We start from the raw sequence: 50,190 nt of genomic DNA, 5'->3' as shown, positions 1-50,190 counted from the left end.
CGAACGGTCCGCCTCCAGCCAGCCCTCGATGATCGGGATGAAAGGATCAAGCTTTGGCCGCCTGACCTCGGCCGTCCGTCGGTAGCCCGGTGGCACCGAGAAGGTCATCATCTTCGCAACCGTGTCACGCGAGATGTTGAACACCCGCGCCGCTTCCCGCTGGCTCATGCCTTCCGCGCAAGCCTGGCGAACTCTCAGATATAGGTCCACGCTGTAAATCCTCACGCCCTCCCTGCCGCCGCAGAAAGGGAATAGGTGGACGACTTTTACGCCGCCCGCAGCAGCACCAAGCCACCGCTACCGTGGACGAATTTCCCACCGCCGTTCTCACGACAGGTCGGCTCACGAACAATGTTCGGTTAGATTCGCTACTGGTGAACCCATCAGAGGTTACGCGCGCTCTCTCTGGTTTCGAGCCAAATGGCTATTCCAAAAGCGAGGTGAGGCGCTGCCTATGCGTCAACGCAGCAACACTACAATATCTGATTGCACAGCGTGTGATCGAGGTCGGGCGGATGCGCCACAGCGCGACTCGGGTGACCCGCGAGTATGTCACTACGGCCTCGTTGGAGGCATTCAAGGTCGAGTTTTTCACTGCGGGGATGTATGCCCGCGAACAGAATCTCACGAGCCAATGTGCCGCACAAACGTTGCGTGAATGTGGGCTGAAGCCGATCACAGAGAAGATCGGCATCCGGAAAATCTATCGCCGCCGAGATGCTCTGGCGACGGGGTCATTCTGTGACCATCATGACTTGCCCTGCACGGAGTAGGTCAGAATTGGGTACAGTGACGGATCGTCAGCTAAGCCGGACATTTTTGCCATTGGCTCGGTTGCCGAATATGCTGCGTTCAAAGTCGAATTGCCGTCTCCTCTTTCGCAGTGCGGATCACCATCATGGTGAAAAAACGTGCAATGTTGGTTTTGTCTTGGAACAGCCTGTCGCAAAGTGCGTCGAACTCTTCCATGTCGCGAAGACGTAGCATCAAGACGACGTCCGTCTCGCCTGTGACGGCATAGGCTTGTGATACGGCCTCTTCGGCACTCGCCAGATCCAGAAAGCGGCGCATGTGCTGCTCTCCGTGAAGCTTCAGCTCGACCGTGACCAGCGCCTTCAGCGCCCGTCCGGTCTTGGACGGGTTCAGGATCGCGACAATACGGTCGATGATGCCCGTCTTGTGCAGTCGACGGACCCGACGCAAGCAGCTTGATGGCGACAATCCGACTTCGTCGGCCATATCCACATTCGTTCTAGACGCGTCACGCTGCAAAAGGTTCAGAAGCTTTCGGTCTATCCGATCCATCCGCATTTCTCCTTTCAGAATGAGAATGCAATAAAATTGCATAAATGCGCAATATTTGACCATTTATGCGATCAGGTCGGGGTAGACTTCAGGGGCAATGTCACAGGAGCCCTCTGATGTCAGTCCGCATAGTCGCTGCGCACAAGATTATGGAAACGCTAGAGATATATTGGGTGCTCGCCCGTATTATGGTTCCCATCACGATTATGACGGAGCTATTGTCGCGGTGGGGAGTGATCGAGGCGGTTGCCCCTGCATTTGCGCCGGCGATGAGCCTCGTCGGACTGCCGGCGGAGTTGGGACTCGCATGGCTAAGCGGGATGCTGGTCGGGATATGGGGTGCCGTTCCCCTGATCTTCGTTCTGGTCCCGGTGGGTTCGCTGAGCGTGGCCGACATCACGGTTTTCTCGGCCCTGCTTCTGTTTGCGCATGGCCTGCCGATCGAGCAGAAGATCATCCAGAAGGCTGGGCCCGGGATCATCACGACAACGCTTCTTCGTGTCTTGGGCGGCGTGTTCTATGCGTTTCTGCTGCATCGTCTGCTTAGCGCCACGGGTTGGTTGGCGTCGCCGGTGAACCCGACCTGGATTCCGATAAGCGCCACCCCAGACTGGACAGGATTCTTCGTAGGCCTCTTGGAGACGATGGTCTCGATGCTCGTCATCCTCTTGGTCTTGTCGTTCGGGCTGGAGGTGCTGCGGATCACAGGGCTCTTGAAACTCATAATGAAGGCGCTAATGCCGGTGTTGCGGCTTGCTGGAATTCGGGGCGAGGCCGGTCACTTCACCGCGGTCGGTCTGTTCCTGGGAATATCCTATGGCGGAGGTCTGTTGATCCGCGAGGCGTGGTCAGGGTCGGTATCGCCGCGTCAGGTCTTTGTCTCATGCGTTTTCATGGGATTCGCGCATAGCGTCATCGAGGACACCCTGATCGTCGTGGCACTTGGCGCCGATCTTGGAATTGTCCTTGGCGGCCGGATCGCTTTCGCCGTGGTCGCGACCGCTGCGGTTGCCAGATTCCTTCGAACCGTCTCAGATGAGACCTTCTTCACGTGGGCGTTCCGGGCACCAAACCCGCAGGCGGTCAGCCGATGATGACGCGTTTTGTAATGACTGCTCTGGGCTCTTCGCGTCGATCCGCAACCCTAAGGGATAGTTTGGTTGCGCTGCTCAAAGGTTCAAGCCGCGGTCCGCAGAGGACGCCTTTGCTGGCCGAAGAGGAAGGATAGTGTCCAAAAGGGACGACTATCGTGGCAATCCACACAAAGAAAAATTGGTCGGAGCGAGAGGATTCGAACCTCCGACCCCCTGCTCCCGAAGCAGGTGCGCTACCAGGCTGCGCTACGCTCCGACCGTGAGGGGCAGGTATCCCCTGAAGCAGCGGAATGCAAGGGGGAATCTTGCGAACCCATCGCAGAAAACGGCGCGTACCAGAGATCAGCCACGTTCGCGCATCAGGCGCTGCAACAGGCTCCAGCGCGGGGCGGTCACCGTCTCGCTGCCAAAGCGCGCCCGCGTTGCCGGACGCAGACGTGAACCGCCCAGACGCTCGCGCATCAGGATGTAAAGCCCAGAGGCAATGATCAGACCCGCCCCCAGGATGGTGGGACCATCCGGGCGCTCTCCGAACAGGTACCAGCCATAGCCGACAGCCCAGAGCATCTGCGAATATTGCATGGGCGCGACATTGGTCGCCTCGCCCGCCTGATAAGCGAGAATCAGCAGGAAACCCGCTGCAAGCCCCAGCGCCGCGATCACGCCGGTCAGCACCAGATCCCCAAATTCCAGCGGGCGATAGGCAAAGCCAAGCGAGGCTCCGGTCAGAAGAAAGTTCCCGATCATCGGCCATAAAAGCAGGATCACCGTCCGCTCGGACCGGCCGAGACGCCGCACGGCAATGGCCGACAGCGCGGTCGCCGTCGCCCCCATCAGCGCCGCCAGATGTCCCAGACCCAAGGGTGTCACCCCAGGGCGCAGGACGATCAGAACCCCGCCCAGCCCGGCGCAGACGGCAAGCCAGCGGTGCAACCCGACCCGTTCCCCCAGCAGCGGGACCGAAAGGACGGTCACCAGCAAGGGCGCAGCAAAAAGGATGGAGTAGACCTGCGCCAGCGGCAGGACGGAAAAGGCATAGAACCCGCCGATCCCCGAGGCGACGATGCAGAACGACCGCAGCCCGACCCAGAACGGGTTGCGCGGCCGCAGGGTACCATGCGTCGGGTCCCGCAGCAGCAGGACCGCCAGCGGAGGAAAGGATAATAGCGCCGAGAAGAACAGGATCTGCAGCGCCGGATATGTGGCACCCAGATGTTTGATGATCACGTCATGGGTCGAATAAAGCCCCATAGACAGAAGGGCGAGCAACGCGCCCTTGATATTGCCCGCCGCCATGTCTCTCCCCGACGGTTCACGTGATCGGACGCGCCCGGCGAACCGGGCGCGGGTCCTGGATCAGAGCGCCGAAAGCGCCGCGACGATATGGTCGCCCATCTCGGATGTGGACACCGGCTTGCCGCCTTCGGCGCCCATCAGATCGCCGGTGCGCACGCCATCGGCCAGCACCTTCTCGACCGCTTTTTCCAGCAGGTCGGCCTCGGCTCCAAGGTCAAAGGAGTAGCGCAGGCACATGGCAAAGCTCAGGATACAGGCGATCGGGTTCGCCTTGCCTTGCCCCGCGATATCGGGGGCCGAGCCGTGAACCGGCTCATACATCGCCTTGGGCCGGCCATTGGCCATCGGCGCGCCAAGGCTGGCCGAGGGCAGCATGCCCAGACTGCCGGTCAGCATCGCCGCCGCATCCGAAAGAATGTCACCAAAAAGGTTGTCGGTCACGATCACATCGAACTGGCGCGGGTTGCGTACCAGCTGCATGGCGCCGTTGTCAGCATACATATGCGACAGCTCGACATCGGGATATTCGTTGTCATGCACCCATTGCACTTCTTCGCGCCACAGGATGCCAGATTCCATCACGTTGGCCTTTTCCATCGAGCAGACGCGGCCTGCGCGTTTACGGGCCAGCTCAAAGGCCGAGCGCGCGACGCGGCGTATCTCGCCGCTGGTATATCGCTGGGTGTTGACGCCGACGCGGCCGCCTTCGTTGCCGGGGGTGTCGTCCGCCGAAATTCCGCGCGGCTCGCCGAAATAAACACCCGAGGTCAGTTCACGCACGATCAGAATATCGAGACCGGCAACCACCTCGCGCTTGAGAGAGCTGAAATCGGCCAGGGCGTCAAAACACTGCGCCGGACGCAGGTTGGCAAAAAGGTCCATCTCTTTGCGCAGACGCAAAAGACCGCGCTCGGGCTTCACGCTGAAATCGAGGTTGTCGTACTTCGGTCCGCCGACCGCGCCCAGCAGCACGGCATCAACCGCCTGTGCTTTGGCCATCGTCTCATCCGCAAGGGGTTTGCCGTGTTTGTCGTAAGCCGCGCCGCCGACCAGATCCTCGCTGACGTCAATGGACAGGCCGCGGTTCTTTTCGAACCAGCCAATGACCTTGCGGACCTCGGCCATGACCTCGGGGCCAATGCCGTCGCCGGGCAGGATCAGCAGGGAATAGGTCGTCATCGCAGGCATCCTCATATGCTTATGACACTTGCTGCCCCGCCTAGCCCTGCGGCCTGCCTGCGTCAAGTTCACGGCGAATTGGGTTGCGCCCGACAGACGGATCGGGCGGGATGGGCGGGCAAACCGAATGCCCAGCACAAGCAAGGGAGCAATTCATGAAGGCACTCGCGGCTTTGGCCGGCGCACTGGCCCTGCTGTCCGGCGCGGCACTGGCAGACGGGGGCATCACCGTAAAGCTTCCCGACGTTTCAAACCTGTCCGAAAACGAGGCGAAATCCCTGATCGCTGAACTGGCGAATGTGAATGTCATCACCTCGAATTGCGCCGATTATTCGATCACCGACGGGGAATGGACCCTGATCACCGGCACTGGCGACCTGCTGGCGGCACAGTTGGGGCTGGACGCCTCGGCCTATGACAAAACCTATTACGGGCCGGCCTTTAAGCTGCTGGACGATCCGGCGGCCTGCGACCGCATCGGGCCCACGGCCAAACCGCTGATCCAACGGCTGATCGGCATGGGCGGCGGCACGACGCCGCTGACCCAGTCGCAATGACGCGTACCGCAGCGCAGGCGGGCTTGCCCGCGCCCGCTTCGCGCCCTAGCCTGCGGTCATGACCGCCGATCCAACCTACAGGGGATTCGCGCTGGACGCCGAAACGGCGCTGGCGCTTCTGCAATGGCAGGCCGAGCTGGGCGCGGACGAGCCATGTCTTGATGCGCCGCTCGACCGTTATGCCTTGTCCGACCGGACCGAGACCCCCTCGGCCGCGCCTGCCGCTGCGCCGCCCGCCCGCTCTGCAGCCACGCCCCGCGATGAGGGCGAAAATCTGGTTGCGCAGGCCGAGGCCATGGCAGCCAGCGCCACCACGCTGGCCGAGCTTGCCGCCGCACAAGAGACCTTTGACGGGATCGAGCTGAAAAAGGGCGCACGCAATTTCTGCTTCTCGGACGGCAACCCCGGCGCGCGGGTGATGATCATCGGCGAAGCTCCGGGCGAGGAAGAGGACCGGCAGGGTCGTCCCTTCGTTGGCCGCGCTGGCCAGTTGCTGGACCAGATGTTCGGGGCAATCGGACTGTCGCGGACAGCGGTTGATGCCGAAAAGGCGCTTTACATCACCAATGTCCTGACCTGGAGACCACCGGGAAACCGCCGCCCCGAACCGGCCGAGATCGCCATGATGATGCCCTTTCTGACCCGGCACGTCGAACTGGTGCAACCACAGCTGCTGGTGCTGATGGGCAATACGCCCTGCATCGCGGCGCTGAACCGGCAGGGCATCCTGAAGCTGCGCGGCACCTGGACGACCGCCTTTGGCCTGCCCGCGCTGCCGATGGCCCATCCGGCCTATCTGCTGCGCACGCCCCTGGCCAAACGCGAGGCATGGGCGGACCTGTTGTCGCTGTCCGCGCGGCTTGAGGACCTGGCTGGCTGAGCATAACCAGGCCAAAGTCGCCCCTCTCCCGCAGCAGGAGCATCGACACATGTATCGTATCACTTTGGAATGTCATGGTGTTCCCGCCGCTGCGGGGCCCGGGGCAGCGGGCGACATCACCCAAGAGTTCCGTAGCAACTATCCGCATGAGCACAACGTCGTCTGCACATTCGCGGACGGCGTGCTAAGATTGATCGCCGAGAACGATTACGACCCTGAAGGGCTGAACCTGATCGACGAATTCAGCGATAATATTTGCGCGTATATCGCACCATTCGACGGCAGCATCAAACTGGTCAGCGTCGAAGCTCTTAGCTGAAGCCGCCGGTAAGGGTTAGTCCGCGACCCCGCGGCAGCCCCGGAACTCGACCGCATCATCGGGGCCGATCAGAGTCAGCCTCAGCGTGGCGGGGTCCAGTGCAAAGGGTTTGCCCGAGGCAGCGACGAAATCGGCCTGCGCCGTCAGCCGCCCATCCTTTCCGCCAATTTCAGGGGTCGAGACCCAGACCTCGTCGTCCGTCAGCTCCATCGCGACCTTGTCGCCGCGGGCGCTGTCCTCGGCTGGCAGGGTGGCAGTGACCTGCATGCCGTCGCGGATCTCGACAATGCGGCAGTCGGGCTGCCGGTCCGAGATCTCGGGGCGCATTTCCATGGCCTGTTTGATCAGCGGATCGGGGGTCGCGGCGGGGGCACCTGCCTGCAACTTGACCTGTGCAGGCACGCAAATGTCCTGACAGATGCCGAAATCGACCTCGGCCATCGGCTCAACCGGGGCGCCGGGGCGGGCGGGGGTGATCTCGATCGGCAAGATCAGCTCTTCCCGATAGCCCAGCGTACGCTCTCCCTCGGATTCGATCACCTCGGGACGGGGCCAAAGCAACCGGACCTCGCCCAGATTTTGCGAACCAGCCCAGTCAAAGCGCGGCGGCACGCCAGCATCGCCGGGGCTGCGCCAATAGGTCTTCCAGCCCGGCTCAAGCCGCAGATGCAAAGCGGTGATGCGATTGCCTTCGGGCGTGACCCAGCCGGGCATCATCTCGGCCGAGACAAGCCCGGGCGGCAGGTCCTGTGCCATGGCCGGCGCGACGGTCAGAAAAAGCAGGGCGATCATCCTCATGGCGTCGTTTTAGCCGTCCCCTTGCCCGGGCGTGAAGTCACAATGACGGCAATCTCTTGCGAAAACATGTCGCAAGGCCGATCTTGAGAGGAAACAAACAACAAACACGGAGCAGATCATGGATAAATCCAGCAACCTGACCGGCAAGATGCTGATCGCCATGCCCGGCATGCGCGATCCGCGCTTTGAGCAGTCGGTGATCCTGATCTGCGCCCATTCCGAGGAAGGCGCCATGGGGCTGGTCGTCAACCGCCCGCTGCCCGAGATCGGCTTTTCCGACCTTCTGGAACAGCTTGGCATTCAGGCTGATGAAAACGCGGTGGATATTCCCGTCCGCTTTGGCGGCCCGGTCGAGCCGGGGCGCGGATTCGTGTTGCATCGCGTGCCCCGCGACATCGACCTGGCCGAAAACCGCATGCGCATCACCGACGATCTTGCCATGTCCACCACGCGCGACATCCTCGAAGATTACGCTCACGGGCACGGCCCGCAACCGGCGGTGCTGGCGCTTGGCTATGCCGGATGGGGGCCGGGGCAGCTTGATTCCGAGATCCGCCAGAACGGCTGGCTGACCTCGGACCGGGGGGATGAGATCATCTTTGGCACCGACAATTCCGGCAAATGGCGCGCGGCGATGAAGTCGCTGGGGATTGACCCCCTGATGCTGTCGCCCGACGCCGGCCACGCCTGACGAGCTAGGCCGGATCGGACATTCACCGCATCCGGGGCATAGCGGCAACGAGATAAACGAAGCCCCGGAAGGTGAACGGCTCTTCGGTCGTATCGAGTGGCGAAGCGGCGGAAGTGCTTCATCTGGCTGAAGCAACGTCCGATGTGGTTGCGATGCGCACAGGCGCGCTCATCGTGCGGAATGATGATTTTACGCAAGCCGTTTGACGGGATGACCGCTTCGGCTCCGATGCTGGCAATGATTTGCCGCCAGGCGTTGCTGTAGGCTTTATCGGCCAGCACGACATCACCGCTCTGTCCCTGCGGAAGGGACGAGGCCTGCGTAATCTCGCCGACCTGGCCGGCCGTTATGATGAACCGCAACGGTCTGCCCAGAGCATCGGCCAGCATGTGGATCCTGATGGTCAGCCCGCCTCGGGAACGCCCCGGCGCCTGATCCCTGCCCCCCTTTCCAGATGCCGCCTGCTGATGAACACGCACAATCGCGCAGTCGATCATCAGATACTGATGCCGTCAGCGTCTCGAAGACCTGCACCCGAATACCGGCATGGCGCCAGCGGCTGAAGCGCTTATGCACCGTCGTCCATTTGCCGTAGCGGTCCGGCAGGTCGCGCCAATGGGTGCCAAAGCGCAAAACCCACGGCCAGCCATTGATGAATATCCGGCTGTCAGCCCCGGTCCGGCCGGGATCGCCAGCTTTGCCAGCAAGCAGCGATGCGATCCTGTCCCACTGTCCGTCGCTCAGCTCATATCGTTTCGTCTCCGCTTCACAGGCCTCCGTGCTCAACACGGAGGCCTGTGAAGCACTCATCAGCCGATTTATGAACCTTGAATGGCGATCAGGTCTAGCGCGGTGCCGCGGCGCGGCGCAGGCGATCATTGATCGCCGCGCCCAACCCATGCTCGGGCACCGGCGCGACGGCAAGAGGGCGGCCTGCCTCATCCGCGCGGCGCAAAAGATCGAAAAGCCGTGCGGCCGCCTCGGTCAGATCACCGCTTTCGCTTAGCGTCATCTCGCCCGTTACTGACCCGAAGCCGATCAAAAGCTCACCCGGCAAGGCCTTGTCGGCGTTCAGCCGCAGGCTGGCGCGCGGGGCATAATGGCTGGTCAGTTGCCCCGGCGCATTCGGCGCATCGGGATTGGCGACGGGGTGCAACAGGGGCTGACCCAGCACGGCCTCGATCTCTTCGGCGGCAACGCCTCCGGGGCGCAGCAGGGCCGCGCGGCCTTCGGTCCAGCCAACGATGGTCGATTCGACTCCCACCGGACAGGCCCCGGCATCCAGCACCGCCGCGATACGCCCGCCAAGCCCGGTGTCAGGATCAGCGACATGTGCCGCCGTGGTCGGGCTGACCCGGCCCGAGGGATTGGCAGAGGGCGCGGCCAAGGGTCCGTCAAACGTACGCAACAGCTCTTGCGCCGCTGGATGGGCGGGCACGCGAATCGCCACGGTGCTGAGCCCTGCCGTGACAAGCGAGGCGATGCCCGAATCTTCGCGCAGCGGCAGCACCAGCGTCAGCGCGCCCGGCCAGAACCTGTGCGCCAACGCCAGTGCCTCGGGTCCAAGGACCGCGATACGTCCGGCCGCAGCAAGATCCGGCAGATGGACGATCAGCGGATTAAAGGACGGACGGCCCTTGGCCTCATAAATACGCGCAACGGCAAGGGGGTTGCGCGCATCGCCGGCAAGGCCATAGACCGTCTCGGTCGGGATGGCGACCAGTTCGCCCCGCGCCAGCAGTTCGGCCGCGGCGCGCAGCCCCCGAAGGTCATGACCTAGTATCTCGGTATGCATTCGTTACGTCGGGTTGTGGTTGATGGGCGTGGGCCCACAAATATGATCGAGACCCAAAGGATCAGTTACGCGCCGCAACAGGGTTTGCCAAGGCGCCAGAGGGAGACAGCGCGGATGGCCTATCAAGCCCCGGTCGAACAGATCGAGTTCATCCTGAACAGGATCGTGTCCTTTCCGGACCTGTCCGCCACCACACGCTTTGCCGAAGCAACAGCCGAGACCGCGACCGCGATCCTGACCGAGGCGGGCAAGCTTGCGACCGAGGTAATCGCACCGGTGAACCGCGCGGGCGACCTGACCCCTGCCCGGCTTGAAAACGGCAAGCTGCGCTCTTCGCCCGGCTATGCCGAGGCATTTCGCGCGCTGGCCGAGGGCGGCTGGATCGGCCTTGCCGCCAACCCCGAATATGGCGGCATGGGCCTGCCGCAATCGCTGAACATGGCGGTAAACGAGATGGTCGCTTCGGGCTGTCTTGCGCTGCAACTGAACCCGCTGCTGACGCAGGGCCAGATCGAGGCGCTGGAACACCACGGCAGTGATGAGCTTAAGGCGCTTTACCTGCCGCGGCTGATCTCGGGCGAATGGTCGGGAACGATGAACCTGACCGAGCCTCAGGCCGGTTCGGATGTTGGCGCCCTGACCACCCGCGCCGAACGCGCCGAAGACGGCACCTATCGTATCACCGGGCAAAAAATCTTTATCACCTGGGGCGACAGCGATGTGACCGAGAATGTCTGCCACCTGGTCCTTGCCCGACTGCCCGACGGCGGGCCGGGTACACGCGGCATCAGCCTGTTCATGGTACCGAAACTCATCCCCGACGAAAACGGCAATCCGGGCGTTGCGAACGATCTGCGCACCGTCAGCCTTGAACACAAGCTGGGCATCCACGGCAGCCCGACCTGCGTGATGAGCTTTGAGGGCGCGAAAGGCTGGCTCGTGGGCGAAGAACACAAGGGCATGGCCGCCATGTTCACGATGATGAACGCCGCCCGGCTGGGCGTCGGCGTGCAGGGCGTCGCACAGGCCGAGGCCGCCTTGCAGCAGGCCACAGCCTATGCCGCCGAGCGGGTGCAGATGGGTCCGATCATCCGCCATCCCGATGTGCGCCGGATGCTTGCCACCTCGCGCGCCGAGATCTTTGCCGCCCGCGCGATCTGTCTTGGCTGCGCGGTGGCGCTGGATATGGCGCGCGCCACTGGGCAAGAGGAATGGGCCGCGCGCGCGGCCTTTCTGACCCCGATCGCCAAAGCCCATGGCACCGATGTCGGCATTCGCATTGCCGATACCGCGGTACAGGTTCATGGCGGCATGGGCTTTATCGAGGAAACCGGCGCGGCCCAATATCTGCGCGACGTCCGCATCACCGCGATCTACGAAGGCACGAACGGCATTCAGGCCATGGATCTGGTCGGCCGCAAACTGTCGGACGGCGGAGCGGCGGCAATGGCGCTGCTGGACGAGATCCTTGATGGGGCAAAGGCCGCGCAGCCAGCCGAACCGGATCTGGCCAATCAGGTCTGGCAGGCCGCCGAAACCCTGCGCGAAGCGACGCAAGAGCTGCTGGGTCTCGATATGGCCGACCGTTTCGCCGGCGCGGTGCCTTATCTTTCGGCCTTTGCCAGGGTGCTTGGCGCGCATTACCACCTGCGCGCGGCGACCCAGGGCGGCAACAAGCCTCTGGCCCGCATCTATATCACCCGCATCCTGCCGCAGTTTTCTGCCGATCTGGCCGCCGCCCGCGCCGGTGTCTCGGACCTTGAGGCGCTTGACGACGCAGCCCTGTCAGGCCAGATGGCCGGGTGATACGCAGCGAGACACATAATCCCCCACCCGAGGGCGAGGCGCATGAAATCGCCCCGGGTGCGTTCTGGTTACAGCTGCCCCTGCCATTCAAGCCCGATACAGTGAATGTCTATGCCTTTCACGATGCGGATGGCTGGACGGTGGTGGATACGGGTCTGGATACCCGGCGGACGCGCGCAATCTGGCAAGGCATCCTGCAAGGGCCGCTTGCCGGGGCACCGGTGCGCCGGCTGATCGCTACCCATCACCACATCGACCATATCGGCCTTGCCGGGTGGTTTCTTTCACAGGGGGCCGAGCTGTGGACCTCGCGCACGGCATGGCTGACCGCGCGCATGGGCATTCTTGACGTGCAAGAGCGCCCGACCCCGCAGGCCATCGCCTTTTGGCGCCGCGCAGGTATGCCACCCGAACTGATCGAGGAACGCAGCCACGAACGTCCCTTTAACAGCGCCGATGTCTGCGCGCCCCTGCCCCCCGGCTATCGCCGCCTGCACGAGGGACAGGAGATCGCCTTTGGCGGGCGGCGCTGGGTGGTACGCATGGGGCACGGCCACGCGCCCGAACATGTCACGCTATGGTCGCTCAACGACGATCTGGTGATCGGCGGAGATCAGATGCTGGCGACCATCTCGCCCAATCTCGGCGTCTATCCGACCGAGCCCGAGGCCGATACCGTCGGCGACTGGCTGGAAAGCTGCGACCGGCTGGCGCAGTTCGCCCGGCCTGACCAGCTGATTCTGCCCGGCCACAAGTTGCCTTATCGCGGGCTGCCGACCCGGCTGCGCCAGCTGGCCGAGAATCAGCGCGCCGCGCTTGACCGTCTGGTCGAGGGACTGCAGCACGAGCCGCTGACCGTGGTGGGGTGCTTTCCCCTGCTCTATCGCCGCCTGATCGCCAAGCCCGAATTCGGCCTGGCACTGGCCGAGGCAGTCGGACACATCAACCACCTGCATGCCACAGGCCGGGTGTGGCCGGTGGGCAAGACTGAGGGCGGAGCGGTGCTCTGGGGGGCGTGACACGGCCTCGACCTTGCGCTATCCCTGCGCCAGACGCATCGTATCGTTCACGGACAGGATCATGGCCTCGCATCACGAAATCACCGATCACAAACACGGCGAAATGGACATCCGTCATCAGCAGGCGACCTTTGCCGGCTTCATCAAGGCTTCGACCTGGGTTGGTGCCCTGGCCATTGTCGTGCTGGTGTTCCTGGCGCTGACCAACGCCTGAACCTGACCGGGGAAAATCGAACATGCAAAGGCGTGCCTTCCTTGCGCTGGGGCTGCCAGCCGTGCTTGCGGCCTGCGGAGCCGACAACAAATGGGCCAGCGACGAAGCCGTCCGGCGCGCCCGCTATGTCTCGAATGAGCCTCCTTCGATCACGCTGTTCAGCGTCATCGGCATCCCGCGTGGCGAGGGCGGGCATTCCGCGCTGATGATCAACGGCAGCCAGCGGGTGATCTATGACCCCGCCGGCAGCTGGGAACACCCTGCGATCCCCGAACGCCATGACGTGCTGTACGGGATCACCCCGAACTTCAAGAATTTCTATATCGATTACCACGCCCGCTCGACCTATTGGGTGGCCGAGGACACGGTGCAGGTACCGCTGGCCATCGCCGATGCCGCGATCCGCTCGGTCGAGCAGCAGGGTGCCGCGAACAAAAGCTTCTGCGCCGTCAACACCGGTCAGGCATTGCGCCGCGTTCCGGGCTTTGAGGGCGCACCGACCGGCTTTTCGGTGACCAAGCTGCGCAACTGGTTCCTGACCCTGCCCGGCGTCACCTCAAAACGCCATATGGACGGCGATCCGGCCAATAACCATGACGTGCTTTTGCGCCAGAAAAGCGGCGTAATCGCCGGTTATGGCAAGGACGGCCAGCTTCACGCCATGAAATAAAGCGCGGTGTAAAGGACGGTCATCCCGGCAAGGATGGCCGCCAGCACGTTGCGCGTCAGCACCCCTACCGCCACGGCTGCAACCGCCGCAATCATCCGCGCGGGGTCGGGTTCGCCATGCGTCGCCGCAGGCCAGACGACCAGTGGCGCGACAATAGCCGGCAGCACGCCCACCGCCGTATAACGCAGCATCCGCTGGGCCCAGATCGGCATCGGCCGGCTGCCAAAGATACCCAGAAAGGACCAGCGCAGCCCATAGGTCCCCAGCCCCACCGCCACAATGATCAGCCAGATCGTCGAGTCACTGTAGCCGGTCACAGGCGCGCTCCGTTTCTGCGCTCCATAAGCGCCTCGACCACGGCGCCGGTGATCATGGCAAGCGGTGCCGCAACGAACAGCCCCAGCCCTGAGGGCAGGAAGGCAAAGATCAGCGAACCCACAACGGCAACCAGCGCCGCCGCGACATGGGCGGGGGTGCGCAGCATGGGCGAGATCAGCGCCAGAAAGGTGATCGGCATGGCGAAATCCAGCGCCCAGTCCTCGGGGATGGATTTGCCCAGCCAAAAGCCCAGCAGCATCGCCACCACCCATACCGGGCAGGTTGCCAGCACCGAGCCAAGGAAATAGCCGACACGCTGATCAATGCTCAGCCGCGGGTGCTTTTCGTAATGCTGGATCGACAGCGCATAGCTTTGGTCGATCAGCGCATAGGCGATCCACGCCCGGTCACGCGGCCGCGCCGCGCCCAGCCATGGCACAAGCGAAGCCGAATACATCGCCATGCGCAGATTGACCGCGATGGCCGACACGATGATGACCAGCACCGGCGCATGATCGGTCAGCAACTGGACGGCAGTGAACTGCGAGGCCCCGGCCAGTACCAGCACCGTAAAGCCGACGGTCTGTGCCAGATCCAGCCCCGCCTCAGATGCGACGACGCCGAAAAGCATGCCAAAAGGCATAAGCACAAGGATAAAGGGCAGCGCCTGCAAAAACCCGTGGCGCACGCATTGTGCGGGGCTGCGCTGCAGGGCGCGGCTCTGTTCGGGGGACAGATTGGGACTGGCCGCAAGTTCGGCTTGCGCGGACATGATGAAACTGGCTCGAGATAACGTTATGGCTGGCCGCACCTTCGCCAAAACCGCGAGCCGATACAAGGACCGAAAATCAGGACCCGAATGCCCGGACCACTGACCCCACCCCGTATCTTGCGCGGCATCCCCGATGAATTGCAGGGCGCTGTGGCGGCGCTCTACTGGCGTCATTTCGGTGCGCAGATCTCGCCCCTGCCTGCCCGGGCGCGACAGGGCGTTGCGCTGATCCGTACCGCCATGCGGCCCGGACAGGCGCTTGTCGCCCTGTCCCCGGCGGGTCGCCTTGTCGGGGTCGCGGGACTGCGCGATGCGAATGGCGGCTTCCTCAGCCCGGACGCCGGAGGCTTTGTTGCCGCATGGGGTCCGTTTGGCGGACGACTGCGGCATCTGACGACAGCACTGTATCTTGGCGGGGGTGAGACGACGGATCTGGTGCTGGACGGGGTCGCGGTGCGGCCAGAGTGGCGGCGGCGCGGCATCGCCCGCGCTTTGGTCAAAGCCGCTGCCGCCCATGCTCGCGAATTTGGGTATCCTGCCCTGAGGGCCGAGGTTCATGCCCGGAACCACGCCGCACTGGCTGCATGGCAGGCGATGGGGTTTCGGCACCTCGGGCGGGAAAGACTGGGCTGGCCATGGTCGGCCCCTGCCCATGTTCTACGGATGGCCGTCTAGGCGTCGCCTTCGGCTTCGGCCTGTGCCTCTTCCGCACTCTCGTCCCGGCCCAGCATACCGGTTACTTGCGCAAGCAGCGTAAAGGCCCGGCCCGAGCGGCTTTCAGCCAGCGCCGCCAACAGCTGCGGATCGCTGTCCTGAACCTTACGGCTTAACAGGCGGTCGAAATGGCGCAGAAAGTGATGGGCCACATCGCGAAAGACTTCGTCGCTGCGCAGCATGGTACCGGCGGTGGCAAGCGCGGTCTCATCACGGATCGTAGCCAGCTCAGCCACCGCCTCTCCGCGTGCGCCCTCGGCAAAACGGCGCCACAGGGCGGGGTCGGCCTCGGCCAGTTCAAGCTCATCCATATAAACGCCCTGACCGGCCAGCAGCGTGACGACATCCTGTGCGGCGCGGATCAGCCGGGCCATCCCGGGATCAGCAAGCGCCAGGCGCAGGCTGCGAATCGCCTCGCGGTCCTCGGGGCCGTCAGGAAAATTCAGGGCGTAGAAAAGTTCGGTCGCGGTCAATTCGGTCGCGGGGGGCGAATCAAGCTCCAGCGAGGCCTGGCGCGCATCCGCTGCCGGGCGCGGCGCGGGTGGGACGGCGCTGCGGCGTGGGGTCCGGCGCGGCTCGGCATCATGGCGATCGGCGGGGATGCCGAGGTCTGACGGGTCCTGACCCTGCATGCGGGCCAGGATGGTGCGCAGCTCTTCGGCCTCGTGGCGCAGCGCCAGAAGGCTGCGTGCCGACCAGACCGCCAGCCAGATCAACGCCAGCGGCAAAAGCAGACCGACCAGCCAGACCGGCCAGCCCGCGCCGCCTTCAGAATCGGAGCCGATCAGCGCGAAAAGCCCAGCCAAGGCCAGCCATGCAACACTTGCCGCCGCACCGGCGATCAGCACGCGGTTGCGGGCCTGTTCGACCGCGACCCGGCGCAGAGCGTCAAGCGAATCCATGCGCCCCGCCCCACCGGTCAGACATAACGGACCGAAATGATCTCATAGGATTTCTCACCGCCAGGGGTCACCACCTCGACGCTGTCGCCCTCTTCCTTGCCGATCAGGGCACGGGCCAAGGGCGAGCGGATGTTCAAAAGGCCGCGCTCCAGATCCGCCTCGGCCTCGCCGACGACCTGATAGGTGCGCTCTTCTTCGGTGTCCTCGTCAAGCAGCGTGACGGTCGCACCGAACTTGATGCTGCCGCTCAGCTTTGAGGGGTCGATGACCTCGGCCCGCGACAGGATCACCTCAAGCTCTTTGATACGGCCTTCGACAAAGCTCTGCTTTTCGCGCGCTGCATGGTATTCGGCGTTTTCCGACAGATCGCCATGCTCCCGGGCCTCGGCGATGGCGCGGATCACCGCAGGACGCTGAACCGAGCGCAATTCGCGCAGTTCCTCATCCAGCTGGTCATAGCCCGCGCGGGTCATCGGTATCTTTTCCATTCCAGTCCTTCCGGTCGCAGCCAGGCGACCCCAGTCAACGCGAAACAAGGTGTTGGAACGCCCCCGGCCTTTGGCCGAGGGCGCCCGCTGAAAAATCCGCCGGCATCGTGTATCGTTCCGATCTTTCTTGCAAGCCCCGCCGCCAGTACTCTGCAAGAGGCCGCCTAAGAAGAGGTCGCAGTTTGATTATGCTGCGTCGCGTTACGATTGCCCGCAAGATTATTACGCGCTAGGTGTGCAACGCAGATTCACGAGCCAGGGATAACTGAGGGGCCGAGCCATGTCTGAAATCGTCCGCGAGTCGATGGAATATGATGTCGTTATCGTTGGCGGTGGGCCTGCCGGCCTTTCTGCTGCGATCCGGCTGAAGCAGATCAACCCCGAACTGTCGGTGGTGCTGCTTGAGAAGGGGTCCGAGATCGGGGCACATATTCTGTCGGGTGCGGTGCTGGACCCCTCGGGGCTGGACCGGCTGATCCCCGACTGGCGCGAAAAAGGTGCTCCGATCTCGACCGAGGTCATCGAGGATAACTTCTATATCCTTGGCGAACAGGGCCAGGTGCGGGTTCCGAACTGGCCGATGCCGCCCCTGATGAACAACCACGGCAAATATATCGTTTCGATGGGCAATGTCTGCCGCTGGCTTGCCGAACAGGCCGAAGCGCTGGAGGTCGAGATCTTCCCCGGCATGGCCTGTTCGCAACTGGTCTATGAGGGCGACCGCGTCGTCGGCGTCGTTGCGGGTGAAATGGGGCTTGAGGCCGACGGCACCCCCGGCCCGTCCTATGAGCCCGGCATGGAACTGCGCGGCAAATATGTGCTGATCGCCGAGGGCGTGCGCGGCAGTCTCGCCAAGGAGCTGATCAATAAATACAGCCTCTCTGCCGGGCATGAGCCGCAGAAATTCGGCATCGGCATGAAAGAGATCTGGGAGATCGAGCCCTCCAAGGCCAGGCCGGGCAAGGTCACCCACACGATGGGCTGGCCGCTGGGCAAAAACGCAGGCGGCGGCAGCTTCATCTATCACCTTGAGGGTAATCAGGTGCTTGTCGGCTTTGTCGTCCACCTGAACTACGCCAACCCGCACCTTTATCCTTATATGGAGTTCCAGCGCTTCAAGCATCATCCGCTGGTCGCTGACCTGCTCGAAGGCGGCAAGCGCGTCGCCTATGGTGCCCGCGCGATTTCCGAGGGCGGCTGGCAGTCGATCCCGAAACTGACTGTCCCGGGGGCGGCTCTGCTTGGCTGTTCGGCCGGTCTGGTGAACGTGCCGCGCATCAAGGGCAACCACAACGCCATGCTGTCGGGCATCGCCGCAGCCGAGGCCGCAGCCGCCGCCATCGCCGCGGGCCGCGCGGGCGACGAGCTTGCCGAATATGAGGCCGACGTCCGTTCGGGTCCCATCGCCCGCGACCTCAAGCCGGTGCGCAACGTCAAGCCGATCTGGTCGAAACTGGGCCTTTGGGCCAGCCTTGCGCTTGGCGGCTTTGACATGTGGGTGGCAAACCTGACCGGCTGGAACCCCCTTGGCACCTGGAAACACGGCAAGACGGATGCCGAGGCAACCGGCAAGGCGGCCGATTTCCAGCCCATCGAATATCCCAGGCCTGACGGGAAGCTGTCCTTTGACCGGCTGACCAACGTGGCGTTTTCCTTTACCAACCACGAGGAAAGCCAGCCCTGTCACCTGAAGCTCAAGGACCCCTCGGTACCGATTGCGGTGAACCTGCCGCTTTATGCCGAGCCGGCGCAACGCTATTGCCCGGCCGGGGTCTATGAGGTGCTTGATGGGCCAGAAGGGCCGCGCTTCCAGATCAACTTCCAGAACTGCGTCCACTGCAAGACCTGCGACATCAAGGACCCCAGCCAGAACATCAACTGGACAACACCACAAGGCGGCGACGGACCAAACTACCCGAATATGTGATCGCACATAGGTGCGACATGCCTGCCGCAGCGTTGCCCATCGACGCTGCGGCGGCTAGGGTTCAGCGCAAACTGCCTAGACATGGGCCCAAGCCGTGACCACAAGACTGATCCCGCTGGCGCTGATCGCGCTGACCACCGCGCCGCTGCCTCAGGGCGCCGCCATGGCTGCCCCCCTGCTTGCTCAGGCCGAAGCCCCCGCCGCGCCGGACAGTGAGCGGCCGGCCCACCGCCCCGAGCCCCCCGCGCCTGAAATTCGCGGGCTGGCCGGTCCCTATCTGGCGGCGCGCATGGCCGCGATCCAGAACGACTTTTCCACCGCCGCCGACTATTACCTGCAGGCACTGGCCCATGCAGACAGCGACCCCTATCTGCAGGACAGCGCCCTAGTCGCGCTGATCTCGACCGGCGAGATGGAGCGGGCCACTGCGCTTGCCGTCACCATGTCCGATCAGGGCCGCGCCACCGATCTGGCCAAGCTGGTCCAGCGCACCGAAATGGCGCGCACCGGGCGCTGGGACGCACTTGTCTCGGCCATCGGGGATGTGCCCGCGTCCCGTGGAGGCGATACGTCCGACGGCACCGTGCTCGTCGATGGGCTGATGCACGCCTGGGCGCAGCTTGGTTCCGGCCGCGCCGGCGAATCGCTGACCGAGTTCAAGCAGCTGACCAAGCTGCGCGGCGCAGCTTCGATGGTGAACTACCATCTGGCGTTGGCCAAGGCGCAGGTCGGCGACTTTGAAGGGGCCGAGCTGCTGCTGGCTGATCCCGCGACCGGCGCCCATATTCTGGGCATCATCGCGCATGCGCAGGTGCTGTCGCAGCTGGAACGCAACCGCGACGCCATCGCCATGCTTGAGGAAACCCCCGGCTTTGCCGAAGAGCCCTATCTCGTGGCGCTGCGCGACCGGTTGGCCAAGGGCGAGACGCTGCCCTTTGAATCAGTGCGCACCCCGGCGGACGGGATCGCGCAGGTCTTTCTGACCTTCGGCTCGGTTCTGGCCAGCAGCGATGAGCCTGACCCGCTGGCGCTGATCCATGCCCGGCTGGCCGAATATCTTGCCCCCGATCTGGGCGAGGCACGGTTGCTTGCCGCCCAGCTTTTGCAAGGATTCGGCCAGTTTGACCTTGCCGAACGCGAATTCGAAGAGCTGCGCGAACAGGGCGAAATGCGCCCAATCGCCGAACTGTCGCGCATCGACGCGCTGGCCCGCGCCGACCGGCTGGCCGATGCTGAAAAAGCAACTCTGGCGCTGACCGCCACCCATCCCGAGCTGGCTCAGGGCTGGATCGCGCTTGGTGACATCCTGCGCCAGCAGGACAAGTTCAGTCAGGCCATCCCGGCCTATGACAAGGCGCTCAGCCTTCTGGGCGAGGACAACCCCGAGGCACGCTGGTTCCCGCTTTATGCGCGTGGCATCGCGCTGGAACGCTCGGGCCAGTTCACCAAAGCCGAGGCCGATTTCCGCGCCGCACTGAAAATTCGTCCTGATTCGGCGCAGGTGCTGAACTATCTGGGCTACAGCCTCGTCGATCGTAACGAAAAACTGGAAGAGGCGCTCAAACTGATCCAGCGCGCGGTCGATCTGCGGCCTACTGACGGCTATATCCTTGATTCGCTGGCCTGGGCCTATTTCCGCCTTGGCCGCTATCAAGAGGCCGTCGCACCGATGGAGCGGGCGGTTGCGGCCATGGCCAGCGATGCGCTGGTCAACGACCATATGGGCGACATTTACTGGATGGCCGGCCGTCACCGCGAGGCCGAGATCCAGTGGCGCCGCGCCCTGTCGCTGAAGCCCGAGACCGAGGACGAGGCCCGCCGCATCCGCGCCAAGCTGGAACGCGGCCTTGACGCCGTGCTCGAAGAGGAAAAGGCCAACGGCGGCAAGCTGCCCGAAGTTCATGCCCCGCCGGAACCGACCCGGGCCGAGTGACCATGCCCCTGACCCGGCGCGAGGCGGCCCCCGCCAAGCTGAACCTGACCCTGCATGTCACCGGACGCCGCCCGGACGGTTATCACCTGCTTGATTCGCTGGTGGTGTTTCTTGAGTTGGGCGATGTGGTCACGGTCGCTCCGGGTCCGCTGTCGCTCAGTCTGACCGGCCCCTTTGCGCAGGGTCTTGCGGCCGAACCGGACAACCTTTGCCTGCGCGCCGCGCGACTGGCTGGACGCGAGGCGCGGATCACGCTGGAAAAGAACCTGCCCGTCGCCTCGGGCATCGGCGGCGGCTCGGCTGATGCGGCGGCCGTGCTGCGCGCGCTCGATGCCCGGCCCGAGCGACTGGAGATGCTGGGCGCCGACGTTCCCGCCTGTCTTGCCAGCCGTCCGGTGCGGATGCAGGGCCTTGGCGAGATCCTGACACCGCTGCCTGCCTTGCCCCCCCTGCATGTGGTGCTGGTAAATCCCGGCGCGGCCATGTCCACCCCCGCCGTATTCAAGGCGCTTGGGCAACGGGACAACCCGCCCATGCCCAAGCATCTGCCCGATTTCACCAATGCTGAGGCGCTGGTCGATTTTCTGCGCGACTGCCGCAATGATCTGGAAGCTCCGGCCATCGCGCTTATGCCCAGGATTGCGAATTGTCTGGCCGCGATCCGTGACACCGACGCACTGCTTGCCCGCATGTCGGGATCGGGCGCGACCTGCTTTGGCCTGTTCGCCAGCGCCGCCGATGCAAAGGCTGCCCGCGACCGCATCTTGGGGACGAATCCTGACTGGTGGGTGGCCGCGTCTGGACTTGCGCCGGCAAAGGTCTAACCTGCCGTAAAATCCACAAGGGGAACATCATGCTGCGCCTTGGCGTCAACATCGACCACGTCGCCACCATCCGCAACGCCCGCGGCACGCCCTGGCCCGATCCGGTCCGGGCCGCGAGGCTGGCCGAGAAGGCCGGCGCCGACGGTATCACCGCCCATCTGCGCGAGGACCGGCGTCATATCTCGGACACAGATATCGACCGGCTGATGGAAACGCTGAGCCTGCCGCTGAACCTTGAGATGGCGGCTACTGCGGAAATGCAGGCCATCGCGCTGCGCCACCGTCCCCATGCCGTCTGCATCGTCCCCGAAAAACGCGAAGAGCGCACTACCGAGGGCGGGCTCGATGTGGCCGGAAACGAGGCCTGCCTTGCCGATTTCATCGCCCCCTTGCGCGATGCCGGCTGCCGCGTTTCGCTGTTCATCGGGCATGAGCCCGCGCAGATCGAGGCCGCCGCCCGCATCGGCGCAGCAGTCGTGGAGCTGCACACGGGTGCCTATTGCGACTATGATACCGAAGGCCGGCTGAGCGAGCGCGATCAAGAGCTTGAGGCTCTGCGTAAGGCGGCGGTGCAAGCCCACGGGCTGGGGCTTGAGGTTCATGCCGGCCACGGCCTGACCTTTGACACTGTCGGCCCGATCGCCGCGATCCCCGAACTGCGCGAACTGAACATCGGCCATTTCCTGATCGCCGAATCGGTCTTTCTGGGTCTTGGTCAGGCGATCCGTGAAATGCGCGAGCGCATGGACGCTGCGCGCGGCTGACACGCCCAAGAAGGAGCTATCAGGCGCATGATTCTTGGCATAGGCTCGGATCTTTGCAACATCGACCGCATCGCCGGGGTGCTTGAGCGCCACGGCGACCGCTTTCGCCGCCGCGTGTTTACCGACAGGGAACTGGCGCTTGCCAGCCGCCGCCGACATGAGGCAGCGACGCTTGCAAAACGCTGGGCCGCCAAGGAAGCCTGCTCAAAGGCGCTGGGAACCGGGCTCGCCATGGGGATTTCCTGGCGGGACATGGCGGTCAGAAACCTGCGGACCGGCCAGCCGACGATGGAGCTGACCGGCTGGGCGGCCGAGCGGCTGGCCGCGATGACCCCGCCCGGCCATCACGCGCATGTGCATGTGACGCTGACCGATGACCACCCCTGGGCGCAGGCTTTCGTGGTGATCGAGGCGCTTCCCGACAGCGTGAAGCCCGCCACGGGTTGACTTTGCAGCCGCCTGCACCCCATGAACGCGCGACTTGCCGATGAAGGGAATGGCAGACATGGCCAAGAGCGAAGCCCGCAAGGATGGGGGCATCTGGGAAACCATCAAGACCATCTTCTGGGCGCTGGTGATTGCGGGGGTGTTCCGCACCCTGTTCTTCCAGCCCTTCTGGATTCCCTCGGGCAGCATGAAAGACACGCTGCTGATCGGTGATTTCCTCTTTGTGAACAAGATGGCCTATGGCTATTCGCGGGTGTCCTGCCCGTTTTCGATGTGCCCGATCTCGGGGCGTATCCTCGGTTCAGAGCCCGAGCGCGGCGATGTGGTGGTCTTTCGCCATCCGACGCGCGGCGACGACTTTATCAAGCGGGTGATCGGCCTGCCCGGCGACCGCATCCAGATCAGGAACGGCGTTCTGTGGATCAACGGCCAAGAGGTGCCCCAGCAGCCCGCCGGCACTTTTACCGAACCCTATGAGCCTCAGGGCCCGCAGCAGACCCTGCCCAAGTGCCGCAACGAGCCGGTGCCCGAAGGCGGCGCCTGCGAAAAGGACCGCTATACCGAGACGTTGCCAAACGGCGTCGCCCATGACGTGCTGAACATCTTTGATAACGGCCCGGGCGATAATACGGCCGAATTCACCGTGCCCGAGGGCAACTACTTCTTCCTTGGCGATAACCGCGACAACTCGGGCGACTCGCGCTGGCCGGCAGCTGTGGGCGGCGTCGGCATGGTGCCTGCGGAATATCTGATCGGGCGGGCCGACCGGATCGTATTCTCGTCGGCGGGCAAATCGCTGTTGTATTTCTGGACCTGGCGGGCCGACCGTTTCTTCAAGGCGGTGGACTAGGGAAAGATTGCTGCGGCGCCCCACGCCGTGGCAAGATCGGAGCATGAAGATATCGGCAGACCTGCGCGCATTCTCGGAACGGCTGGGGCATGAATTTTCGCGCCCCGATCTTTTGCGGCACGCGCTGACCCACGGCTCGATCGCCAGCGCCGCGCGGCCCGACAACCAGCGGCTGGAGTTTCTGGGCGACCGCGTTCTGGGCCTGACCATCGCCGAGGCACTGTTTGATGCCGACCGCGGCGCGACCGAGGGTCAGCTTGCGCCGCGCTACAACGCGCTCGTCAAAGGTGAAACCTGCGCCGCCGTCGCCCGCCAGATCGGGCTGGGTGAGGTGCTGAAACTCGGCCGGTCCGAAATGATGTCGGGCGGCCGCCGCAAAGAGGCGCTGCTGGCCGATGCGATGGAGGCGGTGATCGCCGCCGTCTATCTGGACGCGGGCTTTGAGGCAGCACGCAACGTGGTCCTGCGGCTTTGGGCCAACCGCCTTGCCAATGTCGAGACGGATGCCCGCGACGCCAAGACCGCACTGCAGGAATGGGCGCAGGCCCATGGGATGAGCCCGCCGCGCTATATCCAGACATCGCGCAGCGGCCCCGACCATGCGCCAGAGTTTGAAATCACTGTCCGGCTGGACGATGGCCGCGAGGCGGCGGCCCGTGGCAAGGGCACCAAACGCAGCATCGAACAGGCAGCCGCCGGTGCGATGCTGGAACAGATTGAAAGAACGACATGAGCGAAACGCGCGCGGGCTTCGTCGCCCTGATCGGCGAACCGAATGCCGGCAAATCAACTTTGCTGAACCAGATGGTCGGGGCCAAGGTCTCGATCGTTACCCACAAGGTCCAGACCACCCGCGCCCGCATTCGCGGGATCGCCATGCGCGGCGACAGCCAGATCGTCTTTGTCGATACGCCCGGCATCTTTCGTCCGCGGCGGCGGCTTGACCGCTCGATGGTTGCGGCCGCCTGGGGCGGCGCGGCCGATGCCGATGTGGTCTTGCTGCTTATCGAGGCGCATCGCGGCCTGACCCCCGGCGTTGAGGCGATCATTGAGCAGCTGCGCGAACACGCGGGCAAGACCCCGGTCGCACTGGTCATCAACAAGATTGACCGGGTAAAGGCCGAGGCCCTGCTGGCTTTGGCGCAAGAGGTGAACGGCGCTTTCGACTTTGTCAGCACCTTCATGATCTCGGCGGAAAAGGGTCATGGCTGCGACGATCTGCTGGACTGGCTGGCGGGCGAGGTACCGCAGGGCCCGTGGCTTTACCCCGAGGATCAGGTAGCCGACCTGCCCATGCGCATGATCGCGGCCGAGATTACCCGGGAAAAGCTGACCCTGCGCCTGCATGAGGAAATTCCCTATCAACTGACCGTCGAAACCGAGCGTTGGGAAGAGAAAAAGGACGGCTCGGCGCGGGTCGATCAGGTGATCTATGTCGCCCGTCCCGGCCACAAGGGCATCGTTCTGGGCAAGGGCGGCGAAACGATCAAGGCCATCGGCCAATCGGCACGGGCCGAGCTTGCCGAATTCATGGGCCGCACGGTCCATCTGTTCCTGCAGGTCAAAGTTCGTGAGAACTGGCTGGACGAGGCCGAGCGTTATAACGAAATGGGCCTGGATTTCCGGGATGGCGATGCCTGAGGCCCGGCTGGCCACCGGGATCTGGGTGGCAGCCTATCTGCGTCGGCTGGAACTGGCGACCATCCCCGCCTATATCACCCGACGTGGCGACGACACCGCCGGCGCGGTGATGGTGAAATGCGCCACTCTGGACGGGCGCGCCAGCCTATGGACCCGCGAATGGAACTATGAGACGGACGAGCGGCTGTGGACGCAGCTGAACGAGGCCACCGAGCCTGAAATCGATGCCGAAATCTCCCGCAACGCCGCCCGCGACCCCGACCTGTGGGTGATCGAGATCGAAAGCCGCGATGGCCACACCTTGCTGGATGAAACCGGGCTGACATGACCCCCGCCCCGGGCGGTATCACGGCCCTGAAAAGCCCCGCTTTTACCCCTTACGGCCCCGAAACAGCGGCAGCGCAGGCCAAGAGGGCGCGAAAGACGCGGAAAATCCCCAAATCTTGTGGCATTGCCGTGACAATCCGCGCGGCGCATACTATAAGATGTGGGTCCAAGGCAGGATAAGAAGACAATGACCGAACCCGCCCCCCAGACATCCGATTACGGCGCAGATTCCATCAAGGTTCTCAAGGGCCTGGAGGCGGTGCGCAAGCGCCCCGGCATGTATATCGGTGACACCGACGACGGCTCTGGCCTGCATCACATGGTCTATGAGGTCGTCGATAACGGCATTGACGAGGCATTGGCCGGTCATGCCGACTTTGTGCGGGTGAAAATTCACGCCGACGGCAGCATCTCGGTGCGGGACAATGGCCGCGGCATCCCGGTCGATATGCACCCGACCGAAGGCGTCTCGGCAGCCGAGGTCATCATGACCCAACTGCATGCCGGCGGGAAATTCGACCAGAACAGCTATAAGGTCTCGGGCGGTCTGCATGGGGTCGGCGTCTCGGTCGTCAACGCACTGTCGGACTGGCTTGAGCTGCGCATCTGGCGCAACGGCAAGGAACATTTCGCCCGGTTCGAAAACGGCGATACCGTCGAGCATCTGCGCGTCGTGGGCGACGCCGCCGAAGGCGAAAAGGGGACCGAGGTCCGCTTTCTGGCCTCATCGAAAGAGGACCGGCCGGACGGGACTTTCTCGAACCGCGATTACAGCTTCAAGGTGCTTGAGAACCGGCTGCGCGAGCTTGCTTTCCTGAACTCAGGCGTGCGCATCATCATCGAGGATGACCGCCCCGCCGAACCCCTGCGGACCGAGCTGTTCTACGAAGGCGGCGTGCGCGAATTCGTCAAGTTCATCGACCGCTCGAAAACGCCGATCATGCCCGAGCCGATCTTTATTCAGGGTGAGCGCGCTGGCATCGGCATCGAAGTGGCGATGTGGTGGAACGACAGCTACCACGAAACGGTGCTGCCTTTTACCAACAACATCCCGCAGCGGGATGGCGGCACCCACCTGGCAGGTTTTCGCGGTGCGCTGACCCGGGTGATCAACAATTATGCCCAGTCGAACGCCATGGTCCGCAAGGAAAAAGTCGACTTCACCGGTGACGACGCCCGCGAAGGGCTGACCTGCGTGTTGTCGGTCAAGGTGCCTGACCCGAAATTCTCCAGCCAGACCAAGGATAAGCTGGTCTCGTCCGAGGTGCGCCCCGCCGTTGAGGGACTGCTCGGCGAAAAACTGGCCGAGTGGTTTGAGGAAAATCCCGCCGAAGCCAAACAGATCCTCGGCAAGATCGTCGAGGCGGCGCTTGCGCGCGAGGCAGCGCGCCGTGCCCGTGAACTGACCCGGCGCAAAACCGCGATGGACGTCGCCAGCCTGCCCGGCAAGCTGGCCGACTGTCAGGAAAAGGACCCGGCGCTGTCCGAACTGTTCATCGTCGAGGGTGACTCGGCCGGTGGCTCGGCCAAGCAGGGCCGCTCACGCCAGAACCAGGCGGTGCTGCCCCTGCGCGGGAAAATCCTGAACGTCGAGCGGGCGCGTTTCGACCGCATGCTGTCCAGCGACCAGATCGGCACGCTGATCACCGCGCTTGGCACCGGCATCGGACGCGACGAATTCAACCTTGAAAAGCTGCGTTACCACAAGATCGTCATCATGACCGATGCCGACGTCGACGGCGCACATATCCGCACGCTGTTGCTGACCTTCTTTTTCCGGCAGATGCCCGAACTGATCGAGGCGGGGCATCTCTATATCGCGCAGCCGCCGCTTTACAAGGTCAGCCGCGGCCGCTCTGAGGTCTATCTCAAGGACGAGGCCGCGCTTGAGGATTACCTGATCGAGCAGGGGATCGAGGGCGCAAGCCTGCGGCTTGGCAATGGCGAACAGATCACCGGGGCCGACCTGGCCCGCGTAGTCGAAGAGGCGCGCACCGCCCGTCGCATCCTGCGCGCCTATCCGACGCATTACCCCGCGCATATCATCGAGCAGGCCGCGATTGCTGGTGCCCTGGTACAGGGCCGGGTCGATGCGGATGCACAGGGCGTCGCCACCGCGGTGGCCGCACGTCTTGATATGATCGCCGAGGAATATGAACGTGGCTGGTCGGGCCGCCCGACTCAGGACGCTGGTATCCGCCTGACCCGCCTGTTGCGCGGGGTCGAGGAAAGCCGGACCCTTGATGGCCCGATGCTGCGCAGCGCCGAAAGCAGGCGTCTGGCCACGATGACCGACACGCTGCACGAGATCTATGGCACGACAGCGCATCTGATCCGCAAGGACCGGGATATTCCCATCCATGGCCCGCTGAGCCTGTTGCAGGCGGTCTTCCTTGAAGGGGAAAAAGGCCTGTCGCTGCAGCGCTACAAGGGTCTGGGCGAAATGAACCCCGAACAGCTGTGGGAAACCACATTGGACCCGGCAGCGCGGACCATGTTGCAGGTGCGAATCGAGGATCTGGGCGAGGCCGACGATATCTTCACCAAACTCATGGGTGATATGGTCGAGCCGCGGCGTGATTTCATCCAGCAAAATGCCCTGAGCGTGGAAAATCTGGATATATGATCCGCGTCATCGTCTTGTCCTGTCAGGCGAATCGCTGTTTTTTTACTCAATCTCCGGTTAAGTGTTGCTATCATGCCGCGCATTGGCTGGTATAGGATCGTCGTAACAACCAGCCGCTTGCGGCCATCCGGCTGGAGGCGTAGCTAAAACTCAATTCAGGATGTTTAGGGCGCGATACTCCCTGGCATCGTTTTGCATAGGAGATGTGGACATGTGCGCTGTTCGTATGAACGCCCCGCTCGCCGCCTCGCTCGCGGCCCTGCTGTCCCTTGGCACGACCCTGACCGCGACGGCAGGCGGCTTTATTGCCCCGGTGGTGGAACCCGTGGTCGCCCCGGTGGTCGAGGCTCAGCCGGTTGGTGACTGGGCTGGCGCTTACGCCGGTCTGACGCTGGGTTATGCCTTCAGCGGCGATGATGAGGTTGGTGTCAACGGCGTCAGCCCCAATACGCTGGAACTGAGCGGCGCGAATGCCGGCATCCGGCTGGGCTATCGCTGGCAGCGTGACCGCTGGGTCATCGGCCCGGAACTGGGCTTTGAGGGCGGCAACATCTCGGACGACTTCCTGACCGACGGCTATGACGCCGAATCGAAAATCAAGAACGTCCTCGCCCTGCGCCTGAAAACCGGCTATGTCCTCGACAACGACATTCTGGTCTACGGGATCGCCGGCGTGGCTCGCGCCAAGGTCGATTATTCGGTTACCGGCAACGGCGCGGATATCCGCGACGAATATACCAAGACTGGCTACATCGTCGGCCTGGGCGCCGAGAAAAAGATCAACGAACGTATGTCGGTGACCGGCGAATACGAATATGCCAACTTCGGCAAGGAAACCCTGTCGGACGGTGTTTATGAAACCCGGGCGACCCCTGATTATCACAACATCAAACTGGGTCTGAACTTCCGGTTCTGATCCGGGGCAAGTTGGTCCGGCTCCACGGACAAAAAGGGTCGCCTCTGGCGGCCCTTTTTTGTTGCCTAGCCCATTCGGCGAGGTGTCAGCGGCAGGATGATCGGGCTGGTACCGCAGGCAACGGCGATGCCCTGCGGTACCAGTGCCGTCAGCGTCGCATCATCATGCAAAAGCCCGCCTGTATAGGCGCCAAAGGCTGGTAGCAGCAGATGATCGCGGCCCAGCAGAAAGGCGCGGCGCCGTTCCCCCGCCAGCCGCACGACCGGGTGAAAATGTCCTGAAATATCAGGCCCCTGCCCCGCCTCATGCCGCAGGGTCACCGGACCCAGCATCATGCTGGCAACCGCCTGCCCCGGCAGGCCAGCAGGGGCGCCGGGATCATGATTGCCGCCGATCCACAGCCAGTCCCGACCCCGTGCCTGTCGCTGCAGGATATCGGCGACCTGCGGGTCAAGCGCCTCGGCCGCCGCAAGATCGTCGAAACCATCCCCCAGACTGACAACGACGCGGGGGTTAAGGGCCGCAATCTCGGCCCCCAGCCGTTCAAGCGTCGCCAGCCCCTCATAAGGTGGCAGCAGGGGACCACCGCGCCGGGCCATCCGCTCGGATCTGCCCAGATGCAGATCCGCGACAATCAGCCACCCGCCTCCGGGCCACCACAGCGCGCCCGAGGCCCGCGCCTCAAGCCGCAATCCGTGAAACTGAAACCCGTGGCCGGTCATGCGATCTCCTCCAGTCCGGCGTCGCGCATCAGCGCCTCGGCCTCGATCCGGGCAAGCCGTTCGCGCCCTTCCCCCCGAATCGGGACGCGCCCAACCTCCAGCAGCAGGGGCGCGGCCAAAGGCGAGACCCGTTCCAGCATCCGATGTTCCCGCCGGGGCGAGCGGCTGAGCATTTCCTCAATACGCCCGAAATCGACCAGCCCGCGTCCGACCTCATCGCCAGTGATCCGCAGCATCAGATGGCCGGGATCATATTTTCGCAAAGTGTCATAGAGGATATCGCTGGAAAACGTCGCCTGCCGCCCCGTCTTGCGCCGACCAGGCAAGTTACGCTGGATCAGCCCGGCGACCGTTGCGACATTGCGGAATGTACGCTTCATGACCGCATTCTCGCCCAGCCAGTCGTCAAGTCCTGCACGCAGCTGCGCACCGTCAAGCAGTGGCACCGGATCCCGTACGGGGTCAAGCGACCAGACCAGCAGGGCGTAGTCGGTTGAAAGAAACCCCAACGGCCCGACGCCCTGCTCTTCCATCTCGCGCGTCAGCAGCAGGCCAAGCGTCTGCAACGCATTGCGCCCGGCAAAACCGTAAAGCGCGAAATGCCACAGTCCGGCATGGGGAAAGCTTTCTGAAAGCAGCAGCCCCGGCCGGGGCAGGGTCGAGACCTGCGCCTGCAGGGCCAGCCATTCACGCGTCTGAACGGGCAGCACCCCGTGCCGGGCGGGATCGCCGATCAGTGCCAGCACGCGATGGGAAAGCTGGGTCGAGGTCGCAAGCTTGACCCCGGAATAGACCGCGATTTTCGGCTGCCGGGTCGGATCGGGCGTGACCTCTACCACCATCTCGCGCATCGCATCCATGCGCACCACACGGCCGCCGATCAGGAAACTGTCGCCGGGGGAAAGGCTTGCGGCAAAGGCCTCTTCGACCTCGCCCAACGGTGCGCCACCACGACCACGCAGGCGGACCCTGACCATCTCGGCCTCGACAATAGTGCCGACATTCATGCGCAACAGCCTGGCCGCGCGGGGATCGCGCAGCTGCCATAGGCCGTTTCGCAGGACCAGCCGCTGCCAGCGGTCATAGGCACGCAGCGCGTATCCGCCGGTCGCGGCGAAATCCAGGCAGGCATCGAAGTCGGCACGCGAAAGGTGGCGATAGGGACCAGCAGTCCTGACCTCGGCATATAGCGCATCGGGATCAAAGGGCGCGGCGCAGGCGGTCAGCAGAATATGCTGACACAATACGTCCAGCGGTCCGGGACCGCGCGGATCTCCGTCCAGATCACGTTCGCGCACTGCCTCCAGCGCTGCTACGCATTCGATCTGTTCGAACCGATTAGCTGGCACGATCCGCGCCCGTGATGGCGCATTATAACGGTGATTGGCCCGACCGATGCGCTGGACCAGCCGCTTGACATTCTTGGGCGCCCCGATCTGGATCACCAGATCGACTGCCCCCCAGTCGATGCCCAGATCAAGACTGCCGGTCGCCACCACAGCACGCAATTCACCCGCCGCCATCGCTGCCTCGACGCGCGCCCGCTGTTCGCGCGCAAGGCTGCCGTGGTGCAGGCCGATAGGCAGGTTTTCCTCATTCGCGGCCCACAGCGCCTGAAAGAACAGCTCGGCCTGTGCACGGGTGTTGATAAAGATGATGGTGGTGCGCGCCTCCCGGATCGCGGCCAGAACCTCGGGGATGGCGTAATGACCACCACCACCCGCCCATGGCGCAGGCCGGGCCGTAGGCAACATGGCAATGTCGGGATCGGGACCGGGATCAGCCTCGACCACCATCACCGGGTCAGCGCCTGCCATGAAACCCGCCAGCGCCTGCGGGTCCTCGACCGTCGCGGAAAGCCCGGTGACCCGCAGTTCCGGCGCCAGCGCGCGCAGCCGGGCAAGGCAGAGCATCAACTGATCGCCGCGCTTGCTTTCCGCCAGCGCGTGCAGTTCATCAAGCACCACCCGGCGCAGCTCGCCAAAAATCGCCGGCGCCTCGGGATAGCTCAGCATCAGTGCAAGGCTTTCTGGTGTAGTCAGCAGCACCTCGGGCGGATCGACGCGCTGGCGGCGCCGCTGAGTTTGCCCGGTGTCCCCTGTGCGGTCCTCGACCCGGATCGACAGCCCCAGATCCGCGACAGGGCGGGCAAGGTTGCGCGCAATATCCGCCGTCAGCGCCTTCAGCGGCGAAACGTATAGCGTATGCACCCCTTTCGTGGCCGCCCTGTCCCCGGCAAGCTCGACGAGCGAGGGCAGGAACCCCGCCAGCGTCTTGCCCCCTCCGGTCGGTGCGATCAGCAGGCTGTCGCCCCTGGTCGCAAAAAGCGCAAGCTGATGGGGATGGGGCTGCCAGCCTTGCCGGGCAAACCAGTCCTGAAAAAGGGCAGGCAGGATCACAGCATCGCCTCAAGTGCTGACAGATGGTCGGCCTCGGCAGCGGGTTTGTCCCAGCGGATTCGGCTGATACGGGGAAAGCGCATGGCCACGCCCGATCGGTGCCGGGTCGAGCGGTTGAGCCCCTCAAATGCGACCTCGACCACCAGTTTCGCAGCTAGTGCCCGCACCGGGCCATAACGCTCGACCGTGTTCTGGCGGACAAAGCGGTCCAGCTCGCGCAGTTCGGCATCGGTAAAGCCGAAATAAGCCTTGCCGACCGGGACCAGATCATCGCCGTCCCACAGGCCAAAGGTGAAATCGGAATAAAACCCCGACCGTTTGCCATGCCCGCGCTGCGCATAAAGCAGCACCGCATCGACAACCATGGGATCACGCTTCCACTTGAACCATGGGCCACGCGGACGACCCGAGACATAGGCACTGTCGCGACGCTTGATCATTACCCCTTCGATGACCGCAACAGGAGGGTTGGCGCGCAAAGCGGCCAGATCCTCCCACCCGGCGAAATCAAGCAGCGGAGAAAGGTCGATCCCCTCGCCAAACTGTGCCGCCTCAAGCACCGCGCGGCGTTGCGTCAAGGGCTCGGTCCGCAGGTCGCAGCCCTGCCACAGCAACAGATCGTAAAGCCGCAGCCCGGCAGGGTGGCTTGCCAGCAGTGCCTTGCTGACCGTCCTGCGGTTCAGCCGCCTTTGCAATTCGCCAAAGGGTGCCACCTCATCCCCGCGCCGCACAATCAGCTCACCATCGACTGTACCGTCGAAATCCATTGCCGCGATTACATCCGGAAAGGCGTGCGAGATGTCCTCTCCGCTGCGCGAGTAAAGGCGGCGCACACCACCCTCGCTGACCGCCTGCACACGGATGCCGTCCCATTTCCACTCGGCAACGAATTCGGTGGGGTCTAGCCCCTGCAATCCCTCCAGGTCGATGGGCGTTGCCAGCATCACCGGGCGAAAGGGGGCGAGTGCTGCACGCTCAGGCCGCGCCCCGCCACCCAGCCAGTGAAAAAGCGCGTCATAAGGCGGGGTGAGGCCGTGCCAGATCTCTTCGATCTCGGGAACCGAGGGCGTGCCCATCGCCGCCAATGCCATCCGTGCCATCCGGGCCGACACTCCGATCCGCAGATTGCCGGTGGCAAGCTTCAGAAAGGCCAGCCGCCCGGACGGGACCAGCCGGTCCAGCATGGCAGCAATCGCGCCGGGCAGTGCGGCCTTGCCGGTTTCCCGCAGCAGCGTCACGGCATCTGATAGCGAGGGGTCGTCCTCGGCCCCATCGGGCCAGATCAGCGCAATGGTTTCGGCCAGATCACCGACGAAATCATAGCTAAGCGCCAATAGCTGCTCATCCACCCTCTCGGCCGCGAGGGTGCGTAAAAGCGAGGGCGTGACCCGGCGCAGCTCAAGCTCTCCGGTCAGTGCGGCAAGGGCCCAACCGCGGTCCGGATCGGGCGTGCGTTCCAGATAATGCTGCAATATTTGCAGCTTGGCGTTCCGTGCCGGCGTGAAAGCCAGCCGTTCCAACAGGGCGGCAAAGGCTTTCATTCCGCCTCGTCCTCATAGCCGACCAGTCGCAATGGGCGTGCAGGGATCTGCTGCAATTCGCACCAGCGGATCACGCCATCCTCGGTGCCGTGGGTAACCCAGACCTCGCCGGGGGCCAATTCGGTCAGAGTCGCGGTCAACGCAGGCCAGTCAACATGGTCGCTGATGATCAGCGGCAGTTCGACCCCACGCTGACGCGCCCGGGCACGCACCGCCATCCAGCCCGAGGCGAATGCCAGAACCGGATCCCGAAACCGCTGCACCCAGGGGCTGGCAAAGGCCGGGGGCGGGGCGATCACCAGTTGCGCCGCGACCTCATCGACCGAGGCAGGCACCAGCGCGCCCAGATTGACCCCGCGTGAAACGTAATACTCGCACAAGGTCTTTAGCGCGCCGTGAACGGCAATAGGGGCATCATAGCCCGCCTCGCGCAGCAAAGCGATCACATGCTGCGCCTTGCCCAGCGCATAGGCGCCGACAAGATGCGGACGGTCGGGAAATTCGGCCATGCTGGCCAGCAGCTTTTGCACCTGCCCCGCCGGATCAGGAAAACGGAACACCGGCAAGCCAAAGGTCGCCTCGGTCACAAAGACATCGCAAGGGACGGGCTGAAACGCCGCACAGGTCGGGTTCGGCTGGCGCGCATAATCGCCCGAAACGACGATGCGGCAGCCCCCGACCTCGACCGAGATCTGGCTTGAGCCGAGCACATGTCCCGCCGGGTGAAAGCCCACACTGACACCACCGATACGCATGTTCCCAGCAGCAACCTGAGTCGTGCCCGCGAACCCCTCACCCATGCGCAGACGCATAATCTCCAGCGTCTCGGCCGTCGCCATGACCGCCCCATGACCAAAGCGGGCGTGATCGGAATGGCCGTGGGTGATCAGCGCACGCGCGACCGGTTTCAGCGGGTCGATGTGAAAGCCGCCGTCAGGGCAGTAAAGCCCGGCCTCGGTCGGAAACAGAATGGAATCGGCGCGCATGGTCCGAGCATCCAGAACATTTCGTGAAAATCAAGCCAGCGCCAATGGCCGACCCTCAAAGATCGTCTCCATCGAGAAAACGCCTGTTACGCGCTCAAGATCCATATCGGCGATCAATCGCTTGTATAGCGCATCATAGCCAGCCATGCCGCTGACCACCGCCTTGGCCAGATAGTCCCATTCACCGCCGATACGGTGGAACTCGACAATCTGGGGCAGGGATTCGATACGGGCGCGAAAGCGGCGCGACCACGCATCGTTGTGTTGGCGAGTGCGGATCATGATGAAAACGGTCAGCCCCAGCCCCAGCGCAGCCGCGTCAATGACGGCACGGCTGCCCTGCAGCACCCCTGCCTCGGTCAGCCGCTGCAAGCGTCGCCAGCAGGCGTTCTGGGACAGGCCCACACGTTCGGCCAGCTCGCGCTGAGACAAGCTGGCGTCCCGCTGCAGCAGCGCCAGCAACTGGTTGTCGATTTCATCTGTTTCTGTCTTTTTATCGCTCATTTGACAACCATATTGAAAAAATATCGCTGATATTCAGAATGATTTCTCATGATCTGCGGGTCAAGATGGCTGCATGCAGAGACAGATTTCCATCCCGCCCTTTGACAGCTACCTCGCCCGGCTGGGCGACAACCCGATCAGTCAGATCCACACCTGCCTGATCGGCCGCGACGCTGTGATCGACGGTCCTTTTGGACCGCGCCGGATGATCTATGCCGATTACATCGCCTCGGGCCGCGCGCTGCGGCCCATCGAGGAATGGGTGATGGAAAACGTGCTTCCCTGGTATGCCAACAGCCATACCGAGGCCAGCCATTGCGGCGGCACCATGACCCGGATGCGCCGCGCCGCGCGGACCGCGATTGGCAATTGCACCCATGCCGGGCCTGAGCATGCGGTGATCTTTACCGGTGGGGGCGCGACACAGGGGATCAACCGGCTGGTGCATCTGTTGGGTGCGGGCCCGGATACGACGGTGCTGATCGGGCCTTACGAACATCACTCGAACATCCTGCCCTGGCGCGAAAGCGGCGCGACCGTAATCACCATCCCCGAGGCAGCGACCGGCGGCCCGGACCTGACCGCGCTGGCCGAGGCGCTGGACCAGGCCCAAGGACCGGTAATCGGCAGTTTCTCGGCCGCGTCGAACGTCACAGGGACGCTGACTGACGTAGCCGAAGTCACGCGCATCCTCAAAACTGCAGGCGCCAAGGCGGTCTGGGACTATGCCGGAGGCGCGCCCTACCTGCCCATCGACATGCGGCTGGGCATGGATGCGGTGGTGATCTCACCGCACAAGTTCATTGGTGGGCCGGGGGCATCCGGCGTGACCATCCTGCGCCGCGATGCGGTGGTGAATGACCGCCCCACCCTGCCCGGCGGCGGGACGGTGCGCTTTGTCTCGCCCGAGTCGCATGACTATTCGCTGTCGCTGGAAGCGCGCGAAGAAGGCGGCACGCCGAACGTGGTCGGGGATATCCGCGCCGCGCTGGTCTTTCTGACCAAGGCCGCTGCGGGTCAGGACCATATCCATGCACGCAATGCCGAATGGCTTGCGCTGGGAATGGCGCAGCTGCGCGCGCATCCCCGGGTCGAGCTGCTGGGCAATCTGGATGCCCCCCGCCTGCCCTTCTTCAGCTTCCGCATCCGCGATGGGCAGGGCGGATATGTCCACCAGCAACTGGCGACTCGGATGTTGTCGGATCTTTATGGCGTGCAGGCGCGGGGCGGCTGCGCCTGTGCGGGCCCCTATGTCCATCACCTGCTGGGGCTGGACCCACAGGAATCAGCGCGCATGCGCGCCGCGATCCTTGCCGGGGATGAGATCGAGAAACCCGGATTCGTGCGGCTGAACCTGTGCTGGGCCGCCCCGCGCGCCGAAGTTCAGGCAATTCTGGACGCCATCTGCGACCTTTCCGATCACGCAACGGAACACCTGCCCTATTACCGCTGCGACCGTTCGACCGCGATCTTTACGCCGGTCGCGGCCGAGTAGCGCAGGCCACGGTCGCCACATATTCGCGCACCAGCGCCACGCGGCGGGGGCGAAAGCTTTCCTCACCCGGCCGCATGGCTTGAATGCGCGGAACGTGAAAGGTGCGGAAATCCTGTCGCATCCGGCAATGGGCCAACAGCATCATGTGATTCTCACTGTAGCTGAGGCCCAAAGGCCAGATCTCGCGCGTGGTCTGCATCCCCTGCAGGTCAAGGTAGCCGATTATCAGGCTACGCTCATCCCACAGCGCCTGCCGCAACAGCGCCATATCCACATTCAGGGCGGGTCTTTGCGCAGGTTCGCGAAACAGGCGCATGGTCGCGTGCATGGCATGCCGGCCCTGACCTTCGGGCAGGGTGGCGATGATTCGGGCCATGGCGTTTTCGCCGGCATGTGTCAGTTCGGAATCACCCAGAGTACGCAGGCCCGAGATGGCAAGCAGCAGGGCCTCGATCTCAAGCCGGGAAAAGCTTTGGGGCGGCAGGGCCGGGTCTTCGGTCAGCGAATAGCCAACGCCCGCTTCGCCATCAATCAGCGCGCCTCCGGCCCGCAGGGTAGCAATGTCGCGATAAAGCTGACGCGTCGAAACGCCGGTCTCCTGCGCCAGCCGCCCGGCCGTGACCGGCGCGGGCAGGCGGCGCAACGCATCCATCAGGCGCATCAGGCGATCGGTACGAGACATGCTGTCACCTTTTGTCAGGAGGGTCGGGTCATTCTGCCCCCGTCAATACAGGAGACCAAGATGCTGACTCTATATCACGCGCCCAAAAGCCGCTCATCATCCGTCGTCGAGCTGCTGGAAGAGCTGGGCGTTCTGGACAAGGTCGATGTTCGCCGGGTCACGATCCCGCGTCAGGACGGCTCGGGTGCCCGCGACCCGGCCAACCCCCACCCCGAAGGAAAAGTGCCCTATCTGGTCAACGGTCAGGATCACGTACGCGAACGCGGCGCGATCATGCTTTATCTGACCGACACTTTCCCCGAGGCAGGGCTGGGCCCTCTGCCAGGCGATCCCCGGCGCGGACAATATCTCAGCTGGCTCAGCTGGTATCAGGGCGTGCTTGAGCCGGTGGCGATCCTGCATTTCTGCGGGATCAACCATCCGGCGCTGGCCGCAAGCCTGCGCGATTATGATACCGCCGTCGCGCGGCTGGACGAGGTGCTGACAAAGCAGCCTTATCTGCTGGGCGAGGATTTCTCGGCAGCTGATTTGCTGGTCGCGGGCCCGTTCATGTTCTTTGGCCCCGAGCAGATGCCGCGCACCCCCGCCGTTGACGACTGGGTGCAGCGGATTCAGTCGCGCCCCTCGATGGCGCGGGTGGCCGAACTGGACGCCTGAGCGGTTGAGCCCGCGGCGGGAAGCTTTGCCAGCTGCACCATCAAAATTCCCGCCGCGACGATCAGCGCGCCGATCACATCCGAGACGCCAAACCGTTCACCCAGCAACGCGGCAGCGATCCCGACGCCAAAGATCGGCGACAGAAAGTGAAAGGTGGCGGCTCGCACCGCGCCGATGCGGTTGACCAGCCTGAACCATAGCCAGGTCGCGCCAATTCCCGGCGCGACCACCGTATAGGCAAAGGCCCAGATCAGGCCGGCGCTCCATTCGACCGGGCGGCCCCAATCCATCAGCAGGGCCGGTATCACCAGCAGGATCGCCCCGACCGCCATCTGCAATCCGATGATCATCATCATGTTGCGGCTGCCCCCTGCCCCACGCGCAGCCAGCGTCGCAAAGGTCAGTGCCACCATACCGATCAGGCACAAGATCACGCCGGGGATATCCAGCCCATGTTGCAGCCGCACCCCCATGATCAGGGTGACGCCCGCGACGCCCGCGATCAGACCGGCAACGGCAATGGGCCGCAGCCTCTCGCCATAAAGAAGCCAGCCCAGAAACGCCACGACCAGCGGCATCATCGAAGCGATGATCGACGAAACCGAGGCCTCGACATATTGCATCGCGACCCAGCTGAACCCCAGGTAAAGCGCATTCTGGCACAGGCCGAACAGGATCACCGTGCGCCATTCGGCCCGGGTCAGATGCCAGTTCTGCCCCATGGCACGCGCCATGGGAATCGCCACCAGCGCGGACAGGCCAAAGCGGATGACCAGCGCCGTCAGCGGCGGGGCGGACATGACAATCATGCGCGTCGAGGTAAAGGCCGAGGCCCAGACCACCGCAAAACCGACGCCCATCAATATCGCGCGGAAATCCATCCTGTCCCCCCGGTGTTGCGTGCGCATGGGACACGGATGCGCGGGGATGCACAAGGGGCGGCGTAATCACCCGCGCAGCAAACCGCCCGCAGGTGCGAAAACCCGGACCCCGTAAGATCGGGGCGCCGCAAAAGAAAAGAGCCGCGCAGATCAGATGCGCGGCTCATTCCCGTCAGTAAACGCGGGATCTCAGGCGTTCACGCTGTCTTTCAGCGCTTTCGCGATGGTGACCTTGACCACCTTGTCGGCCGGTTTGGTCATCATCTCTTGGGTTTGCGGGTTGCGAACCTGACGCTCGGGACGGGCGCGGCAGGCGACCTTGCCGATCCCCGGCAGGGTAACGGCGCCACCCTCGGCAACCGTGCGCGACACGATGGCCGAGATCGCGTCCAGAGCCGCGGCGGCGGTTTTCTTGTCGCTGCCCATTTCATCGGCCAGCGCGGCGACGAGCTGAGTTTTGGTCATCGGTTTGGAAGCGGCCTGAGCCATTTTCTGTCTCCTCGTTGTTCCCGTTCGGGAAATTTTCGGACGCCACCTTGGCGGCACGCGTGTCGCTACACAAGCTTTTTAAGCGCAGATCAAGCGTTTTCGGCGAAATTCCCCAGCAAACGCTGCGAAAAGTGCCTCGCAGGACCAGGCTACAGGAACGCGGTTTCGTTAAACGAACGCAACTTGCGTGAGTGGATGCGCTCCAGAGGGGTCTCTCGCAGCTTCTCCATCGCGCGAATGCCGATCTGCAGGTGGTTTGCAACCTGCGTACGATAAAAGTCGGTGGCCATGCCGGGCAGCTTCAATTCGCCGTGCAGCGGCTTGTCGCTGACGCAAAGCAGCGTGCCATAAGGAACCCGAAAGCGGAAACCGTTTGCGGCAATGGTCGCACTTTCCATATCCAGCGCGATGGCACGCGACTGCGACAGGCGCTGCACCGGACCGGATTGGTCGCGCAGCTCCCAGTTGCGGTTGTCGATCGTGGCGACAGTGCCGGTGCGCATGATGCGCTTCAGCTCATAACCCTCAAGCCGGGTAACCTCGGCCACTGCCTCTTGCAGGGCAACCTGCACCTCGGCCAGGGCCGGGATCGGCACCCAGGCCGGCAGGTCATCGTCAAGCACGTGATCTTCGCGCAGATAGGCATGGGCAAGGACGAAATCGCCAAGGCTCTGACTGTTGCGCAACCCCGCGCAATGGCCGACCATCAGCCAGGCATGGGGACGCAGGACGGCGATGTGGTCGGTCGCAGTCTTGGCGTTCGAAGGGCCGACGCCGATATTGACCAGCGTGATTCCGTCCCCATCCGGACGCTTGAGGTGATAGGCCGGCATCTGCGGCATCTTGGCGCCGGTCGCAATGATATCCTCGGGGCGTTCCAGGATCTGGTTTCCGGGCGCGACAAACCCGGTATAGCCCGAATTCGGATCGGCAAGCGCGCGGCGGGCAAAGGCCTCGAACTCATCGACATAGAACTGGTAATTCGTGAACATCACGAAATTCTGGAAATGCTCGGGCAGGGTCGCGGTGTAATGCGCCAGCCGCGCCAGCGAGTAATCCACACGCTGCGCGGTAAAGGGCGCCAGCGGGTGGCTGCCATCCGGGTTCGGCCCCGCAGTCCCGTTCACGATATCGTCATTCATCGTATTCAGATCCGGCACATCGAACACATCACGCAGGGAATAGTCGAGCACGCCTTCTTGCGGGACGTTGAGGTCGCTTTGCGTGGCGACAGCGAAATGGACGGGCATCGGCGTGCTGCTGTCCCCCACGGCAACCGGCACACCATGGTTGCGCATCAGCAGGCCGATCTGTTCGGTCAGATAGCCCCGGAACAGGTCGGGCCGGGTGATCGAGGTCGAATAGGTCCCCGGCAGCGCCACATGACCAAAGGACAGGCGCGAATCTGTCTTGGAATGGATGGGCACCGTCATGCGGATCTCGGGGTAAAAGGCGCGATAGCGCGCGCCCGGCCTGCCGCCTTTCAGGGTCGCCAGAAAGCGGTTCAGCAGAAATTGCGACGAACGGTCGTAAAGCTCGATCAATCGGGCGACGGCGGCGGCCGGATCGTCGAAATAAAGCCGCTCGGCGGGTTCCGGCGTCTCGATGGGAAGTCTGCGGCTGTCGGTTGCATTCATGCGCGCTCTCCAATTTGGAAAGGAGAGTGCCAGCGCCGCACCGGGCTGGCAAGCCGCCACCAGAGACCCTATCTGATGTGCAAAGGAGTGATCCGCATGGAATTTTCCATTCTTGACCTTGCGGTGGTCGCCGAGGGCTCGGATGCCCGGCAGGCCATTGCCAATTCCGTTGCACTGGCCCAGGCGGCCGAAGACTGGGGCTACAGTCGCTTTTGGCTGGCCGAACATCACAACATGCCCGGCATCGCCAGTGCTGCCACCTCGGTCCTGATCGGCCATGTCGCCGATCATACGAAATCCATCCGCATCGGCGCGGGCGGCGTAATGCTGCCCAATCACGCACCGCTGGCCATCGCCGAACAATTCGGCACGCTGGCGACGATCCACGGCCCGCGCATTGATCTGGGGCTGGGCCGCGCGCCCGGAGGCGACGGGGCGGTGATGCATGCGCTGCGCCGTTCGATGCAGCGCAACGAAGATTTCCCCAATGATGTGGTCGAGCTGTTGCGCTATCTCGGCCCGCCCCGCCCCGGTGCACCAGTGGCGGCCCACCCCGGCGAAGGGACGAATGTGCCGGTCTGGATCCTGGGCTCGTCGCTTTACGGTGCAAGTCTCGCCGCCGCGCTTGGCCTGCCCTATGCTTTTGCCAGCCATTTTGCCCCCGGCGATCTGGATCAGGCCGCACAACTGTACCGCGAGCGGTTCGAACAGACCGAGTTCGGCACCAGGCCTCGTTTCATGCTGGCCGTGAACGTCATCGCAGCCGAAACCGATGCCGAGGCGCAAAAACTGCGCAGCAGCCAGATGATCAGCTTTGCCCGGCTGCGGCTGGGGATGCCGGGGCTGCTGCCTCCGCCAGTCGATGATGTGCTGGATGCCATTCCGGTGCGCATCCTGCCCTCGGTCGAACATGCGCTTTCGGTCAGTGCGGTCGGTACACCAGCGACCGTCGCCGCGCGGCTGGATGAACTGATCACCCGTTATCAGCCAGACGAGCTGATCCTTGTCGGCAATATCTTTGACCAACAGGCCCGGCATCGCAGCTTTGCCATCGCAGCCGAGATCCTGCGGGGCCGCGCATGAGGATGCTTGTCTTTGGTCACGGCTATTCTGCCGGCTTCCTCACCCCGCTTCTGCGGGCTGAGGGCTGGCAGGTGACCGGCACCACGCGCAGCGACTCCGCCCGTGTCACAGCCACAGGGGCAGAGCCGCTGATCTGGCCAGGGGATGACGCAGCGGTCGGCCGGGCGATTTCCGGGGCTGATGCGATTCTGGTCTCGATTGGGCCTGATAGCGGCTCTGATCCCGTTCTGGCGGTCTTTGGCGCCCAGATCGCGGCGGCACGCCCGCGCTGGCTTGGCTACCTTTCGACGACCGGGGTCTATGGCGACCGTAACGGCGACTGGGTGGACGAAAAGACACCCTGCGCCCCCACCACCCAGCGCGGGCGCGAGCGGGTCGCCGCCGAAGAGGGTTGGCAGCAGCTTGCCGCCCGGCACGGTTTGCCACTGCATATTTTTCGTCTGGCCGGGATCTATGGACCGGGCCGCGGACCCTTCGCCAAGGTGCGTCAGGGCACGGCGCGGCGAATTATCAAGCCAGGGCAGGTCTTTTCGCGCATCCATGCCGAAGATATCGCCCAGGTGCTGCTGGCCTCGATCAAGGCACCACGGCCCGGGGCGATCTATAATGTCTGTGATGACGACCCCGCCCCGCCCGAGACGGTGATCGGTCATGCAGCGGAACTGTTGGGCCTGCCCCTGCCCCCGGCCGAGGATTTCGCCACCGCCGGAATGTCGCCGATGGCCCGCAGTTTTTATGCCGAAAACAAGCGCGTCTCGAACAACCGTATCAAAACCGAACTGGGCGTGACCCTGCGCTATCCTGACTATCGCGCCGGACTTGCGGCGCTGGCCAGGGCGGAAGGGATCACGGTCCAGAACATCGGCGTTTAGGGCGCGATCGAGCAGCAACCGTTCAGCATGCGCGACGGCTGGTCCTGCCCGTCCAGAATTACGCTGATCGCCAAGGCAAAGTTGCGGTCCGACATGCCATCCGAACATTGCTCGGGCCGCATGAAGGCAGTCAGCCGACCCTTGTCATCCCCGGCGACAAGACCGCGCGAAGGATCCCCCGGAATGCCGTTATCCATCACCTTGCGCAGCGAAAGCTGGCGCTCGGGCTGGCCGGGTTCGCTAAAGACCATACCCTTTTGCACCGTCTTGACCGACCAGAACGGCTCGGTCCCGTAGCATTGCAGGGTCAGGGGCAGTTCGGCCGACTTCCACGCAGAGGCCTGCGGCTTGAGAAAGCGCAGCGCCACCCAACCCGAGCTTTCGCCGATATTCACCCGGCCCCATTTGCCGGTAGCATCGCGTTCGATCAGCTCGATCCCCTTAGCGGTCGAGGCAAGGGTGCCGACGATCTTGGCCTGACCATGAGGCGCCTCGCGCACGTTCAGCTTGTCCCAGGTCTCGACCACGGTGACATCGAAAAGGCGCGGCAGGTAGTCGTCCTGCGCCTGCGCGGCCAAAGGCATTGCAAGGGCAAGGCCAGTCAGAAGGATACGAAGCATTATTTCCTCTCAGGCACGTTTGGCCACGGCCACGCCCAGAATCTCCAGAACCTTTGCCTCGATGTCAGGGGCTGACATGCGGGCTTCGCGGTACATGGCCTCGGGGCTGGCATGGTCGATGAAAGTGTCGGGCAGAACCATCTGGCGGAAACGCAACCCACCATCAAAAACGCCCTCATCGGAAAGAAGCTGCGCCACAAGGCTGCCAAAGCCGCCGACCGCACCCTCTTCGATGGTGATCAGCGCCTCATGCGTGCAGGCAAGGCGCAAGATCAGATCGCGGTCGAGCGGCTTTGCAAAGCGCGCATCGACAATCGTTGGCTGGATGCCACGCACGAGCAGTGCTTCGCGAGCCCGCATCACCTCGGCCAGACGGGTGCCAAAGGACAGGATGGCAACGCCCCTGCCCTCGGCCACGACCCGGCCTTTGCCGATTTCCAGAACCTCGCCATGCTCGGGCATCTCGACCCCGGTGCCTTCGCCGCGCGGATAACGGAACGCGATCGGCCCCGCGTCATAGGCAGCGGCGGTGGCGACCATATGGACCAGTTCGGCCTCATCCGCGGCAGCCATGACCACCATGCCCGGCAGGTTCGACAGAAACGCGATGTCATAGGCTCCGGCATGGGTCGCGCCATCGGCACCGACCAGCCCGGCCCGGTCGATAGCGAAACGCACCGGCAGGCGCTGGATCGCCACGTCATGGACGATCTGATCGTACCCACGCTGCAGGAAAGTCGAGTAAAGCGCGCAGAACGGCTTCATCCCCCCCGCGGCAAGACCGGCCGAGAAAGTCACGGCATGTTGTTCGGCAATACCCACATCAAAGCAACGGCGCGGGAAACGCTCGGCAAAGAGGTTCAGCCCGGTCCCGTCGGGCATGGCAGCGGTGACAGCGACGATGCGGGCATCGCGGCTGGCCTCATCGACCAGCGCCTTGGCAAAGACCGAGGTATAGCTTGGCGCGTTCGATTTTGCCTTAGCCTGCGCGCCGGTCTGAACGTCGAATTTCGCGGTGGCGTGCCCCTTGTCGGCGGCACGCTCGGCCGGGGCATAACCCTTGCCCTTGCGGGTCACGACATGGATCAGCACCGGCCCGTCAGCCCGCGCCCTGACCGTGCGCAACAGCGGCAAGAGCTGGTCCAGATCATGGCCATCGACGGGGCCGATATAGGAAAAGCCCAGCTCTTCGAACAGGGTGCCGCCAACGGTCATGCCCTTGAGCATCTCTTTGGCGCGCCGCGCACCCTCTTGCAGAGGCTGGGGCAGAAAACCGACAGCGCCCTTGGCAACCGCCTTAAGGTCCTGGAACGGACCCTCGGCGTAAAGGCGGGTCAGATAGCGCGACAGGGCCCCGGTCGGCGGGGCAATCGACATTTCATTGTCGTTCAGGACCACGAACAGCCGCTTGCCCAGATCGCCGGCGTTGTTCAGCGCCTCAAAGGCCATGCCCGCGCTCATGGCGCCATCACCGATCACCGCGACAGCGTCGCCCGGATCGCCGCCCAGTTCGCGGGCCATGGCAAAACCCAGTGCCGCGCTGATCGAGGTCGAGCTATGCCCTGCCCCAAAGGGATCATAGGGGCTTTCAGAACGTTTGGTGAAGCCGGAAAGACCACCCTCCATCCGCAGGGTGCGGATGCGGTCGCGCCGACCGGTCAAGATTTTGTGAGGATAGCATTGATGGCCGACATCCCAGATGATCTTGTCGCGCGGCGCCTCGAAAACGGCATGCAGTGCGACGGTCAGTTCGACCACGCCAAGCCCTGCACCAAGATGGCCGCCAGTGACCGAGACGGCGCTGATCGTCTCGGCCCGCAGCTCGTCAGCAAGCTGCCGCAATTCGCGGTCGCTGAGGTTTTTGAGGTCCGAGGGCAGTGTCACCCGATCCAGGACCGGCGTCAGGGGACGATGTTCGTTCTGGTCAGTGGTCATGGCTTGCCCCTCTCTCGGGCGGGCTGTCAGGCGTCGCGCTCGATAACGAAACGCGCAAGCTGCCGCAAGTTTCCTGCCGCCTCGCCATAAGGTTCAAGGGCGGCCTCGGCATGGCGCACAAGCTTGCGCGCCTTGTCCTGCGCACCCTCAAGCCCAAGCAGCGACACAAAAGTCGCCTTGTTCGCCGCCTTGTCCTTGCCGGTGCGCTTGCCGATCGCCTCGGGGTCGCCGGTCACATCAAGGACATCGTCCTGAATCTGGAAGGCAAGGCCAAGGTTTTTCGCATATTCCGCCAAGGGGGCCGGGTCCTCGCCCGCCATGACCGCACCGGCGGTGGCGGCAAACTGGATCAGCGCCCCGGTCTTGGCCTGCTGAAGCCGCTTGATTGCAACGATATCAAGGGGGGTGATCGCGGTCTCGGCCGCGATGTCGAGCGCCTGCCCCCAGACCATGCCGCGCGCGCCAACCGCCTCGGACAGCCCGCGCACCAGCGCCAGCCGCACCTCGGCCGAACCGGTCTGCGCGTCAGTCAGTAGCCCAAATGCAAGGGTCTGCAGGGCGTCCCCGGCCAGAATCGCGGTCGCCTCGGACCACTGCACATGAACGGTCGGCAGACCGCGCCGCAGGTCGTCATTGTCCATCGCGGGCAGGTCATCATGGACCAGACTATAAGCATGTAAAGCCTCGACCGCGGCAGCAACGGGCAGCGACGCCTTGTCACCCAGCCCGAAAAGCCGAGCCGATTCCATGACCAGAAAGGCACGGATGCGCTTACCGCCGATACAGGCGTAACGCATCGCATCGCTAAGCTCGCCATCCGGCAGGCAGGACATTGCGCCTTCCAGCGCGGTCTGGACCTGCGCCTTCACATCCTCAAGACGATCCTGCATCACAGTCCCTCGGCCGGGACAGTGCCTGTGGGCTGACCATTCGCGGCCAGCGTAATCTTTTCAACCCGTTCCTCGGCCTCACGCAGGCGCTTGTCGCAATGTGCCCGCAATGCGGCACCGCGTTCGTAAAGCTTGATCGCCTCTTCCAGCGTGGCCTCGCCATGTTCCAGCCGGCTGACGGTCGCCTCAAGCTCTTTCATCGCCTCTTCGAAGGACATGTTCTCGATCTCGGTCACGCCGCAGTCTCCCTCAGCACATCGACATGGGCGCGCGCCGAGCGGCCCAGAGCGGCGAGATCATATCCCCCTTCAAGGGCAGACACCACCGGGGCTGAACAGGTCGCCGCCGTGTCGCAGATCATTCGGGTGATGGCGGTGAAATCGGCCTCGCTCCACATAAGCGCGGCCAAAGGATCGTCGGCATGGGCGTCAAACCCGGCCGAGACCAGTACAAGCTGCGGCCGCCACGCCTCGGCGCATTCACAGATCTGTTCCCATGCCGCGCGGGCTTCGTCCCCCGCGCTGCCGGGGGCCAGCGGCACATTCAGGATCTGCCCATGCGCGCCCCGTTCAGAGGCCGCGCCGGTGCCCGGATAAAGCGGCATCTGATGGGTCGAGGCAAAGAAGGCCCGCCGCTCATGCCACAATACATCCTGCGTGCCATTGCCGTGGTGGACATCGAAATCCAGCACCGCCACCCGGTCCAGCCCGTGGTGATCAAGCGCCCGCAGGGCCGCGATGGCGACCGAGGAAAAGATGCAGAACCCCATCGCCTTTTCGCGCTCGGCATGGTGTCCGGGCGGACGCATGGCGACAAAGGCATTCGGAGCCTCGCCCGCCAGCACCGCATCGACTGCCGCGCAAACCCCGCCCACGGCATGACGCGCCGCCGTCAGGCTGTCTGGCGCCAGATAGGTATCCGAATCAAGCATCGTCCAGCCCTCGGCCGGGACCTTGCGCTGCGCGAGCGCCAGATATTCCGCCGGATGGGCGCGCAGGATGTCCTGATCCGTGCCCTCGGGCGCCTCGCGGCGGTCAAGGTCCATATCCTCCAGCGCCTCAAGCACGGCATCAAGCCGCCCCACACGCTCGGGGTGGCTTGGCGGGGTCACATGCGAAAAGCCGGACGGATGGGTGTATAACAGGGTCATCGGCCAAGGATTATGGCCACGGACCTTTTCCGGGCAAGACAATGTTCCCGATCCTGCCGAAAACGGCAGCCGCGATGCTGCCTCAGAGTGCCTGAACTGTCAGCCGCTGCCCGTCATGGCCCGCTATGCGCACCTCGGTCAGCGAGCCTTCGGGCATGTCGCGATCAAAGGTCACCTCGGTAAAATGCTCGGTCCGGCCAAGGCGGGGCCCCTCGGTCAGCACCATGCGGGATTCGCCAAGCTGAGCCTGTAAATGCCGCGCCAGCGCCGCATCGCCCGCAGCACGCAGTCTTGCTGCACGTTCTTTGATGGCCGGTCCCGGAACACGCGGCATCCGCGCCGCCGGGGTACCCTTGCGCGCCGAATAGGGAAAGACATGCAGGAATGTCAGCCCGCAATCATCGACAAGCTTCAGGCTGTTTTCAAACATCGCCTCGGTCTCGGTCGGGAAACCGGCGATGATATCGGCGCCAAAGACGATGCCGGGCCGCAAACGCCGCGCCTCTTCGCAAAAGCGGATGGCGTCGTCGCGCAGGTGGCGACGCTTCATCCGCTTTAAGATCATGTCATCGCCCGCTTGCAAGGACAGGTGCAGATGCGGCATCAGTCGCGGCTCGGTGGCGATGGCAAGCATCAGGTTCTCATCTGCCTCGATCGAATCGATCGAGCTGATGCGCAGACGCGGCAGATCCGGCACCAGCCGCAGAATGCGCATGACCAGATCGCCAAGGCGGGGCTGGCCCGGCAGATCCGCCCCCCATGAGGTCAGGTCCACCCCGGTCAACACCACCTCGTTAAAGCCGCGGTCGCGCAGGCGCTTGATCTGTTCGACCACCACCCCCGCCGGAACCGAGCGTGAATTGCCCCGGCCATAGGGGATGATGCAGAAGGTGCAGCGGTGATCACAGCCGTTCTGCACCTGCACGTAGGCGCGGTGGCGTCCGAAACCGTCGATCAGATGGCCAGCCGTCTCACGCACGGACATGATGTCGTCGACCTGCACCTTTTCGGTCTCGCCAATCAGGTCGGGGGCCTGCATCGTGGCCCAGGTCGCGGGCTGCATCTTTTCATGGTTGCCGATGACGCGGGTGACCTCGGCCATGGCGGCAAATGTCTCGGGCTCGGTCTGGGCCGCACAGCCTGTGACAATGACCGGAGCACCGGGGTTTTCGCGTGCAAGCCGCCGGATCTCTTGCCGGGCCTTACGAACCGCCTCGGCCGTGACGGCGCAGGTGTTCACGATCACCGCACCTTGCAGCCCTGCGGCCTCGGCCATCTCACGCATGGCCTCGGTCTCATAGGCATTCAGCCGACAGCCAAGCGTGGCAAAGACAGGCGGCTTCGGCACGCTCATCCCCGCCAGACCCCGTCAAAGACATGCGCAGTCGGGCCGGTCATCCAGACGCCATCATCGCGCCAGTCGATTTCAAGCACGCCGCCCGGAACATTGACCCGCACCCTGCGCCCGGTCAGCCCACGCCGCGCCGCAGCGACCACCGCCGCACATGAGCATGAGCCCGAGGCTAGGGTGATTCCCGTCCCCCGCTCCCATATACGCAGGATGATTTCGCTATCCGAAACGACCTGCACCAGCTCAACATTCGTGCGCTGGGGGTACAGGGGATGATGCTCATGCTCGGGGCCGAATCGTTCAAGATCGACCGCCGCCGCATCGGGCACGAAAAAGGTGATATGCGGGTTACCCATACCGGTTGCCACCGGATCGCCGGGAATCGGCAGATGCAGCGTATCGACATCCTCAGCCAAAGGAATGCGCGCCCAGTCAAAGACCGGAGCCCCCATATTCACGCGCGTCAGCCGGTTGCCCGCGTCCTCGGCAGCAAGCAGGGCGTGATCCGTGGCAAGACGCAGCGCCGTCGCCCCCGATTCGTCCATCAGAAAGCGCGCGATACAGCGCGTGGCATTGCCGCAGGCCGCCGAAAGCGAACCATCCGCATTATAGAACACCAGCCGCGCATCGGCGCTTTCGTCGGGCAGAATAACGGCCAGCTGGTCGAAGCCGACGCCGCGATGGCGGTCGGCCATGGCGGCCACAGTCGCAGCATCAGGCAGCGCGCCAGTGGCGCGGCTGTCGATAACCACGAAATCATTGCCTAGCCCGTGCATCTTCATAAAGGGCAGAAGGGCGCTCTGGCCAAGGTTTTGCTGATGTTCCATGGCGCCGACATACTCCTGCCGAAAAGATTCTGCCAGAGGCAGCGATTTTTCCGCTTGACCCTGTCCGCCACCAACCTTAGTTAGCCCCCCGTGCGATGGGCCCGTAGCTCAGTTGGTAGAGCAACTGACTTTTAATCAGTGGGTCACAGGTTCGAATCCTGTCGGGCTCACCACTGAAAATCCTTTGTTGTCAGGTGACATGCGAGTTGTCCATTTGTGACAGCTTTTTGTCCATTTTTGACAGATCTTCTGTCCATCGCAGCGGAAGCGATAGTTCGGTATGTCAATCGGCCGCGGCAAACATGAGAACGGCGGTGGGAAATTCGTCCACGGTAGCGGTGGCTTGGTGCTGCTGCGGGCGGCGTAAAAGTCGTCCACCTATTCCCTTTCTGCGGCG

General features: G+C 63.8%; 52 protein-coding genes, 2 tRNA genes and 1 pseudogene. 27 read left to right on the top strand and 28 right to left on the bottom strand.

The features are described 5' to 3' along the window. On the bottom strand, window positions 1-210 hold a 210-nt coding region (locus tag M511_RS15320), incomplete at its 3' end, for a helix-turn-helix domain-containing protein (protein ID WP_139824551.1). A 92-nt stretch (window positions 211-302) separates the two neighbouring features. Between M511_RS15320 and M511_RS15315 the strand changes: the two genes are divergently transcribed. Continuing rightward, complete coding sequence (locus M511_RS15315) at window positions 303-773, top strand: hypothetical protein (RefSeq protein WP_221397287.1); 471 nt, start codon at window positions 303-305, stop codon at window positions 771-773. A 79-nt stretch (window positions 774-852) separates the two neighbouring features. Here the strand turns inward: M511_RS15315 and M511_RS15310 are convergent, their stop codons facing one another. Then, on the bottom strand, window positions 853-1,305 hold the full coding sequence (locus tag M511_RS15310) for an Lrp/AsnC family transcriptional regulator (protein WP_085502656.1): 453 nt from the start codon (window positions 1,303-1,305) through the stop codon (window positions 853-855). A gap of 116 nt (window positions 1,306-1,421) precedes the next feature. Here M511_RS15310 and M511_RS15305 point away from each other — a divergent pair, with 116 nt between their 5' ends. Continuing rightward, window positions 1,422-2,399, top strand: coding sequence for a nucleoside recognition domain-containing protein (locus tag M511_RS15305; protein WP_085502655.1), 978 nt, complete (start codon window positions 1,422-1,424; stop codon window positions 2,397-2,399). Between the two features lie 179 nt (window positions 2,400-2,578). Here M511_RS15305 and M511_RS15300 read toward each other — a convergent pair. The 3 genes from M511_RS15300 to leuB all read right to left on the bottom strand — a co-directional run bounded on the left by M511_RS15300 (window position 2,579) and on the right by leuB (window position 4,874). Further along, window positions 2,579-2,655 (bottom strand) — tRNA-Pro (locus M511_RS15300). A gap of 86 nt (window positions 2,656-2,741) precedes the next feature. Next, window positions 2,742-3,695: a DMT family transporter gene (locus M511_RS15295; RefSeq protein ID WP_085502654.1), complete on the bottom strand. Its 954-nt coding sequence runs from the start codon at window positions 3,693-3,695 to the stop codon at window positions 2,742-2,744. Between the two features lie 60 nt (window positions 3,696-3,755). Beyond that, window positions 3,756-4,874: a 3-isopropylmalate dehydrogenase gene (gene leuB / locus M511_RS15290; RefSeq protein ID WP_085502653.1), complete on the bottom strand. Its 1,119-nt coding sequence runs from the start codon at window positions 4,872-4,874 to the stop codon at window positions 3,756-3,758. A 155-nt stretch (window positions 4,875-5,029) separates the two neighbouring features. On the opposite strand from leuB, the gene M511_RS15285 reads away from it, so the two are divergent. From M511_RS15285 to M511_RS15275, 3 genes are read left to right on the top strand one after another with little or no spacing between them, the layout of a single operon-like run. Continuing rightward, complete coding sequence (locus M511_RS15285; protein ID WP_010400501.1) at window positions 5,030-5,431, top strand: hypothetical protein; 402 nt, start codon at window positions 5,030-5,032, stop codon at window positions 5,429-5,431. A gap of 58 nt (window positions 5,432-5,489) precedes the next feature. After that, window positions 5,490-6,311 (top strand): uracil-DNA glycosylase, encoded by an 822-nt coding sequence (locus M511_RS15280; RefSeq protein WP_085502652.1) that lies wholly within the window; start codon window positions 5,490-5,492, stop codon window positions 6,309-6,311. Between the two features lie 49 nt (window positions 6,312-6,360). Further along, window positions 6,361-6,630: a hypothetical protein gene (locus M511_RS15275; protein ID WP_085502651.1), complete on the top strand. Its 270-nt coding sequence runs from the start codon at window positions 6,361-6,363 to the stop codon at window positions 6,628-6,630. Between the two features lie 15 nt (window positions 6,631-6,645). Here the strand turns inward: M511_RS15275 and M511_RS15270 are convergent, their stop codons facing one another. Beyond that, window positions 6,646-7,428 (bottom strand): protein-disulfide reductase DsbD domain-containing protein, encoded by a 783-nt coding sequence (locus M511_RS15270; RefSeq protein WP_085502650.1) that lies wholly within the window; start codon window positions 7,426-7,428, stop codon window positions 6,646-6,648. A 118-nt stretch (window positions 7,429-7,546) separates the two neighbouring features. Between M511_RS15270 and M511_RS15265 the strand changes: the two genes are divergently transcribed. Beyond that, the gene (locus M511_RS15265) at window positions 7,547-8,119 is read left to right on the top strand and encodes a YqgE/AlgH family protein (RefSeq protein ID WP_010400511.1); all 573 of its coding nucleotides are present in this window, start codon (window positions 7,547-7,549) and stop codon (window positions 8,117-8,119) included. A 22-nt stretch (window positions 8,120-8,141) separates the two neighbouring features. On the opposite strand, the pseudogene M511_RS15260 reads toward M511_RS15265, so the two are convergent. Together M511_RS15260 and M511_RS15255 are read right to left on the bottom strand one after the other, a co-directional pair. Further along, window positions 8,142-8,929, bottom strand: a pseudogene (locus tag M511_RS15260) (IS5 family transposase). A 34-nt stretch (window positions 8,930-8,963) separates the two neighbouring features. Continuing rightward, entirely contained in the window at window positions 8,964-9,914 is a 951-nt protein-coding gene (locus tag M511_RS15255) for an L-threonylcarbamoyladenylate synthase (protein ID WP_085502649.1), read from the bottom strand. 114 nt (window positions 9,915-10,028) lie between these two features. On the opposite strand from M511_RS15255, the gene M511_RS15250 reads away from it, so the two are divergent. The 4 genes from M511_RS15250 (at window position 10,029) to M511_RS15235 (ending at window position 13,623) form a co-directional block, all read left to right on the top strand. Next, on the top strand, window positions 10,029-11,720 hold the full coding sequence (locus M511_RS15250) for an acyl-CoA dehydrogenase family protein (RefSeq protein WP_085502648.1): 1,692 nt from the start codon (window positions 10,029-10,031) through the stop codon (window positions 11,718-11,720). Beyond that, the gene (locus M511_RS15245; protein ID WP_085502647.1) at window positions 11,717-12,739 is read left to right on the top strand and encodes an MBL fold metallo-hydrolase; all 1,023 of its coding nucleotides are present in this window, start codon (window positions 11,717-11,719) and stop codon (window positions 12,737-12,739) included. The genes M511_RS15250 and M511_RS15245 overlap by 4 nt, the downstream gene beginning before the upstream one ends. Window positions 12,740-12,800: 61 nt before the next feature. Further along, window positions 12,801-12,953 (top strand): aa3-type cytochrome c oxidase subunit IV, encoded by a 153-nt coding sequence (locus tag M511_RS15240; RefSeq protein WP_010398435.1) that lies wholly within the window; start codon window positions 12,801-12,803, stop codon window positions 12,951-12,953. A 22-nt stretch (window positions 12,954-12,975) separates the two neighbouring features. Then, window positions 12,976-13,623 carry a hypothetical protein gene (locus M511_RS15235; RefSeq protein WP_010398437.1) on the top strand — a complete coding sequence of 216 codons (648 nt, stop codon included), beginning with the start codon at window positions 12,976-12,978 and terminating at the stop codon, window positions 13,621-13,623. On the opposite strand, the gene M511_RS15230 is transcribed toward M511_RS15235, so the two are convergent. After that, a complete protein-coding gene (locus M511_RS15230; RefSeq protein WP_010398440.1) occupies window positions 13,608-13,940 on the bottom strand; it encodes an AzlD domain-containing protein in 333 nt (110 codons plus the stop codon). The two genes, M511_RS15235 and M511_RS15230, sit on opposite strands and share 16 nt — an antisense overlap. Further along, window positions 13,937-14,713, bottom strand: coding sequence for an AzlC family ABC transporter permease (locus M511_RS15225; RefSeq protein WP_139824607.1), 777 nt, complete (start codon window positions 14,711-14,713; stop codon window positions 13,937-13,939). Before M511_RS15225 ends, M511_RS15230 begins: the two co-directional genes overlap by 4 nt. Before the next feature lie 87 nt (window positions 14,714-14,800). On the opposite strand from M511_RS15225, the gene M511_RS15220 reads away from it, so the two are divergent. Next, window positions 14,801-15,388 (top strand): GNAT family N-acetyltransferase, encoded by a 588-nt coding sequence (locus M511_RS15220; protein WP_085502646.1) that lies wholly within the window; start codon window positions 14,801-14,803, stop codon window positions 15,386-15,388. On the opposite strand, the gene M511_RS15215 is transcribed toward M511_RS15220, so the two are convergent. Next, the gene (locus M511_RS15215; protein WP_085502645.1) at window positions 15,385-16,329 is read right to left on the bottom strand and encodes a hypothetical protein; all 945 of its coding nucleotides are present in this window, start codon (window positions 16,327-16,329) and stop codon (window positions 15,385-15,387) included. The genes M511_RS15220 and M511_RS15215 overlap by 4 nt on opposite strands. Window positions 16,330-16,346: 17 nt before the next feature. After that, the gene (gene greA / locus M511_RS15210) at window positions 16,347-16,817 is read right to left on the bottom strand and encodes a transcription elongation factor GreA (RefSeq protein ID WP_010398449.1); all 471 of its coding nucleotides are present in this window, start codon (window positions 16,815-16,817) and stop codon (window positions 16,347-16,349) included. Between the two features lie 280 nt (window positions 16,818-17,097). Between greA and M511_RS15205 the strand changes: the two genes are divergently transcribed. From M511_RS15205 to M511_RS15155, 11 genes are all read left to right on the top strand, one after another. Then, the gene (locus M511_RS15205) at window positions 17,098-18,744 is read left to right on the top strand and encodes an electron transfer flavoprotein-ubiquinone oxidoreductase (RefSeq protein ID WP_085502644.1); all 1,647 of its coding nucleotides are present in this window, start codon (window positions 17,098-17,100) and stop codon (window positions 18,742-18,744) included. 94 nt (window positions 18,745-18,838) lie between these two features. Continuing rightward, the gene (locus tag M511_RS15200) at window positions 18,839-20,677 is read left to right on the top strand and encodes a tetratricopeptide repeat protein (RefSeq protein ID WP_085502643.1); all 1,839 of its coding nucleotides are present in this window, start codon (window positions 18,839-18,841) and stop codon (window positions 20,675-20,677) included. A gap of 2 nt (window positions 20,678-20,679) precedes the next feature. After that, window positions 20,680-21,501: a 4-(cytidine 5'-diphospho)-2-C-methyl-D-erythritol kinase gene (locus tag M511_RS15195; protein ID WP_085502642.1), complete on the top strand. Its 822-nt coding sequence runs from the start codon at window positions 20,680-20,682 to the stop codon at window positions 21,499-21,501. 29 nt (window positions 21,502-21,530) lie between these two features. After that, window positions 21,531-22,265: a pyridoxine 5'-phosphate synthase gene (locus M511_RS15190; RefSeq protein ID WP_040602219.1), complete on the top strand. Its 735-nt coding sequence runs from the start codon at window positions 21,531-21,533 to the stop codon at window positions 22,263-22,265. Window positions 22,266-22,292: 27 nt separating this feature from the next. Then, on the top strand, window positions 22,293-22,712 hold the full coding sequence (gene acpS, locus M511_RS15185) for a holo-ACP synthase (protein WP_010398461.1): 420 nt from the start codon (window positions 22,293-22,295) through the stop codon (window positions 22,710-22,712). A gap of 58 nt (window positions 22,713-22,770) precedes the next feature. Beyond that, on the top strand, window positions 22,771-23,562 hold the full coding sequence (gene lepB, locus M511_RS15180; RefSeq protein ID WP_369750423.1) for a signal peptidase I: 792 nt from the start codon (window positions 22,771-22,773) through the stop codon (window positions 23,560-23,562). 43 nt (window positions 23,563-23,605) lie between these two features. Next, a complete protein-coding gene (gene rnc / locus M511_RS15175) occupies window positions 23,606-24,295 on the top strand; it encodes a ribonuclease III (protein WP_010398466.1) in 690 nt (229 codons plus the stop codon). Then, window positions 24,292-25,203, top strand: a complete 912-nt coding sequence (gene era / locus M511_RS15170; RefSeq protein WP_010398468.1) for a GTPase Era — start codon at window positions 24,292-24,294, stop codon at window positions 25,201-25,203. Before rnc ends, era begins: the two co-directional genes overlap by 4 nt. Continuing rightward, entirely contained in the window at window positions 25,196-25,531 is a 336-nt protein-coding gene (locus tag M511_RS15165; protein WP_010398470.1) for a DUF1491 family protein, read from the top strand. The genes era and M511_RS15165 overlap by 8 nt, the downstream gene beginning before the upstream one ends. A gap of 186 nt (window positions 25,532-25,717) precedes the next feature. Further along, the gene (gyrB, locus tag M511_RS15160) at window positions 25,718-28,156 is read left to right on the top strand and encodes a DNA topoisomerase (ATP-hydrolyzing) subunit B (protein ID WP_085502641.1); all 2,439 of its coding nucleotides are present in this window, start codon (window positions 25,718-25,720) and stop codon (window positions 28,154-28,156) included. Window positions 28,157-28,367: 211 nt separating this feature from the next. Further along, entirely contained in the window at window positions 28,368-29,072 is a 705-nt protein-coding gene (locus M511_RS15155; protein ID WP_010398476.1) for an outer membrane protein, read from the top strand. 65 nt (window positions 29,073-29,137) lie between these two features. On the opposite strand, the gene pdeM is transcribed toward M511_RS15155, so the two are convergent. Genes pdeM through M511_RS15130 form a run of 5 tightly spaced genes read right to left on the bottom strand, consistent with a single transcriptional unit; the run spans window position 29,138 to window position 35,224 of the window. Continuing rightward, window positions 29,138-29,794, bottom strand: a complete 657-nt coding sequence (gene pdeM / locus M511_RS15150; protein WP_085502640.1) for a ligase-associated DNA damage response endonuclease PdeM — start codon at window positions 29,792-29,794, stop codon at window positions 29,138-29,140. After that, the gene (locus tag M511_RS15145; protein WP_085502639.1) at window positions 29,791-32,193 is read right to left on the bottom strand and encodes a ligase-associated DNA damage response DEXH box helicase; all 2,403 of its coding nucleotides are present in this window, start codon (window positions 32,191-32,193) and stop codon (window positions 29,791-29,793) included. Before M511_RS15145 ends, pdeM begins: the two co-directional genes overlap by 4 nt. Beyond that, window positions 32,190-33,734, bottom strand: a complete 1,545-nt coding sequence (locus M511_RS15140) for a cisplatin damage response ATP-dependent DNA ligase (RefSeq protein WP_085502638.1) — start codon at window positions 33,732-33,734, stop codon at window positions 32,190-32,192. The genes M511_RS15145 and M511_RS15140 overlap by 4 nt, the downstream gene beginning before the upstream one ends. Continuing rightward, window positions 33,731-34,720, bottom strand: a complete 990-nt coding sequence (locus M511_RS15135; RefSeq protein ID WP_010398486.1) for a ligase-associated DNA damage response exonuclease — start codon at window positions 34,718-34,720, stop codon at window positions 33,731-33,733. Before M511_RS15135 ends, M511_RS15140 begins: the two co-directional genes overlap by 4 nt. 30 nt (window positions 34,721-34,750) lie before the next feature. Next, a complete protein-coding gene (locus tag M511_RS15130; RefSeq protein WP_085502637.1) occupies window positions 34,751-35,224 on the bottom strand; it encodes an Lrp/AsnC family transcriptional regulator in 474 nt (157 codons plus the stop codon). Window positions 35,225-35,297: 73 nt separating this feature from the next. Between M511_RS15130 and M511_RS15125 the strand changes: the two genes are divergently transcribed. Continuing rightward, window positions 35,298-36,719 carry an aminotransferase class V-fold PLP-dependent enzyme gene (locus M511_RS15125; RefSeq protein WP_085502636.1) on the top strand — a complete coding sequence of 474 codons (1,422 nt, stop codon included), beginning with the start codon at window positions 35,298-35,300 and terminating at the stop codon, window positions 36,717-36,719. Here the strand turns inward: M511_RS15125 and M511_RS15120 are convergent. Then, entirely contained in the window at window positions 36,697-37,401 is a 705-nt protein-coding gene (locus tag M511_RS15120) for a helix-turn-helix transcriptional regulator (RefSeq protein WP_085502635.1), read from the bottom strand. The two genes, M511_RS15125 and M511_RS15120, sit on opposite strands and share 23 nt — an antisense overlap. A 60-nt stretch (window positions 37,402-37,461) precedes the next feature. On the opposite strand from M511_RS15120, the gene M511_RS15115 reads away from it, so the two are divergent. Continuing rightward, a complete protein-coding gene (locus tag M511_RS15115; RefSeq protein WP_085502634.1) occupies window positions 37,462-38,058 on the top strand; it encodes a glutathione S-transferase family protein in 597 nt (198 codons plus the stop codon). Here M511_RS15115 and M511_RS15110 read toward each other — a convergent pair. The 3 genes from M511_RS15110 to M511_RS15100 form a co-directional block, all read right to left on the bottom strand. Continuing rightward, the gene (locus M511_RS15110; RefSeq protein WP_029372414.1) at window positions 38,013-38,939 is read right to left on the bottom strand and encodes a DMT family transporter; all 927 of its coding nucleotides are present in this window, start codon (window positions 38,937-38,939) and stop codon (window positions 38,013-38,015) included. The genes M511_RS15115 and M511_RS15110 overlap by 46 nt on opposite strands. A 189-nt stretch (window positions 38,940-39,128) precedes the next feature. After that, the gene (locus tag M511_RS15105) at window positions 39,129-39,428 is read right to left on the bottom strand and encodes an HU family DNA-binding protein (protein ID WP_010398498.1); all 300 of its coding nucleotides are present in this window, start codon (window positions 39,426-39,428) and stop codon (window positions 39,129-39,131) included. A gap of 149 nt (window positions 39,429-39,577) precedes the next feature. Then, window positions 39,578-41,065, bottom strand: coding sequence for an AMP nucleosidase (locus M511_RS15100; protein WP_010398500.1), 1,488 nt, complete (start codon window positions 41,063-41,065; stop codon window positions 39,578-39,580). Between the two features lie 96 nt (window positions 41,066-41,161). Between M511_RS15100 and M511_RS15095 the strand changes: the two genes are divergently transcribed. Continuing rightward, window positions 41,162-42,148 carry an LLM class flavin-dependent oxidoreductase gene (locus M511_RS15095; RefSeq protein WP_010398503.1) on the top strand — a complete coding sequence of 329 codons (987 nt, stop codon included), beginning with the start codon at window positions 41,162-41,164 and terminating at the stop codon, window positions 42,146-42,148. After that, complete coding sequence (locus M511_RS15090; protein ID WP_010398505.1) at window positions 42,145-43,020, top strand: SDR family oxidoreductase; 876 nt, start codon at window positions 42,145-42,147, stop codon at window positions 43,018-43,020. The genes M511_RS15095 and M511_RS15090 overlap by 4 nt, the downstream gene beginning before the upstream one ends. Here the strand turns inward: M511_RS15090 and M511_RS15085 are convergent. From M511_RS15085 to dapF, 7 genes are all read right to left on the bottom strand, one after another. Then, entirely contained in the window at window positions 43,017-43,640 is a 624-nt protein-coding gene (locus M511_RS15085; RefSeq protein WP_010398508.1) for a COG3650 family protein, read from the bottom strand. The two genes, M511_RS15090 and M511_RS15085, sit on opposite strands and share 4 nt — an antisense overlap. A 9-nt stretch (window positions 43,641-43,649) precedes the next feature. Further along, window positions 43,650-45,575, bottom strand: a complete 1,926-nt coding sequence (dxs, locus tag M511_RS15080; protein ID WP_010398511.1) for a 1-deoxy-D-xylulose-5-phosphate synthase — start codon at window positions 45,573-45,575, stop codon at window positions 43,650-43,652. Between the two features lie 26 nt (window positions 45,576-45,601). Continuing rightward, window positions 45,602-46,465: a polyprenyl synthetase family protein gene (locus tag M511_RS15075; protein ID WP_010398513.1), complete on the bottom strand. Its 864-nt coding sequence runs from the start codon at window positions 46,463-46,465 to the stop codon at window positions 45,602-45,604. Continuing rightward, window positions 46,465-46,701, bottom strand: coding sequence for an exodeoxyribonuclease VII small subunit (locus tag M511_RS15070; protein WP_010398515.1), 237 nt, complete (start codon window positions 46,699-46,701; stop codon window positions 46,465-46,467). The genes M511_RS15075 and M511_RS15070 overlap by 1 nt, the downstream gene beginning before the upstream one ends. Beyond that, a complete protein-coding gene (locus M511_RS15065; RefSeq protein WP_085502633.1) occupies window positions 46,698-47,615 on the bottom strand; it encodes a histone deacetylase family protein in 918 nt (305 codons plus the stop codon). The genes M511_RS15070 and M511_RS15065 overlap by 4 nt, the downstream gene beginning before the upstream one ends. A gap of 82 nt (window positions 47,616-47,697) precedes the next feature. Further along, complete coding sequence (gene mtaB, locus M511_RS15060; protein ID WP_010398519.1) at window positions 47,698-48,969, bottom strand: tRNA (N(6)-L-threonylcarbamoyladenosine(37)-C(2))-methylthiotransferase MtaB; 1,272 nt, start codon at window positions 48,967-48,969, stop codon at window positions 47,698-47,700. Next, a complete protein-coding gene (gene dapF, locus M511_RS15055; RefSeq protein ID WP_010398521.1) occupies window positions 48,966-49,793 on the bottom strand; it encodes a diaminopimelate epimerase in 828 nt (275 codons plus the stop codon). Before dapF ends, mtaB begins: the two co-directional genes overlap by 4 nt. A 97-nt stretch (window positions 49,794-49,890) precedes the next feature. Here dapF and M511_RS15050 point away from each other — a divergent pair. Then, window positions 49,891-49,966 (top strand) — tRNA-Lys (locus M511_RS15050). Window positions 49,967-50,190: the final 224 nt, after the last annotated feature.

It is taken from the genome of Paracoccus sp. J56 (assembly GCF_019633685.1).
Classification (GTDB): domain Bacteria; phylum Pseudomonadota; class Alphaproteobacteria; order Rhodobacterales; family Rhodobacteraceae; genus Paracoccus; species Paracoccus kondratievae.
Note: the sequence above shows the minus strand (reverse complement) of the source record. Positions and strands in the feature narration are given on the sequence as shown.

What these genes read in the sequence shown, in the direction of transcription:
- M511_RS15310 (WP_085502656.1), bottom strand. Translation starts at nt 1,305, where the DNA reads ATGGATCGGATAGACCGAAAGCTTCTGAACCTTTTGCAGCGTGACGCG.
- M511_RS15305 (WP_085502655.1), top strand. Translation starts at nt 1,422, where the DNA reads ATGTCAGTCCGCATAGTCGCTGCGCACAAGATTATGGAAACGCTAGAG.
- M511_RS15295 (WP_085502654.1), bottom strand. Translation starts at nt 3,695, where the DNA reads ATGGCGGCGGGCAATATCAAGGGCGCGTTGCTCGCCCTTCTGTCTATG.
- leuB (WP_085502653.1), bottom strand. Translation starts at nt 4,874, where the DNA reads ATGACGACCTATTCCCTGCTGATCCTGCCCGGCGACGGCATTGGCCCC.
- M511_RS15285 (WP_010400501.1), top strand. Translation starts at nt 5,030, where the DNA reads ATGAAGGCACTCGCGGCTTTGGCCGGCGCACTGGCCCTGCTGTCCGGC.
- M511_RS15280 (WP_085502652.1), top strand. Translation starts at nt 5,490, where the DNA reads ATGACCGCCGATCCAACCTACAGGGGATTCGCGCTGGACGCCGAAACG.
- M511_RS15275 (WP_085502651.1), top strand. Translation starts at nt 6,361, where the DNA reads ATGTATCGTATCACTTTGGAATGTCATGGTGTTCCCGCCGCTGCGGGG.
- M511_RS15270 (WP_085502650.1), bottom strand. Translation starts at nt 7,428, where the DNA reads ATGAGGATGATCGCCCTGCTTTTTCTGACCGTCGCGCCGGCCATGGCA.
- M511_RS15265 (WP_010400511.1), top strand. Translation starts at nt 7,547, where the DNA reads ATGGATAAATCCAGCAACCTGACCGGCAAGATGCTGATCGCCATGCCC.
- M511_RS15255 (WP_085502649.1), bottom strand. Translation starts at nt 9,914, where the DNA reads ATGCATACCGAGATACTAGGTCATGACCTTCGGGGGCTGCGCGCCGCG.
- M511_RS15250 (WP_085502648.1), top strand. Translation starts at nt 10,029, where the DNA reads ATGGCCTATCAAGCCCCGGTCGAACAGATCGAGTTCATCCTGAACAGG.
- M511_RS15240 (WP_010398435.1), top strand. Translation starts at nt 12,801, where the DNA reads ATGGCCTCGCATCACGAAATCACCGATCACAAACACGGCGAAATGGAC.
- M511_RS15235 (WP_010398437.1), top strand. Translation starts at nt 12,976, where the DNA reads ATGCAAAGGCGTGCCTTCCTTGCGCTGGGGCTGCCAGCCGTGCTTGCG.
- M511_RS15225 (WP_139824607.1), bottom strand. Translation starts at nt 14,713, where the DNA reads ATGTCCGCGCAAGCCGAACTTGCGGCCAGTCCCAATCTGTCCCCCGAA.
- M511_RS15220 (WP_085502646.1), top strand. Translation starts at nt 14,801, where the DNA reads ATGCCCGGACCACTGACCCCACCCCGTATCTTGCGCGGCATCCCCGAT.
- M511_RS15215 (WP_085502645.1), bottom strand. Translation starts at nt 16,329, where the DNA reads ATGGATTCGCTTGACGCTCTGCGCCGGGTCGCGGTCGAACAGGCCCGC.
- greA (WP_010398449.1), bottom strand. Translation starts at nt 16,817, where the DNA reads ATGGAAAAGATACCGATGACCCGCGCGGGCTATGACCAGCTGGATGAG.
- M511_RS15205 (WP_085502644.1), top strand. Translation starts at nt 17,098, where the DNA reads ATGTCTGAAATCGTCCGCGAGTCGATGGAATATGATGTCGTTATCGTT.
- M511_RS15195 (WP_085502642.1), top strand. Translation starts at nt 20,680, where the DNA reads ATGCCCCTGACCCGGCGCGAGGCGGCCCCCGCCAAGCTGAACCTGACC.
- M511_RS15190 (WP_040602219.1), top strand. Translation starts at nt 21,531, where the DNA reads ATGCTGCGCCTTGGCGTCAACATCGACCACGTCGCCACCATCCGCAAC.
- acpS (WP_010398461.1), top strand. Translation starts at nt 22,293, where the DNA reads ATGATTCTTGGCATAGGCTCGGATCTTTGCAACATCGACCGCATCGCC.
- lepB (WP_369750423.1), top strand. Translation starts at nt 22,771, where the DNA reads ATGGCCAAGAGCGAAGCCCGCAAGGATGGGGGCATCTGGGAAACCATC.
- rnc (WP_010398466.1), top strand. Translation starts at nt 23,606, where the DNA reads ATGAAGATATCGGCAGACCTGCGCGCATTCTCGGAACGGCTGGGGCAT.
- era (WP_010398468.1), top strand. Translation starts at nt 24,292, where the DNA reads ATGAGCGAAACGCGCGCGGGCTTCGTCGCCCTGATCGGCGAACCGAAT.
- M511_RS15165 (WP_010398470.1), top strand. Translation starts at nt 25,196, where the DNA reads ATGCCTGAGGCCCGGCTGGCCACCGGGATCTGGGTGGCAGCCTATCTG.
- gyrB (WP_085502641.1), top strand. Translation starts at nt 25,718, where the DNA reads ATGACCGAACCCGCCCCCCAGACATCCGATTACGGCGCAGATTCCATC.
- M511_RS15155 (WP_010398476.1), top strand. Translation starts at nt 28,368, where the DNA reads ATGTGCGCTGTTCGTATGAACGCCCCGCTCGCCGCCTCGCTCGCGGCC.
- pdeM (WP_085502640.1), bottom strand. Translation starts at nt 29,794, where the DNA reads ATGACCGGCCACGGGTTTCAGTTTCACGGATTGCGGCTTGAGGCGCGG.
- M511_RS15140 (WP_085502638.1), bottom strand. Translation starts at nt 33,734, where the DNA reads ATGAAAGCCTTTGCCGCCCTGTTGGAACGGCTGGCTTTCACGCCGGCA.
- M511_RS15135 (WP_010398486.1), bottom strand. Translation starts at nt 34,720, where the DNA reads ATGCGCGCCGATTCCATTCTGTTTCCGACCGAGGCCGGGCTTTACTGC.
- M511_RS15130 (WP_085502637.1), bottom strand. Translation starts at nt 35,224, where the DNA reads ATGAGCGATAAAAAGACAGAAACAGATGAAATCGACAACCAGTTGCTG.
- M511_RS15125 (WP_085502636.1), top strand. Translation starts at nt 35,298, where the DNA reads ATGCAGAGACAGATTTCCATCCCGCCCTTTGACAGCTACCTCGCCCGG.
- M511_RS15120 (WP_085502635.1), bottom strand. Translation starts at nt 37,401, where the DNA reads ATGTCTCGTACCGATCGCCTGATGCGCCTGATGGATGCGTTGCGCCGC.
- M511_RS15115 (WP_085502634.1), top strand. Translation starts at nt 37,462, where the DNA reads ATGCTGACTCTATATCACGCGCCCAAAAGCCGCTCATCATCCGTCGTC.
- M511_RS15110 (WP_029372414.1), bottom strand. Translation starts at nt 38,939, where the DNA reads ATGGATTTCCGCGCGATATTGATGGGCGTCGGTTTTGCGGTGGTCTGG.
- M511_RS15105 (WP_010398498.1), bottom strand. Translation starts at nt 39,428, where the DNA reads ATGGCTCAGGCCGCTTCCAAACCGATGACCAAAACTCAGCTCGTCGCC.
- M511_RS15100 (WP_010398500.1), bottom strand. Translation starts at nt 41,065, where the DNA reads ATGAATGCAACCGACAGCCGCAGACTTCCCATCGAGACGCCGGAACCC.
- M511_RS15095 (WP_010398503.1), top strand. Translation starts at nt 41,162, where the DNA reads ATGGAATTTTCCATTCTTGACCTTGCGGTGGTCGCCGAGGGCTCGGAT.
- M511_RS15090 (WP_010398505.1), top strand. Translation starts at nt 42,145, where the DNA reads ATGAGGATGCTTGTCTTTGGTCACGGCTATTCTGCCGGCTTCCTCACC.
- M511_RS15085 (WP_010398508.1), bottom strand. Translation starts at nt 43,640, where the DNA reads ATGCTTCGTATCCTTCTGACTGGCCTTGCCCTTGCAATGCCTTTGGCC.
- dxs (WP_010398511.1), bottom strand. Translation starts at nt 45,575, where the DNA reads ATGACCACTGACCAGAACGAACATCGTCCCCTGACGCCGGTCCTGGAT.
- M511_RS15075 (WP_010398513.1), bottom strand. Translation starts at nt 46,465, where the DNA reads ATGCAGGATCGTCTTGAGGATGTGAAGGCGCAGGTCCAGACCGCGCTG.
- M511_RS15065 (WP_085502633.1), bottom strand. Translation starts at nt 47,615, where the DNA reads ATGACCCTGTTATACACCCATCCGTCCGGCTTTTCGCATGTGACCCCG.
- mtaB (WP_010398519.1), bottom strand. Translation starts at nt 48,969, where the DNA reads ATGAGCGTGCCGAAGCCGCCTGTCTTTGCCACGCTTGGCTGTCGGCTG.
- dapF (WP_010398521.1), bottom strand. Translation starts at nt 49,793, where the DNA reads ATGGAACATCAGCAAAACCTTGGCCAGAGCGCCCTTCTGCCCTTTATG.